At 69.5% G+C, this 57,064-nt stretch carries 56 protein-coding genes (1 of these 56 cut by a window edge); 5 read left to right on the top strand and 51 right to left on the bottom strand.

Annotation, left to right across the window (positions count from 1 at the left end; all coding sequences use genetic code 11):
• The 25 genes from lgt to LC452_RS10110 form a co-directional block, all read right to left on the bottom strand.
• A protein-coding gene (lgt, locus tag LC452_RS10230; RefSeq protein ID WP_223624848.1) for a prolipoprotein diacylglyceryl transferase crosses the window boundary here: on the bottom strand, positions 1-211 show its 5' portion. It extends 815 nt beyond the left edge of the window; only the first 211 of its 1,026 coding nucleotides appear in the window; it begins with the start codon at positions 209-211; the stop codon falls past the left edge of the window.
• A gap of 10 nt (positions 212-221) precedes the next feature.
• Positions 222-1,025, bottom strand: a complete 804-nt coding sequence (gene trpA, locus LC452_RS10225; protein WP_223624846.1) for a tryptophan synthase subunit alpha — start codon at positions 1,023-1,025, stop codon at positions 222-224.
• A complete protein-coding gene (gene trpB, locus LC452_RS10220) occupies positions 1,022-2,290 on the bottom strand; it encodes a tryptophan synthase subunit beta (protein WP_223624844.1) in 1,269 nt (422 codons plus the stop codon). Before trpB ends, trpA begins: the two co-directional genes overlap by 4 nt.
• Entirely contained in the window at positions 2,287-3,063 is a 777-nt protein-coding gene (gene trpC, locus LC452_RS10215) for an indole-3-glycerol phosphate synthase TrpC (protein ID WP_223624842.1), read from the bottom strand. The genes trpB and trpC overlap by 4 nt, the downstream gene beginning before the upstream one ends.
• Positions 3,063-3,293, bottom strand: coding sequence for an HGxxPAAW family protein (locus LC452_RS10210; protein ID WP_223624840.1), 231 nt, complete (start codon positions 3,291-3,293; stop codon positions 3,063-3,065). Before LC452_RS10210 ends, trpC begins: the two co-directional genes overlap by 1 nt.
• 47 nt (positions 3,294-3,340) lie before the next feature.
• The gene (locus LC452_RS10205; protein WP_223624837.1) at positions 3,341-3,928 is read right to left on the bottom strand and encodes a Trp biosynthesis-associated membrane protein; all 588 of its coding nucleotides are present in this window, start codon (positions 3,926-3,928) and stop codon (positions 3,341-3,343) included.
• Positions 3,925-4,281, bottom strand: coding sequence for a phosphoribosyl-AMP cyclohydrolase (gene hisI / locus LC452_RS10200; protein WP_223624835.1), 357 nt, complete (start codon positions 4,279-4,281; stop codon positions 3,925-3,927). The genes LC452_RS10205 and hisI overlap by 4 nt, the downstream gene beginning before the upstream one ends.
• Positions 4,278-5,039: an imidazole glycerol phosphate synthase subunit HisF gene (hisF, locus tag LC452_RS10195; RefSeq protein WP_223624833.1), complete on the bottom strand. Its 762-nt coding sequence runs from the start codon at positions 5,037-5,039 to the stop codon at positions 4,278-4,280. The genes hisI and hisF overlap by 4 nt, the downstream gene beginning before the upstream one ends.
• Positions 5,039-5,881 carry an ATP phosphoribosyltransferase gene (gene hisG / locus LC452_RS10190; protein WP_223624831.1) on the bottom strand — a complete coding sequence of 281 codons (843 nt, stop codon included), beginning with the start codon at positions 5,879-5,881 and terminating at the stop codon, positions 5,039-5,041. Before hisG ends, hisF begins: the two co-directional genes overlap by 1 nt.
• Before the next feature lie 38 nt (positions 5,882-5,919).
• Positions 5,920-6,183 carry a phosphoribosyl-ATP diphosphatase gene (locus LC452_RS10185; RefSeq protein ID WP_136055777.1) on the bottom strand — a complete coding sequence of 88 codons (264 nt, stop codon included), beginning with the start codon at positions 6,181-6,183 and terminating at the stop codon, positions 5,920-5,922.
• Positions 6,180-6,860: a ribulose-phosphate 3-epimerase gene (gene rpe / locus LC452_RS10180; RefSeq protein WP_223624829.1), complete on the bottom strand. Its 681-nt coding sequence runs from the start codon at positions 6,858-6,860 to the stop codon at positions 6,180-6,182. The genes LC452_RS10185 and rpe overlap by 4 nt, the downstream gene beginning before the upstream one ends.
• Positions 6,861-6,864: 4 nt before the next feature.
• Positions 6,865-8,364 carry an RsmB/NOP family class I SAM-dependent RNA methyltransferase gene (locus tag LC452_RS10175; protein WP_223624827.1) on the bottom strand — a complete coding sequence of 500 codons (1,500 nt, stop codon included), beginning with the start codon at positions 8,362-8,364 and terminating at the stop codon, positions 6,865-6,867.
• Positions 8,361-9,281: a methionyl-tRNA formyltransferase gene (fmt, locus tag LC452_RS10170; protein ID WP_223624825.1), complete on the bottom strand. Its 921-nt coding sequence runs from the start codon at positions 9,279-9,281 to the stop codon at positions 8,361-8,363. Before fmt ends, LC452_RS10175 begins: the two co-directional genes overlap by 4 nt.
• Before the next feature lie 18 nt (positions 9,282-9,299).
• Positions 9,300-11,258 (bottom strand): primosomal protein N', encoded by a 1,959-nt coding sequence (locus LC452_RS10165; RefSeq protein ID WP_223624824.1) that lies wholly within the window; start codon positions 11,256-11,258, stop codon positions 9,300-9,302.
• A gap of 16 nt (positions 11,259-11,274) precedes the next feature.
• Complete coding sequence (gene metK / locus LC452_RS10160) at positions 11,275-12,468, bottom strand: methionine adenosyltransferase (RefSeq protein ID WP_223624822.1); 1,194 nt, start codon at positions 12,466-12,468, stop codon at positions 11,275-11,277.
• A 91-nt stretch (positions 12,469-12,559) separates the two neighbouring features.
• The gene (rpoZ, locus tag LC452_RS10155; RefSeq protein WP_116634940.1) at positions 12,560-12,817 is read right to left on the bottom strand and encodes a DNA-directed RNA polymerase subunit omega; all 258 of its coding nucleotides are present in this window, start codon (positions 12,815-12,817) and stop codon (positions 12,560-12,562) included.
• Positions 12,818-12,881: 64 nt separating this feature from the next.
• Positions 12,882-13,793, bottom strand: a complete 912-nt coding sequence (gene gmk / locus LC452_RS10150; protein ID WP_223624820.1) for a guanylate kinase — start codon at positions 13,791-13,793, stop codon at positions 12,882-12,884.
• Entirely contained in the window at positions 13,786-14,631 is an 846-nt protein-coding gene (gene pyrF / locus LC452_RS10145) for an orotidine-5'-phosphate decarboxylase (RefSeq protein ID WP_223624818.1), read from the bottom strand. Before pyrF ends, gmk begins: the two co-directional genes overlap by 8 nt.
• Positions 14,628-17,915 carry a carbamoyl-phosphate synthase large subunit gene (carB, locus tag LC452_RS10140; protein ID WP_223624816.1) on the bottom strand — a complete coding sequence of 1,096 codons (3,288 nt, stop codon included), beginning with the start codon at positions 17,913-17,915 and terminating at the stop codon, positions 14,628-14,630. The genes pyrF and carB overlap by 4 nt, the downstream gene beginning before the upstream one ends.
• Positions 17,915-19,057: a glutamine-hydrolyzing carbamoyl-phosphate synthase small subunit gene (gene carA, locus LC452_RS10135; RefSeq protein WP_223624814.1), complete on the bottom strand. Its 1,143-nt coding sequence runs from the start codon at positions 19,055-19,057 to the stop codon at positions 17,915-17,917. Before carA ends, carB begins: the two co-directional genes overlap by 1 nt.
• Positions 19,054-19,578 carry a hypothetical protein gene (locus tag LC452_RS10130; RefSeq protein WP_223624812.1) on the bottom strand — a complete coding sequence of 175 codons (525 nt, stop codon included), beginning with the start codon at positions 19,576-19,578 and terminating at the stop codon, positions 19,054-19,056. The genes carA and LC452_RS10130 overlap by 4 nt, the downstream gene beginning before the upstream one ends.
• On the bottom strand, positions 19,575-20,879 hold the full coding sequence (locus LC452_RS10125; protein ID WP_223624810.1) for a dihydroorotase: 1,305 nt from the start codon (positions 20,877-20,879) through the stop codon (positions 19,575-19,577). The genes LC452_RS10130 and LC452_RS10125 overlap by 4 nt, the downstream gene beginning before the upstream one ends.
• Positions 20,876-21,841, bottom strand: a complete 966-nt coding sequence (locus LC452_RS10120) for an aspartate carbamoyltransferase catalytic subunit (protein WP_223624809.1) — start codon at positions 21,839-21,841, stop codon at positions 20,876-20,878. Before LC452_RS10120 ends, LC452_RS10125 begins: the two co-directional genes overlap by 4 nt.
• A complete protein-coding gene (pyrR, locus tag LC452_RS10115; RefSeq protein ID WP_223624807.1) occupies positions 21,838-22,368 on the bottom strand; it encodes a bifunctional pyr operon transcriptional regulator/uracil phosphoribosyltransferase PyrR in 531 nt (176 codons plus the stop codon). Before pyrR ends, LC452_RS10120 begins: the two co-directional genes overlap by 4 nt.
• Before the next feature lie 83 nt (positions 22,369-22,451).
• The gene (locus tag LC452_RS10110; protein WP_223624805.1) at positions 22,452-24,029 is read right to left on the bottom strand and encodes a Rieske 2Fe-2S domain-containing protein; all 1,578 of its coding nucleotides are present in this window, start codon (positions 24,027-24,029) and stop codon (positions 22,452-22,454) included.
• A 185-nt stretch (positions 24,030-24,214) separates the two neighbouring features.
• On the opposite strand from LC452_RS10110, the gene LC452_RS10105 reads away from it, so the two are divergent.
• Positions 24,215-25,150 (top strand): DUF4349 domain-containing protein, encoded by a 936-nt coding sequence (locus LC452_RS10105; RefSeq protein ID WP_223624803.1) that lies wholly within the window; start codon positions 24,215-24,217, stop codon positions 25,148-25,150.
• Here LC452_RS10105 and LC452_RS10100 read toward each other — a convergent pair.
• The 15 genes from LC452_RS10100 to LC452_RS10030 all read right to left on the bottom strand — a co-directional run bounded on the left by LC452_RS10100 (position 25,147) and on the right by LC452_RS10030 (position 41,423).
• On the bottom strand, positions 25,147-28,437 hold the full coding sequence (locus LC452_RS10100) for a DEAD/DEAH box helicase (RefSeq protein ID WP_223624801.1): 3,291 nt from the start codon (positions 28,435-28,437) through the stop codon (positions 25,147-25,149). The genes LC452_RS10105 and LC452_RS10100 overlap by 4 nt on opposite strands.
• Before the next feature lie 53 nt (positions 28,438-28,490).
• Positions 28,491-28,901 carry a transcription antitermination factor NusB gene (nusB, locus tag LC452_RS10095; protein WP_223624799.1) on the bottom strand — a complete coding sequence of 137 codons (411 nt, stop codon included), beginning with the start codon at positions 28,899-28,901 and terminating at the stop codon, positions 28,491-28,493.
• 3 nt (positions 28,902-28,904) lie between these two features.
• The gene (gene efp, locus LC452_RS10090) at positions 28,905-29,465 is read right to left on the bottom strand and encodes an elongation factor P (protein WP_223624797.1); all 561 of its coding nucleotides are present in this window, start codon (positions 29,463-29,465) and stop codon (positions 28,905-28,907) included.
• 112 nt (positions 29,466-29,577) lie between these two features.
• Complete coding sequence (gene aroQ / locus LC452_RS10085; RefSeq protein ID WP_223624795.1) at positions 29,578-30,018, bottom strand: type II 3-dehydroquinate dehydratase; 441 nt, start codon at positions 30,016-30,018, stop codon at positions 29,578-29,580.
• Positions 30,015-30,566, bottom strand: a complete 552-nt coding sequence (locus LC452_RS10080; protein ID WP_223624792.1) for a GNAT family N-acetyltransferase — start codon at positions 30,564-30,566, stop codon at positions 30,015-30,017. Before LC452_RS10080 ends, aroQ begins: the two co-directional genes overlap by 4 nt.
• Positions 30,563-31,651, bottom strand: coding sequence for a 3-dehydroquinate synthase (aroB, locus tag LC452_RS10075; protein WP_223624790.1), 1,089 nt, complete (start codon positions 31,649-31,651; stop codon positions 30,563-30,565). Before aroB ends, LC452_RS10080 begins: the two co-directional genes overlap by 4 nt.
• Positions 31,648-32,166, bottom strand: coding sequence for a shikimate kinase (locus LC452_RS10070; protein ID WP_223624788.1), 519 nt, complete (start codon positions 32,164-32,166; stop codon positions 31,648-31,650). The genes aroB and LC452_RS10070 overlap by 4 nt, the downstream gene beginning before the upstream one ends.
• Entirely contained in the window at positions 32,150-33,379 is a 1,230-nt protein-coding gene (gene aroC / locus LC452_RS10065) for a chorismate synthase (protein ID WP_223624786.1), read from the bottom strand. Before aroC ends, LC452_RS10070 begins: the two co-directional genes overlap by 17 nt.
• 62 nt (positions 33,380-33,441) lie before the next feature.
• Positions 33,442-34,254 (bottom strand): shikimate dehydrogenase, encoded by an 813-nt coding sequence (locus LC452_RS10060; RefSeq protein WP_223624784.1) that lies wholly within the window; start codon positions 34,252-34,254, stop codon positions 33,442-33,444.
• 4 nt (positions 34,255-34,258) lie between these two features.
• A complete protein-coding gene (gene mltG, locus LC452_RS10055) occupies positions 34,259-35,770 on the bottom strand; it encodes an endolytic transglycosylase MltG (RefSeq protein ID WP_223624782.1) in 1,512 nt (503 codons plus the stop codon).
• A 2-nt stretch (positions 35,771-35,772) separates the two neighbouring features.
• Positions 35,773-36,246: a Holliday junction resolvase RuvX gene (gene ruvX / locus LC452_RS10050; protein ID WP_223624780.1), complete on the bottom strand. Its 474-nt coding sequence runs from the start codon at positions 36,244-36,246 to the stop codon at positions 35,773-35,775.
• Positions 36,243-38,903 (bottom strand): alanine--tRNA ligase, encoded by a 2,661-nt coding sequence (gene alaS / locus LC452_RS10045; protein ID WP_223624778.1) that lies wholly within the window; start codon positions 38,901-38,903, stop codon positions 36,243-36,245. Before alaS ends, ruvX begins: the two co-directional genes overlap by 4 nt.
• 52 nt (positions 38,904-38,955) lie before the next feature.
• Positions 38,956-39,144, bottom strand: coding sequence for a hypothetical protein (locus LC452_RS10040; RefSeq protein WP_136056776.1), 189 nt, complete (start codon positions 39,142-39,144; stop codon positions 38,956-38,958).
• A 111-nt stretch (positions 39,145-39,255) separates the two neighbouring features.
• Positions 39,256-39,885: a 30S ribosomal protein S4 gene (gene rpsD, locus LC452_RS10035; RefSeq protein ID WP_136056777.1), complete on the bottom strand. Its 630-nt coding sequence runs from the start codon at positions 39,883-39,885 to the stop codon at positions 39,256-39,258.
• A gap of 167 nt (positions 39,886-40,052) precedes the next feature.
• Positions 40,053-41,423 carry a replication-associated recombination protein A gene (locus LC452_RS10030; protein ID WP_223624777.1) on the bottom strand — a complete coding sequence of 457 codons (1,371 nt, stop codon included), beginning with the start codon at positions 41,421-41,423 and terminating at the stop codon, positions 40,053-40,055.
• 112 nt (positions 41,424-41,535) lie between these two features.
• Here LC452_RS10030 and LC452_RS10025 point away from each other — a divergent pair, with 112 nt between their 5' ends.
• On the top strand, positions 41,536-41,838 hold the full coding sequence (locus LC452_RS10025; protein WP_223624776.1) for a hypothetical protein: 303 nt from the start codon (positions 41,536-41,538) through the stop codon (positions 41,836-41,838).
• Positions 41,839-41,883: 45 nt separating this feature from the next.
• On the opposite strand, the gene cobA is transcribed toward LC452_RS10025, so the two are convergent.
• Complete coding sequence (cobA, locus tag LC452_RS10020; protein WP_223624773.1) at positions 41,884-42,699, bottom strand: uroporphyrinogen-III C-methyltransferase; 816 nt, start codon at positions 42,697-42,699, stop codon at positions 41,884-41,886.
• The gene (locus tag LC452_RS10015; protein WP_223624771.1) at positions 42,696-44,246 is read right to left on the bottom strand and encodes an FAD-dependent oxidoreductase; all 1,551 of its coding nucleotides are present in this window, start codon (positions 44,244-44,246) and stop codon (positions 42,696-42,698) included. Before LC452_RS10015 ends, cobA begins: the two co-directional genes overlap by 4 nt.
• 219 nt (positions 44,247-44,465) lie before the next feature.
• Here LC452_RS10015 and LC452_RS10010 point away from each other — a divergent pair, with 219 nt between their 5' ends.
• Positions 44,466-45,818, top strand: coding sequence for a DUF349 domain-containing protein (locus tag LC452_RS10010; RefSeq protein ID WP_223624769.1), 1,353 nt, complete (start codon positions 44,466-44,468; stop codon positions 45,816-45,818).
• 64 nt (positions 45,819-45,882) lie between these two features.
• Complete coding sequence (locus LC452_RS10005; protein ID WP_223624767.1) at positions 45,883-46,434, top strand: type IV toxin-antitoxin system AbiEi family antitoxin; 552 nt, start codon at positions 45,883-45,885, stop codon at positions 46,432-46,434.
• Here LC452_RS10005 and LC452_RS10000 read toward each other — a convergent pair.
• The 8 genes from LC452_RS10000 to LC452_RS09965 form a co-directional block, all read right to left on the bottom strand.
• Positions 46,421-48,673 (bottom strand): bifunctional (p)ppGpp synthetase/guanosine-3',5'-bis(diphosphate) 3'-pyrophosphohydrolase, encoded by a 2,253-nt coding sequence (locus tag LC452_RS10000; protein WP_223624765.1) that lies wholly within the window; start codon positions 48,671-48,673, stop codon positions 46,421-46,423. The two genes, LC452_RS10005 and LC452_RS10000, sit on opposite strands and share 14 nt — an antisense overlap.
• 69 nt (positions 48,674-48,742) lie before the next feature.
• Positions 48,743-49,732, bottom strand: a complete 990-nt coding sequence (gene secF / locus LC452_RS09995; RefSeq protein ID WP_223624763.1) for a protein translocase subunit SecF — start codon at positions 49,730-49,732, stop codon at positions 48,743-48,745.
• A complete protein-coding gene (gene secD, locus LC452_RS09990; RefSeq protein WP_223624761.1) occupies positions 49,732-51,498 on the bottom strand; it encodes a protein translocase subunit SecD in 1,767 nt (588 codons plus the stop codon). The genes secF and secD overlap by 1 nt, the downstream gene beginning before the upstream one ends.
• 55 nt (positions 51,499-51,553) lie before the next feature.
• Complete coding sequence (gene yajC / locus LC452_RS09985; RefSeq protein WP_223624759.1) at positions 51,554-51,973, bottom strand: preprotein translocase subunit YajC; 420 nt, start codon at positions 51,971-51,973, stop codon at positions 51,554-51,556.
• A gap of 72 nt (positions 51,974-52,045) precedes the next feature.
• Positions 52,046-53,071 carry a Holliday junction branch migration DNA helicase RuvB gene (gene ruvB, locus LC452_RS09980; RefSeq protein WP_223624757.1) on the bottom strand — a complete coding sequence of 342 codons (1,026 nt, stop codon included), beginning with the start codon at positions 53,069-53,071 and terminating at the stop codon, positions 52,046-52,048.
• Positions 53,064-53,684: a Holliday junction branch migration protein RuvA gene (gene ruvA / locus LC452_RS09975; RefSeq protein ID WP_223624755.1), complete on the bottom strand. Its 621-nt coding sequence runs from the start codon at positions 53,682-53,684 to the stop codon at positions 53,064-53,066. The genes ruvB and ruvA overlap by 8 nt, the downstream gene beginning before the upstream one ends.
• Before the next feature lie 9 nt (positions 53,685-53,693).
• Positions 53,694-54,272, bottom strand: a complete 579-nt coding sequence (gene ruvC / locus LC452_RS09970; protein ID WP_223624754.1) for a crossover junction endodeoxyribonuclease RuvC — start codon at positions 54,270-54,272, stop codon at positions 53,694-53,696.
• Between the two features lie 46 nt (positions 54,273-54,318).
• Complete coding sequence (locus LC452_RS09965) at positions 54,319-55,080, bottom strand: YebC/PmpR family DNA-binding transcriptional regulator (RefSeq protein ID WP_223624753.1); 762 nt, start codon at positions 55,078-55,080, stop codon at positions 54,319-54,321.
• A gap of 210 nt (positions 55,081-55,290) precedes the next feature.
• Between LC452_RS09965 and LC452_RS09960 the strand changes: the two genes are divergently transcribed.
• The gene (locus tag LC452_RS09960) at positions 55,291-56,670 is read left to right on the top strand and encodes an aminotransferase class V-fold PLP-dependent enzyme (RefSeq protein ID WP_223624752.1); all 1,380 of its coding nucleotides are present in this window, start codon (positions 55,291-55,293) and stop codon (positions 56,668-56,670) included.
• Here the strand turns inward: LC452_RS09960 and pdxT are convergent.
• On the bottom strand, positions 56,667-57,064 hold a 398-nt coding region (gene pdxT, locus LC452_RS09955; protein ID WP_223624751.1), incomplete at its 5' end, for a pyridoxal 5'-phosphate synthase glutaminase subunit PdxT. The genes LC452_RS09960 and pdxT overlap by 4 nt on opposite strands.

Below are 57,064 nucleotides of genomic sequence, written 5' to 3'. Positions count from 1 at the left end.
CGGCCAGGATCGAGATGTCGATCACGACCCACGGCTCTGCACCGCGCTTGGTGAGGCGGTGGTTGGTGATCAGCGCGGCGGCGATGATGCCGGCGATGATGCACAGAGCGTAGAAGTGGATCCGGATCGGGCCCAGGTCGAAGTACGACACGGTGGGGCTCGGGATGCTGGCGAGCACGCCGTTGAAGGTGCTGTGGAGCGCGAGGGACATGAGTGCGATTCTAGTTCTCGTGATCGGGGCGTGCCGACGACGTGCCGGAGGCCAGGTTTCGGGTGACTTCGGCGAGGGCGGGGATGCCGCCGTCGCGCAGTGCACGCACCAGCGCGGTGCCGACGATCGCGCCGTCGGCGTACTCGGAGACGCCCGCGACCTGCTCTGCCGTGGAGATGCCGATGCCGACGCAGGCGCGGGTGGCGCCGTGTGCGCGGAGGCGGGCGACGAGCGTGCGGGCGGCGCGGTCCAGTTCGGCGCGCTCCCCCGTGATGCCCATGGTGGAGACCGTGTAGACGAAGCCGGTGGACGACTTCACGACCAGGTCGAGGCGCTCATCCGACGAGGTCGGTGCGGCGAGGAACACGCGGTCGAGACCGGTGCGCTCGCTCGCAGCGATCCACTCCTGGGCCACCTCCGGCGTGATGTCGGGCGTGATCAGCCCGGCCCCGCCGGCGGCGAGCAGCTCGTCGGCGTAGCGATCGACGCCGTACTGCAGCACCGGGTTCCAGTACGTCATGACGAGGACCGGGACATCCGTGGCGGCGGTGATCGCTCGCAGGGCCGTGAAGAGATCGGCGGTCTTGAAGCCGGCGGCCAGCGCCTGGGTCGTCGCCTCCTGGATGATCGCGCCGTCCATCACCGGGTCGCTGTACGGCGGGCCGAGCTCGATGATGTCGGCGCCGTTCTCAGCGAGGGCGATCGCGGCCTGGATGCTCGTCTCGAGGTCGGGGAAGCCGACAGGCAGGTACCCGACGAAGACGCTGCGGCCGTCGGCGTGCGCGGCGGCGATCGCCTGTTCGACGCGGCTCATAGCTCGGGCTCCCCCTTCGAGGCCGCTTCTTCTTCGGCAGTCTCCTCGGCGACGTCGTGCGCGAGCGCGGCTTCGTCGTACAGCTCGAAGTAGCGGGCGGCCGTGTCCATGTCCTTGTCGCCGCGCCCGGAGAGACAGATGGCGATGATCGCGTCGGGGCCGAGCTCCTGTCCGACGCGCAGCGCGCCGGCGAGAGCGTGAGCCGATTCGATCGCCGGGATGATTCCCTCGGTACGGCTCAGCAGACGCAGTGCCTGCATGGCCTCGTCGTCGGTGGCCGGGATGTACTCGGCGCGCCCGATGTCGGCGAGCCAGGAGTGCTCGGGACCGACGCCCGGGTAGTCCAGACCGGCGGAGATCGAGTGCGACTCGATCGTCTGACCGTCTTCGTTCTGGAGCACGTAGGTCTTCGAGCCGTGCAGCACACCGGGGCGACCGCGCTCGATCGATGCCGCGTGCCGGTCGGTGTCGACACCGTCGCCGGCTGCCTCGACGCCGTAGAGCTTGACGCTCTCATCGTCGAGGAAGGCGTCGAACATGCCGATCGCGTTGGAACCGCCGCCGACGCAGGCGAAGACCGCGTCAGGGAGGCGACCGACCTCGTCGAGCAGCTGGGCACGCGCCTCTTCGCCGATGATCTTCTGGAAGTCGCGAACCATGGCCGGGAACGGGTGAGGCCCCGCCGCGGTGCCGAAGATGTAGTTGGTCGTCTCGACCGATGCGACCCAGTCGCGGTACGCGTCGTTGATCGCGTCCTTGAGTGTGCGCGAACCGGAGGTGACGGCGACGACCTCGGCGCCGAGCAGGCGCATCCGGGCCACGTTGAGCGCCTGGCGCTCGGTGTCGACCTCGCCCATGTAGATCGTGCAGTCCAGCCCGAACAGGGCCGCGGCGGTGGCCGTGGCCACACCGTGCTGACCGGCGCCGGTCTCGGCGATCACGCGGGTCTTGCCGAGCCGCTTGGTGAGCAGGGCCTGGCCGAGAACGTTGTTGATCTTGTGCGAGCCGGTGTGGTTGAGGTCTTCACGCTTCAGGAAGACCCGTGCGCCGCCGGCATGCTCGGCGAATCGCGGCACCTCGGTGATGATGGAGGGTCGCCCCGCGTAGGAGGTCAGCAGATGGGCGAGCTCGTCACGGAAAGCCGGATCGGCGACTGCCGCCTCGTAGGCGACCGTCAGCTCGTCGATCGCCGCGATGAGCGACTCGGGCATGTAACGTCCGCCGAAATCGCCGAAGTACGGTCCGTGCTGGTCGCGCAGGCTCACGATGCCTCCAGGAAGCTCTTCAGAGTGGCGACGGGGTCGCCGGTGACGAGCGCCTCGCCGATCAGGACGACATCCGCACCGGCGGAGCGGTAATGCACCACGTCGGCCGGAGTGAGAACGGCCGACTCGGCGATCTTCACCGCGGTCTCGGGGATGCGCTCGACCAGGCGGCCGAAGAGGTCGCGGTCGAGCTGGAGGGTCTTCAGGTCGCGGGCGTTCACGCCGATGAGCGGAGCACCGAGGTCGATCGCCGCTTCGAGCTCATCGGCCGCGTGCGTCTCCACGAGAGGCGTCATGCCGAGTTCGGTGATGAAGCCGAACAGATCCTGCAGCACCGCGGGCTCGAGTCCGGCGACGATGAGCAGCACGAGGTCTGCTCCCGCGGCGCGGGCCTCGAGCACCTGGTAGCGGGTGGCGATGAAGTCCTTGCGCAGCACCGGGAGCGAGACCCGCGCGGTGACCGCCTCGAGGTCGGCGAGGCTGCCGCCGAATCGGCGCTCCTCGGTGAGGACGCTGATCGCGGAGGCTCCCCCGGTCTCGTACAGAGAAGCCTGGAGGGCGGGATCGGGGATCTCCGCCAGAGCGCCGCGCGACGGGCTCGCGCGCTTCACCTCGGCGATGATCTTCACCTGCGCGGCAGGCGCAAGGAACGACAGCGCGTCCTTCGCGGCGGGGCGCGCGAGGGCCTCGCGTTCGACGACGGCGAGAGGGCGCGCCAGAGAGCGACGCTCGGCGTCTTCGACAGCGCCGGCCGTCAGGTCGGCGAGGACCACTAGTGCGCCTTCGGCGAGTACTTGGGGCCCTTCACGCCGTAACCGGCCTTGGACAGCACCCAGCCCACGATCGCGCCGATCGGGATGAGAGCCGCGGAGATCCAGACGAGGGTCGGCTGCTCGAAGCAGAACGCGACGGTGCCGGCGGTGAAGCCGACGAGCATGATCACGACAGCGGTCCAAGCCGCAGGCGAGTGTCCGTGGCCGGGGTCGGCGATCGGGTTGGTCATGTTCTCCTCCGGGGGACGACGTGCGGGTCGTGTTCAGTCTATCGGGGTCACCGCGTCGGATCGGTTCCGCGGGACAGCTCGTCCCACGAGTCGACCGCGTCGACGGGGCCGTCGCGGGGGGCGGTCTCGGATGCGTCGGTGCGGTACCGTCGGCCACCGGCCTTCCAGCCCCGCCAGGTCAGCAGGACGAAGACGGATGCCGCGAGCAGGATGACCCACCCGACCAGGGCGATGACGGGCCACGCGGTCGGCGCGACCGCCGCGACGACGTCACCGAGGGCGTCTCCGCCCGCGAGACCCGTGGCCTCGGTCACCGCCGGACCGACCGAGCCGATCGGCGACGAGAGCATCTGGATCGTCGACCAGCCGAGCAGTACGGATGCCGCTCCGGCGAGCACCGCGAAGACGACGCGGAGAACCCGGGCGGCGATCGACAGCGCGGCTCCGAGCGCCAGCACCGCCAGGCTCAGCGGCGCGAGGAGCACGAGCGCGGACGCTCCGGGAACGAGGATCGCCTCGCCGCCATCCGCCCTCTCGACGGTCAGCCAGGTCTGCGTCGACGAGATGATGCCGATCGCACCGGCGAGGAGGAAGCCGGAGACGGAGAGGGAGCGACCGCGCTGCGCTAGTCTCACTGGTCCGCCGCGCCCTCGGTCGCCTCGAGGTCGTTCGTGTCGAAGCAGGTGCGCGTGCCGGTGTGGCAGGCGGGGCCGGTCTGGGCCACCTTCAGGAGGATGGCGTCGCCGTCGCAGTCGAGACGCGCCTCGTGCACGACCTGGATGTTGCCCGACGTGTCTCCTTTTCGCCAGTACTCCTGGCGGGAGCGCGACCAGTAGGTCGCCCGCCCCGTGGTGAGGGTGCGGCGCAGCGCCTCGGCGTCGACCCAGGCGAGCATCAGCACCTCATGCGTGTCCCACTGCTGCACGATCACCGGCGCCAGGCCGTCCGCGTTGAAGACGACCTGAGCGATGCGCTCCTCGACACTCATCGGACCAGCACTCCTTCCGCGCGCAGCGCATCCTTGACGTCGCCGACCGTGAGGGCTCCGGTGTGGAAGACGCTCGCGGCGAGCACGGCATCCGCTCCGGCCTTGATGGCGGGCGCGAAGTCCGAGGCCTTGCCGGCGCCGCCGGAGGCGATCACGGGCACGGTCGCGACCTCTCGCATGAGCCGCACGAGTTCGAGATCGAAGCCGTCCTTGGTGCCGTCGGCGTCGATCGAGTTGACGAGGAGCTCTCCCGCCCCGCGCTCCGTGGCCTCGCGGGCCCAGTCGAGGGCGTCGAGCGTCGTCTGGGTGCGTCCGCCGTGCGTGGTGACGACGAACCCCGACGGCGTCGTATCCGCCCGCTTCACGTCGAGCGAGAGCACCAGCACCTGCGCACCGAAGCGGTCCGCGATCTCGCCGAGCAGCTCGGGGCGGGCGATGGCTGCCGAGTTCACGCCGACCTTGTCGGCACCCACCGACAGGAGCCGCGCGACATCTTCGACACTGCGCACTCCCCCGCCGACCGTCAGCGGCACGAAGACCTGCTCGGCCGTGCGCTGCACCACGTCGTAGGTCGTGGCCCGCGCGTCGACCGTCGCGGTGACGTCGAGGAAGGTGATCTCGTCGGCGCCCTGCGCCGCGTAGTGGCGGGCGAGCTCGACCGGGTCGCCCATGTCGCGGAGGTTCTCGAAGTTGACACCCTTGACGACGCGTCCGTCGGCGACGTCCAGACACGGGATCACGCGGCTGGCGAGAGTCATCAGAGCCTCGCGTTGTGGATGGCGGTGACGAGGATCGCGCGAGCGCCCAGCGCGTACAGCTCGTCCATCACGTGGTTGACTCGCGTCCGGGCGACCATGACGCGCACCGCCACCCACTCCGGGTCGCGCAGCGGCGAGACCGTCGGTGACTCGACGCCGCCGGCGATCTTCACGGCGTCGTCGAGCAGCGCGACGGGCAGGTCGTAATCGATCATCACGAAGCGACGTGCCACCATCACCCCGCGCAGCCGGCGCAGCAGGGTCTCGGAGCCGTCGGCGTCGACCGGACCCGCGATGAGCACGGCCTCCGACTCGAGGATCACGGGGCCGAACACGTCGAGCCCCGCCTGGCGGAGCGTCGTGCCGGTCTCCACGACGTCGGCGACGGCATCCGCGACGCCCAGGCGCACGGCGGACTCCACGGCGCCGTCGAGCGGCACCAGGTCGACCGCGATGCCGCGCTCGTCGAGGAAGGCGTCGACGAGCCCGGGATACGAGGTCGCGATGCGCAGCCCGTCGAGTTCGGAGACGTCGGTGTAGCGGCCGGAGGGCGCGGCGAAGCGGAAGGTGGAGCCGGCGAAACCGAGCGCCTCGATCTCGCGTGCGCCCGGCATCCGGGCATCGAGGAGGAGGTCACGCCCGGTGATGCCGACGTCGATCGCACCCGATCCGACGTAGGTCGCGATGTCCTTCGGGCGGAGGAAGAAGAACTCGACGTCGTTCTCGGCGTCGATGACGTGCAGGGTCTTCGGGTCGCGCCGACCGGCGTAGCCGGCCTCCGCGAGCATGTCGGCGGCGGTCTCGGAGAGCGAGCCCTTGTTGGGAACGGCGATGCGCAGCATGGATGGCTTTCAGTTCGAGGGGATCGGAACGGAGCGCATCACAGATGTCGGTAGACGTCCTGCAGGCTGAGACCCTTCGCGAGCATCATGACCTGCAGGTGGTAGAGCAGCTGCGAGATCTCCTCGGCGGCGGCCTCGTCGGACTCGTACTCCGATGCCATCCACACCTCGGCGGCCTCTTCGACGATCTTCTTGCCGATGGTGTGCACGCCGCCGTCGAGCTCCGCGATGGTGCGGGAACCCTCGGGTCGGGTCTCGGCCTTGACGCTGAGCTCGGCGAACAGCTCGTCGAATGTCTTCACCCCTCCAGGCTACCGGCTCGTGCGCGGTCCCTGAGCCGAGTGACGGCGGCCTCGATGTCGTCGGCACCGTAGACGGCCGAACCCGCGACGAACGTGTCGGCACCGGCGGCCGCGGCCATCTCGATCGTGCTGTCGGAGATGCCGCCGTCGACCTGCAGCCACACCTGCGAGCCGCGTCGACGTGCCTCATCGTGAAGAGCGCGCAGCTTCGGCATGGTCTCGGGCATGAAACCCTGACCGCCGAATCCTGGCTCGACGGTCATGACGAGGATCTGGTCGAACTCCTCGAGCACCGAGAACAGCGGTTCCGCGGGCGTATCGGGCTTGATGGCGATGCCCGCCCGGGCGCCGATGTCACGAAGACGTCGGGCGAGCGCGATCGGATCGGCCGCGGCCTCGAGGTGGAAGGTCACGCTGGCGGCGCCCAGCTCCGCGTATCCGGGAGCCCACTGGTCGGGATCCGTGATCATGAGGTGCACGTCTAGCGGGATCGGGCTGGTGGCCTGGATCCGCTCCACCATCTGAGGTCCGAACGTGAGGTTCGGCACGAAGTGGTTGTCCATCACGTCGACGTGCGCGAAGTCGGCCGATGCGATGCGGGCGAGATCCGCCTGCATGTTCACGAAATCGGCGGCCAGGATGCTGGGGTTGATGCGCGGGGCGCGGGGAAGTTCCACGGTCCTAGTCTTCCTTCACTGACGTGTTCGGGGCGTCCGTGCGCTGCAGCAGCGCGAGGAACATGGCATCGGTGCCGTGCCGGTGCGGCCAGAGCTGAGCGCTGCCCGACCCCGCCCGGCCGTCTTCGGCGAGGTCGATCGGCGACTGCGCGACGTCCGTGAGGACGGCGCGCGCATCGAGCTCGGTGATGTCGGTGCGGTCGCGCAGCACTTCCTGCACCACGCCGACCGTCTCCGCGAGATGCGGTGAGCACGTGACGTAGGCGACGATGCCACCCGGCGCGAGCGCGTCGAGGGCGGCCGTCAGCAGGTCCACCTGCAGCGGTACGAGCTCGGCGACATCGGCCGGCGACTTCCGCCAGCGGGCCTCGGGACGGCGGCGCAGCGCGCCGAGCCCGGTGCACGGTGCGTCGACGAGGATGCGGTCGAAGACTCCGGCCCTGGTCGCGGCGAGCTCGCGACCGTCCTGTTCGTGGACCACGACCTCGCCGGGAACCGCGCGCAGGGCGTTGCGCACCAGGCGCGCGCGCGTCGGGACGATCTCGTTGGCCTCGAGGATCACGTCGTGCTGTCGGGCGATCGCGGCGAGCAGGGCGGTCTTGCCGCCGGGGCCGGCGCACAGATCGAGCCACCGCTCCCCCGCGCGGATCGGCGCCGCCTCGGCCAGAGCCAGCGCCACGAGCTGAGAACCCTCGTCCTGGACCCGGACGGTTCCGCCCGACGCCTCGACGGAGCGTCGCGGATCGCCGCCCGGCGAGGCGAAGGCGGTGGCCGCGAAGGGGCGACGGGGCTCGACGGGTTCCGCGAGCCCCGGCAGCGCCACGAGCGTCACCTCCGGCGAGACGTTGTCGGCCTCCAGAAGCGCCTCGAGCTCGTCGACACGCCCCTCGGCCGCGAGAGCACGGCGCATCGCGCGGATGATCCAGACGGGATGGGCCGATCGCAGCGCGAGCCGCTCGTCGTCGGAGCGGGCATCCTTCTCGATCCGCTCCTGCCATTCCCCCGGGGTCTCCCGGGCGATGCGGCGGAGCACGGCGTTCGTGAAGCTCGATGCTCCGCGTCCGACGGTCGTCGCCACCAGGTTCACCGACTCGTTGACCGCGGCGTGGGAGGCGACGCGGGTCGCCAGCAGCTGGTGCACGGCGAGGCGGAGCGCATCCAGGACGGCCGGATCGATGCTGTCGGTCGCCCGATCGGCCGCCGCCGCGATGATCGCGTCGTAGAGCCCGCGGCGCCGCAGGGTGCCGTAGGTCAGCTCGGTGGCCAGTGCCGCGTCCTGCGGCGTGAGCCCGGCCTCGGCGATGGCCGTGGGCAGCAGCAGGTTGGCGTAGGCATCGGAATCGGAGACGGCGCGCAGCACATCGTAGGCGACGCGTCTCGCCGGTTGCACGGCGCGGTCGGGGCCGCGACCACCGGTGCGCTCCCCGCGGTTCGACGGACGGGCCTCGCCACCCGATCGACCCGCGGGACGACGTGCCGATCTTCCTTGCTCTGACGGGCTCATGATCCGGCACGCAGCCCTTCCGTGTCGCGTTGCCCGCGCCACCAGTCGACGGCGCTCATCGCACCTTTGCCCGCAGGCTGCACGCGGGTGACGGCGAGCGGAGCGGATGCCGTGCCGAACAGCAGCGCAGATCTCGTGCTGCTGATGAGGCCGGGCTCCAGCGAATCCGCGTCCTGTGCCGACGCTGCCTCGAGAATCTTCAGTCGCTGGCCGTCGATGGTGGTGTGCGCGCCGGGCTCGGGGGTCACGCCGCGGAAGCGCGCGAACAGCTCATCCACGGTCTGCGACCAGTCGAGCAGCCCGTCGTCGAGCGTCAGCTTCGGGGCGAGGGTCGGCTCTCCCTGCTGCGGCTCGGCACGGGCGGAGCCGTCGGCGATCGAGGCGACCACCTCTGCGGTCAGCTCGGCGCCGTCCTGCGCGAGGGTTTCCAGTGCCTGGTCGGCCGTGGCGGCCGGGGCGACGTCGATCGTGCGCATCGCGAAGACGTCGCCGGCATCGAGCTCGGGAACGAGCTGGAAGACGCTGGCACCGAGAACGCTGTCTCCCGCGATGAGCGCGCGCTGCACCGGCGCGGCGCCTCTCCACGCGGGAAGCAGAGAGAAGTGCAGGTTGATCCAGCCGACGTCCGGCGCCGAGAGCAGCGGCTCGCGCACCAGTCCGCCGTACGCCACGATCACACCCAGCTCGGGTGCGAGCGCCACGATCTGCGCCGTGGCATCGGCGTCGAGACGCGCGGCCCGGATCACGGGAAGGCCGAGCTCCTCTGCCGCCTGGGCGACCGGCGAGGGAGTGAGCACGCGCTTTCGACCGAGCGGTGCGTCGGGTCGGGTGACGACCGCGACGATCTCGTGCAGCGTCGCGAGACGTCGCAGGGTGGGCACGGCAGCAGCGGGTGTGCCGGCGAAGACGAGGCGCATGAAGGTTCTCCGGAAGGGTCAGAGCTCTGGATCGAGGATATCGAGGCGCACCGTGAGAGTGCTCTTCGTGTTGCGGGCCTTGCCGCGCCGCCCATTGACGGCCTCAGCGACGACGGCGGCACGGAGCACCGTGGCGACGCGGCTGCCGGCACCGTACTCGAACCGCACGAGCGCGCGCACGCGCGGAGGCAGGTCGTCGGATTCGACGGGTACCGGCCCGAGCACCGCGTCGGAGGGCAGGGCGAGCTCCCCGAGCGCGATGAGGGCGCGTGACACAGCGGCGGCCGAGCCCTCGACCAGGGCCACGCGCGTCGTCGGCGGCATGTGGAGCGGCGCCCTGCTCTCGAGCTCCGCGCGCGCGTATCCCGCCTGGTTCCAGGTGGCGAGAGCCATCCCCACCGCACCGCTCACACCGACGAGGTGGATCGGTGCGCCGGGGGCTGCGAGGGCCGCGGCGTTCGACCACCAGCGCAGACACGCCTCCCCGATGCGCAGATCGGGTGCTTGCAGCATCCGCGGTCCGTCGAGGAGCACGACCGCGCGGTATCCCCCGACGGCCAGCGGCTCGGCGCCGCGTGTCGCCACGACGAGTGCGGGCTTGGCGTCGACGCGTTCGACGGGGTGGGCTCCGTCGGCGACGATCACGCGGATGCCGGGGAACGCACGTCCGAGCTCATCCGCGGTGCGCTCGCTCCCGGACGACGCCAGGCGGAGCTTCGTCGACGAGCAGAAGGGACACGCCCACGCCTGGGCGCTGCGACCGCACCATCCGCACACCGGGACGGCGCCGCGGTGACGGGCGCCGAGCGGACCGCCGCAATGCGGGCAGCGCGCGGGCGCACGGCATTCCGCGCAGACGAGCGACGGGGAGAATCCCGGGCGCGACACCTGCACCAGCACGGGCCCTTCGGCGGCGGCGGTGCGCGCGGCGAGGAACGCCGAGGACGGCATCCGCTGCCCGGCCGGCTGCTCCATCTCCTGCGGGGTGCTGAGCACGACCTTCGGAAGCACGCGGCGCGCGGCGCGCACATCGTCCAGCCAGCCGTGCGCGACCAGCCGCTCGACGTCGGTGGTGCGGGTGTGCCCCGCGAACAGCAGCGCCGACTGCTCGAGCTCCTGCCGGAGCAGCGCCGCATCCCGCGCGTTCACGTAGGGCGCGAGCTGTTCGCCGAGCAACGGGTCGCCGTCGTCCCAGATGGCCACGAGCCCCGCCTGGACCGGCGCGTAGACCGCGGAACGGTTGCCGACGACGATGCACGGCGCCTCTTCGAGCGTGCGCAGGAAGCCGCGGTAGCGATCGGGGTTCGTCTGCCGGGAGTCGTAACGCACGACGGCGTCCCCCGGTACGAGCCCGTCGAGAGTGGTCAGCAGGCGATCGAGGTCGCGATGGTCGGGGACGATGAGGATCGACGACTTTCCCGACGCCAGCAGCCGTGCCGCAGCGGCGGCCAGGAGCAGGGACCAACCCTCTGCGCCGTCGCGGAGCTGCGGGATGGCCTCGACGGCGGCACGCCCGCTTCCGTCCAGCACCGCGGCGAGGCCGTCGTACGCGTCGAGGATCTCCTGCGCCCGGGCAGCGGCATCCTCGTCCACGACCGGGACGGGGCTCTCGGCGGTCCAGGCCTTCTCGACCCGCACCTGCCGCTTGGGGATCACGAGTCGCAGCACGTCCGAGGCGGAACCCGCGGCCCGGTCCGCGACCCGGCGCGCGAGGCGATGCAGCCGCTCGGGAAGCACCGCCACCTCCGACACGATGCTGTCGACCTCGGACAGGGCCCGGTCGGCGTCGTCCTCGGTATCGATGTCGACGACGTACCCATCGATCACCCGTCCCGCGGTGCGCAGCGGCACGCGCACGCGCACGCCGAGCGGCACATCGCCGAACTCCGCGGGGAGCGCGTAATCGAAGAGGCGGTCGAGCTGCGGCAGCGGTGAATCGAGGAGCACGCGCGCGATGCGTCGGCTCTCGCCCGTCATGACGACCGGGCCCGCATCAGAGCCCGGCAGCGCGGCGAAGCTCTTCCACGCGGTCGGTCCGCTCCCACGTGAAATCGGGCAGCTCGCGGCCGAAGTGACCGTACGCCGCGGTCTGCGCGTAGATGGGCCGCAGCAGATCGAGCTGCTCGATGATCGCCTGCGGACGCAGGTCGAAGACGTCTTCGATGGCCTTGATGATGGCCTCGTCGGTCACCTTGCCGGTGCCGAAGGTCTCGACGTAGAGACCGACGGGCCGCGCGACGCCGATCGCGTAGGCGACCTGCACCTCGAGCCGGTCGGCCAGGCCCGCGGCCACGGCGTTCTTCGCCACCCAGCGCGTGGCGTAGGCGCCGGAGCGATCGACCTTCGACGGGTCCTTGCCGCTGAAGGCGCCGCCGCCGTGGCGAGCCGCTCCTCCATAGGTGTCGATGATGATCTTGCGACCGGTGAGGCCCGCATCGCCCTTCGGGCCGCCCGTGACGAACGGACCCGCGGGGTTGATGTAGTGCGTGACGTCACCGAGGTCGAGACCGGTCGTCGCGAGGATCGGATCGATGACGTGCTCGCGCACCTGCGCCTTCAGCTCGTCCTGCGAGATGTCGGGGTGGTGCTGCGTCGAGAGCACCACGGCATCGACGGTCTTCGGCGTGAAGCCGTCGTAGCCGAGCGTGACCTGGGTCTTGCCGTCGGGGCGGAGGAACGGCAACAGGCCGCTGCGGCGCACCTCGGTGAGGCGCTCGGCGATGCGATGCGCCGTCCAGGCGGCCATCGGCATGAGCTGCGGCGTCTCGTTCGTCGCGAAGCCGAACATGATGCCCTGATCGCCCGCGCCGAGCGCGTCGAGCGGGTCGACGGACGAGCCGTCGCGGTGCTCCTGCGCGCTGTCGACGCCGTGCGCGATGTCGGTCGACTGCTCGCCGACCGAGACGCTGACACCGCACGAGTCGCCGTCGAAGCCGGTCTCGCTGGAGGTGTAGCCGATGCCGTTCACGACCTGGCGGACGATCGTCGGGATGTCGACGTACGCCTCGGTGCGGATCTCGCCCGCCACATGCACGAGGCCTGTGGTGACGAGCGTCTCGACGGCCACACGGGAGCCGGGGTCCTTCGCGAGCAGTCCGTCGAGGATGCTGTCCGAGATCTGGTCGCAGATCTTGTCCGGGTGCCCTTCGGTGACGGACTCGGACGTGAACAGACGCAGGGCGCTCATCGGTTGCTCCAGAACGGGGATGGATGGTGGGAGGGGTGCAGCACCCATTCTGGACCGCGCCGCCGACAGAGCGGCGTGCGCGGTCGGAATATCACTCTGCGTGACGCAGGCGGAGCTTGTCCTCGTTGATCTCGTGCAGAGCGATCGTCAACGGCTTGTCCTCGACCGAGGAGTCGACGAGCGGGCCGACGTTGTCGAACAGGTTGCCCTCGTGCAGGTCGGAGTAGTAGTCGTTGATCTGGCGCGCGCGCTTGGCGGCGTAGATCACGAGCTCGTACTTGGAGTCGACGCGGTCGAGCAGGTTGTCGATGGGGGGATCGATGATGCCCTTGGTGTGGTGTCCGGCCATGGTGGGACCTCCAGATCAGGCGACGGGATCGTCGCGAAGACGGTGCAATAGGCGCGCGAACGTGTCAGCGCGCAGAGCCTGAGGTCAATTCTACGACCTCGCGGGCCGCCGCGGCGACGTCCTCGTTCACGATGAGGTGATCGAACTCGTTCTGGGCGGCGAGTTCGACCTTCGCCGTGCGCAGTCGTCGCGCCCGTTCTTCGGCGTCTTCCGTGCCCCGGCCGACCAGTCGGTGCACCAGTTCGTCCCAGCTGGGCGGGAGCAGGAAGATCAGTGTCGCGGACGGCTCGGCGCGCCGCACCTGGCGTGCACCCTGCAGATCGATCTCGAGCAGAACGGTCTTTCCCTCGGCGAGGGCGGCGTCGATCGGCGCCCTCGGAGTCCCGTAGCGGGAGCGGTTGTGCACCACGGCGTACTCGAGCAGCTCGTCGTCGGAGATGAGGCGGTCGAACTCGGTGTCGTCCACGAAGTAGTAATGCACGCCGTCGACCTCACCGGGCCGCGGCGGCCGTGTCGTCGCCGACACCGAGAGGTGGATCTCCGGATTGTGCTCGCGGATGTGCGCGGCGACGGTCCCCTTGCCCACGGCCGTGGGGCCCGCCAGCACGAGCAGCCTGCCGCGGGCATCGCGTGGTTCGAGCACGGGGAACCGACTGTCGAGCCAGTCCTCGAGGACGACGCGCTGGCGCGCGCCCAGACCGCCGAGGCGCTTCACCGGAGAGATATGCAGCTCCTGCAGCACACGGTCGCGCTTGCCTGCGCCGATGGCCGGGAGGGCGAGCAGGAAGTCGGTGATGCGCATCGACCCCTCGACCGACTCGGCGTCGGCGGTCGCACGGTGCAGGATGGTCTGCGGCGTCACGACGCGCATCGTGAGGTCGCGCTTCAGCGACGCCCGGGCGCGCCGACGCTCCACGGCTCGGCGGGCGGCTGCCGCACGGTCGACCTCCGGGACGGTTCGACGCGGTTCAGACACTGACGACCTCCCGGTACGCGGCGATGCGAGCCGTGATCGCTGCGGCGAGTCCCTCGGGACCGGCGGAGAGGATGCTGCGGCTCTCGCTGGCGATCACGGCATCCGACATCGTGCCGAACCGCTCCCGCAGGTCGGCGGGCGTCGCGCCCTGCGTGCCGAAGCCGGGCGCGAGGATGGGCGCGGTCGGAGCGAACGGCGCGATGCCGGCCTGAGTCCAGTCGACCGTCGCACCGATGACGAAGCCGAAGCTCCCCCATGCCCCAGGATTCACCAGGGCGGCGTTGCGTGCCGACACCTCCGCGATGATCTGCGCCGACACGGTCGAACCGGAGGCGACGGTCGCGCGCTGCACGCCCTCGGCCTCGGGGTTGCTGGTCGCCGCGAGCACGAACACGCCCTTGCCGTGCTTCGCCGCGAGCTCGAACGTGCCGTCGAGCGCCCCGACGCCGAGGAAGGGGTTGACGGTGAGCGCGTCGGCTTCCAGCGGTGCGCCGGGTGTGAGCCACGCGCGGGCGTAGTCGTCCATGGTCGAGCCGATGTCGCCGCGCTTGGCATCGGCGATGACGAGCAGTCCAGCCGCACGGGCCGCCGAGAGCACGTCTTCCAGCGCCGCGATGCCCTTGGACCCGAAGCGCTCGAAGAACGAGACCTGCGGTTTCACGACGCCGACGCGCCCCGCCGCAGCATCCACGGTGCGCAGCCCGAACTCGCGCACCCCGGCCGCGTCGTCACCGAGGCCCCACGCGGCGAGCAGCTCGGCGTGCGGGTCGATGCCGACGCAGAGCTGACCGTGCGCGCGCAGCGCCGCCTGGACCCGCTCGCCGAAACCCTGGCTCACAGTGCAGCCGCCCGATCGATCGCGTACTCCTGCAGACTCTTGACCTGGAAGCCCTCGTGCGCGGCATCCATTCCGCTCACGGCCGCACCCAGCACCGCCATCGTGGTGAAGAGCGCCTTGTCGGCCGCGACAGCCGCTGCGCGGATCTCGTAGCCGTCCGCGCGCGCTGCACCACCGGACGGCGTGTTCACGACGATGTCGATCGCGCCCGCGTTGATGAGGTCGACGATGTTCTCGGCGCCGGATTCCTGCGTCGCGCTGTACTTCTCGACGACCGTCACCGCGATGCCGTTGCGCGAGAGGATCTCGGCCGTGCCCTCGGTCGCCACGATCGTGAAGCCGAGCTGCTGCAGGCGGTGCGCGGGCAGGATCACGGCGCGCTTGTCGGAATCGGCGACCGAGATGAACACGGTGCCCGAGGTGGGCATGCCGCCGTAGGCCGCCGCCTGGCTCTTCGCGAACGCCGTCGGGAAGTCGCGGTCGATGCCCATGACCTCACCCGTCGAGCGCATCTCCGGGCCGAGGATCGAGTCCACGGTCTTGCCGTCGGCGGTGCGGAAGCGCTTGAACGGGAGCACGGCCTCCTTCACGGAGACCGGGGCTCCGAGCGGGACGCGCGAGCCGTCCTGCTGCGGGAGCATGCCCTCGGCGCGCAGCTCGGCGATCGTGGAGCCGGTCATCACCCGGCTCGCCGCCTTCGCCATCGGGATGCCCAGGGCCTTCGACACGAAGGGCACGGTGCGGCTCGCGCGCGGGTTGGCCTCGATCACGTAGAGCACGCCGGCGCTGATCGCGAACTGCACGTTCAGCAGGCCGCGCACGCCGACGCCCTTCGCGATGGCGAGAGTCGCCTCGCGCACGCGGTCGACGTCGGTGCGTCCGAGCGACACGGGCGGCAGGGTGCAGCTGGAGTCGCCGGAGTGGATGCCGGCCTCCTCGAGGTGCTCCATCACTCCGCCGATGTACAGGTCGGTCCCGTCGTAGAGCGCGTCGACGTCCAGCTCGATCGCGTCGTCGAGGAAGCGGTCGACGAGCAGGGGCTTGCCCTCCTCGATGACGACCTCTCCGGCCGTGCGCACGAAGTAGTCGCGCAGCGACGCCGTGTCGTAGACGATCTCCATGCCGCGGCCGCCGAGCACGAAGCTCGGACGCACCAGCACCGGGTAGCCGATCTCCTCGGCGATGCGCACGGCGCCGTCGGCGTCGATCGCGGTGCCGTTGCGCGGTGCGAGGAGTCCGGCGTCGTCGAGCAGACGCGAGAACAGTTCGCGCTCCTCCGCGAGGTCGATCGCGGCGGGGCTCGTGCCGAGCACGGTGTAGCCGGCGGCCTCGATCCCCTTCGCGAGCCCGAGCGGCGTCTGTCCGCCGAGCTGGCAGACCACGCCGAGGATCGTGCCGCTGGCAGCCTCCGCGTCGAGCACCTCGAGCACGTCTTCGAGCGTCAGCGGCTCGAAGTACAGGCGGTCGGAGGTGTCGTAGTCGGTGGAGACCGTCTCGGGGTTGCAGTTGACCATGACGGTCTCGAAGCCGGCATCCGACAGCGCGAAGGAGGCATGCACGCAGGAGTAGTCGAACTCGACGCCCTGCCCGATGCGGTTCGGACCTGAGCCGATGATGACGACCTTCGTGCGCTCGGAGGGAGCCACCTCGGTCTCGAAGTCGTAGCTCGAGTAGTGGTACGGCGTCAGGGCGGGGAACTCGCCAGCGCAGGTGTCGACCGTCTTGTACACCGGGCGGATGCCGAGACCGTGGCGCACACCGCGCACCTCGGGCTCGGTCGTGCCGCGCAGTTCCGCGAGCTGCGCGTCGGAGAAGCCGTGCTCCTTCGCGTAGCGCAGCGTGGCGGCATCCAGTTCAGGAGCGGTGCGCACGATCTCGGCGACCTCGTTGATCAGCACGATCTGGTCGATGAACCACGGGTCGATCGCGGTCGCCTCGAAGGCCTGCTCGGTCGTGGCGCCCTTGCGGAGCGCCTGCTGCAGGGTGACGATGCGGCCGTCGGTGGGGATCCTCGAGACCTCGAGCAGCTCGTCGACCGAGCGCTCCTCGGTGCCCCAGTGGAAGCTCGACCCGCGCTTCTCCAGCGAACGGAGCGCCTTCTGCAGGGCGGTCGCGTAGTTGCGGCCGATGGCCATCGCCTCGCCGACCGACTTCATGGTCGTGGTGAGGGTGGCGTCCGCGGCCGGGAACTTCTCGAAGGCGAACCGCGGCACCTTGACCACGACGTAGTCGAGCGTGGGCTCGAAGCTCGCCGGGGTGACACCCGTGATGTCGTTCGGGATCTCGTCGAGACGGTAGCCGAGCGCGAGCTTGGCCGCGAGCTTCGCGATCGGGAACCCGGTGGCCTTCGAGGCGAGAGCGCTCGAACGGGACACACGCGGGTTCATCTCGATCACGATGATGCGCCCGTTCTCCGGGTTCACCGCGAACTGGATGTTGCAGCCGCCGGTGTCGACGCCCACCGCGCGGATGATGTCGATGCCGATGTCGCGGAGCTTCTGGTACTCGCGGTCCGTGAGCGTCAGGGCGGGTGCCACCGTGATCGAGTCGCCGGTGTGCACGCCGACGGGGTCGACGTTCTCGATCGAGCAGACCACGACCGTGTTGTCGGCCGTGTCGCGCATGAGCTCGAGCTCGTACTCCTTCCAGCCGAGGATCGACTCCTCGAGGAGCACCTCGGTGGTCGGCGAATCGCGGAGCCCCGCACCGGCGATGCGGCGGAGGTCGTTCTCGTCGTAGGCGAAGCCGGAACCGAGACCGCCCATCGTGAAGCTGGGACGCACGACGAGCGGGTAGCCCAGCTCGTCGGCCGCGGCCAGCACCTCGTCCATCGTGTGGGCGATGCGCGAGTCGGCGACATCGGCGCCGGCGTCGAGGACCAGCTGCTTGAAGATCTGACGATCCTCGCCCTTGTTGATCGCCTCGAAGCTGGCACCGATGAGCTCGACGTCGTACTTCTCGAGGATCCCGTGGTTGTGCAGCTCGATCGCCGCGTTGAGCGCCGTCTGGCCGCCGAGGGTCGGCAGGATCGCGTCGGGGCGCTCCTTCGCGATGATCGTCTCGATGACCTGCCAGGTGATCGGCTCGATGTACGTCGCGTCGGCGAAGTCGGGGTCGGTCATGATCGTGGCCGGGTTGGAGTTGACCAGGATGACCCGGACGCCCTCCTCGCGGAGCACGCGGCACGCCTGGGTGCCGGAGTAGTCGAACTCGCAGGCCTGGCCGATGACGATCGGGCCGGAGCCGATGACGAGGACGGAGGAGATGTCGTCGCGCTTGGGCATTACTTGCTGTCCTTGTTCTCGCGGACCATCGTCGCGAACCGGTCGAAGAGGTAGTTGGCGTCGTGCGGGCCGGCAGCGGCCTCGGGGTGGTACTGCACCGAGAACGCCGGGATGTCGAGGGCGCGGAGACCCTCCACGACGTTGTCGTTGAGGCCCACGTGGCTGACCTCGACCTTGCCGTAGCCGTTCGGGCTGTCGAACGAGCCCTCGAGGGGCGCCTCGACGGCGAAGCCGTGGTTGTGGGCGGTGATCTCCACCCGGCCCGTGGTCTTGTCGAGCACGGGCTGGTTGATGCCGCGGTGTCCGAACGGCAGCTTGTAGGTGCCCAGGCCCAGGGCGCGGCCGAGCAGCTGGTTGCCGAAGCAGATGCCGAAGAACGGCAGCCCGTGGTCGAGGACGGAGCGCAGCAGCTCGACGTGATCGCCGGATGCCGCGGGGTCGCCGGGTCCGTTGGAGTAGAACACCGCGACCGGATCGATGGAGCGGATGTCGTCGATCGTCACGTTCTGCGGAAGCACGTGCACCTCGAAGCCGCGGGCCGCGAGGTTGTCGATCGTGGCCTGCTTCACGCCGAGGTCGAGCACGGCGAGGTTGCCGATCCGCTCCCCCATCGCCGTCGTGACGGTCGCGACATCCACCGACACCTCGGCGGAGAGGTTGCGACCGGCCATCTCGGGCGCCTCGCGCACGATGCGCAGCTGCTCCTCGGGGTCGAGCGCGGCGTCCGCACCGGAGAAGATCCCCCCGCGCATGGAGCCGGCGGACCGGATGTGCCGGGTGATCGAGCGGGTGTCGATGCCGCTGATGCCGACGATGCCGTCCTGCACGAGGATCTCGTCGAGCGAGGCGTTCGCCCGCCAGTTCGAGACGACGCGCGAAGGGTCGCGCACGATGTACCCGGCGGCCCAGATCCGGCGGGACTCCATGTCCTCGTCGTTCATACCGGTGTTGCCGATGTGCGGCGCGGTCTGCAGCACGATCTGCCCCGCGTACGACGGGTCGGTGAGCGTCTCCTGGTAGCCGGACATGCCGGTGGCGAACACGACTTCGCCCAGGGTGCGACCGCGCGCACCGTAGGCGCGACCGGTGTGGGTGGTGCCGTCTTCGAGGACGAGCACGGCGGTTTCGGGCAGGGAGGTCATCGTATGGCTCCTGTGTCGGGGGCGGCGCTGCCGTCGGAGACGGGGACGAGCCGCTGCAGTTCAGAGATGAGGTTCTTCGGGTCGCCCGTGGCCAGGCGCAGGTAGGAGTCCACGACGGTGTCATCGTCGGTGCTCCAGGAGATGCGGATGAGTCCGCCCGGCTCGACCACGCGGTCGATCGTGACGGTCGCCCTGTCGACCTGCACGAGGCGCGAGGAGGCGAGGAACACCGTCGGCGAGCCGTCGAGGCAGAGCGCGACACCACGATCCGTGACCGCCAGCTCACCGCGGGCGCGGTAGGTCAGCGGAGAGACCGCGAGGCGCTCCAGAGGCTGATCGTGGCGCGTCGTCGAGACGTACAGGACTTCGTCGCGCCGTGCGACCTCCGCGTGCTCCGGCACACCCAGCGGTGCGGAGAGACCGGAGTCCCGGCGCAGACGTCGTCGCCACGCGAAGAACATCGCGAGCAGGATGAGCACCGCGAGGGCGATCATGACGGTGATGGCGAGTTCGCGGGTCATGCGTTCAGCTCCTCGACCACGGTTCCGCCGTCGACGGTGACCGTGCCGCCGTGCACCGTGAACTCGACGCGACCGGGCAGAGCGCGACCGAGGTACGGCGAGTTCACGCTGCGACCGTGCAGGTCGGCCTCGGTGAACACGCCGTCGACCGAGGCGTCGTAGAGCGTGATCTGGGCGGCGCTGCCGACCTCGAGGGGCGTCCCGTGCCCGGACAGGCGTCCGATCCGCGCGGGAGCGGCGCTCATCACCCTCGCCACGTCGGACCAGCCGATGAGCCCGGTCTGCACCATGGACTGGTGCACGACGCGCAGAGCGCTCTCGAGGCCCACCATGCCGTTGGCCGCCGCCTGCCATTCGCATGCCTTGTGCTCGCTCGGGTGCGGGGCGTGGTCGGTCGCCACGATGTCGATCGTGCCGTCGGCGAGTCCTTCGCGCACGGCCAGGACGTCTTCTTCACGGCGCAGCGGCGGGTTCACCTTGTAGCGGGCGTCGTACCCGCGAACGAGTTCATCCGTCAGCAGCAGGTGGTGCGGAGTGACCTCGGCGGTGACGGCGATGCCGCGCTTCTTGGCCCAGCGGATGATGTCGACGGAGCCCGCCGTGGAGAGGTGGCAGACGTGCAGCCGCGAGCCGACGTGCTCCGCGAGCAGCACGTCGCGGGCGATGATCGACTCCTCGGCGACCGCGGGCCAGCCGGCGAGGCCGAGCTCCGCCGACACGGTGCCCTCGTTCATCTGGGCGCCCTCGGTGAGGCGCGGATCCTGCGCGTGTTGCGCGATCACGCCGTCGAAGGACTTCACGTACTCCAGGGCGCGGCGCATGATCAGCGGGTCGAACACGCAGAAGCCGTCATCGCTGAAGACGCGGACCTGTGCGCGGGACGTCGCCATCGCACCCAGCTCGGCGAGGCGCTCGCCCTTCTGCCCGACGGTCACCGCCCCGATCGGCTGCACGGTGGCGTAGCCTGCTGCCTCGCCCAGGGCGAGCTCCTGCTCGACGACACCCGCCGTGTCGGCCACCGGAGACGTGTTGGGCATGGCGAACACGGCGGTGAAGCCGCCCGCTGCCGCTGCTCTGGTGCCGGTGAGGATCGTCTCGGATGCTTCGTAGCCGGGCTCGCGCAGATGCGTGTGCAGATCGACGAGGCCCGGGAGGGCGACCAGCCCCTCGGCGTCGATGACGCGCGCGCCGGCTCGGCTGAGACCTGCGCCGATCTCGGTGATGACACCGCCCTCGACGATGATGTCGGCGCTCTCCGCGCCGAGCAGCTGTGCACCGGTGATGACGAGGGTCTCGCTCACAGGTCTCCCCCTCGTTCGTCGTCTCGTTCTCCTGCCAGCAGCAGGTACAGCACCGCCATGCGGACGGACACCCCGTTCGTGACCTGCTCCAGCACCGTGGACCGGGCGGAATCGGCTGCTTCGGAGGAGATCTCCAGCCCGCGGTTCATGGGTCCGGGGTGCATCACAATGCTACCGTCCGGGAGGCCCGCCACACGCCGTGCGTCGAGGCCCCATCTCCGCGAATACTCCCGCTCAGTCGGGAAATACGCGGCATTCATCCGCTCGAGCTGGATCCGGAGCATCATCACGGCATCCGGCCCCTGCGCGAGTGCCTCGTCGAGGTCGTAGACGACGCGGACCGGCCAGAGCGAGACGTTCTGCGGTACGAGCGTGGGAGGCGCCACGAGCGTGACCTCGGCGCCCAGCGTCGTGAGCAGCCACACGTTCGAGCGCGCGACCCGGGAGTGCAGCACGTCGCCGACGATCACGATCCGGAGTCCGGCGAGATCGCGTCCGCGGCTGTCGGCGCCGAAGCGGCGCTTGCGGATCGTGAAGGCGTCGAGCAGCGCCTGGGTCGGGTGCTCGTGCGTGCCGTCGCCGGCGTTGACCACGCCCGCCGAGATCCAGCCGCTCGTCGCGAGGGTCTGCGGGGCGCCGGACCCGGGATGCCGGACGACGACCGCGTCGGCCCCGATGGCCTCCAGGGTCTGCGCCGTGTCCTTCAGGCTCTCGCCCTTCGAGACGCTGGAGCCCTTCGCGGCGAAGTTGATGACATCGGCGGACAGGCGCTTGGCGGCGGCTTCGAAGGAGATGCGGGTACGGGTCGAGTCCTCGAAGAAGAGGTTCACGACCGTCTTGCCGCGGAGCGTCGGGAGCTTCTTCACTTCCCGGGACTGGGTGTCGGACATGTCCTCGGCGATGTCGAGGATGCGGAGGGCATCGGTCTTCGAAAGGGTGCGGGTGTCGAGGAGGTGTCTCATTCGCCGATCGTCACCTCCTCGGCCCCGTCGTTCTCGAGGAGGCGCACGTTGACCCGCTCGGTGCGGGCGGAGGGGATGTTCTTGCCGATGAAGTCCGGCCGGATCGGCAGCTCGCGGTGACCGCGGTCCACGAGGATGGCCAGGCGCACGACGGCGGGCCGGCCGATCGACTGGATCGCGTCGAGAGCGGCGCGGATGCTGCGGCCCGAGAAGAGCACATCGTCGACGAGGACGACGATCTTGCCGTCGATCCCCCCGTCGGGGATCTCGGTCGGATGCGGAGACCGCGTCGGGTGCTTCGCGAGATCATCGCGGAAGAGCGTGACATCCAGAGCCCCGACCGCGACCGAGGTCTGCGCGATCTCGCCGATCAGTCGCGCCAGGCGGTGGGCGAGAGTGACGCCGCGGGTCGGAATGCCCAGCAGGACGAGGTTCTCAGCCCCTCGATTCGACTCGAGGATCTCATGCGCGATACGGGTCAACGCCCGCGATACGTCGGCTTCGTGCAGCACAGTGCGCGTGCTCATCAGCCGCTCCCTTCTCCGCCTCACAGGACGGTGTTAAAGGTTGCTTGTGGAGTCAGTCTATCGGAGCGCCGGCCCCTGTCCGATCAGCTCGCCTCCTGCAGCACCGGATCGGTGACGTCGTCGATCTTCGTCGATCGGATCGGGTGGCCGCTCGTGGACAGGCACCGACCGGTCTTCAGGTCCCACTTCCAGTCGTGCATGCTGCAGGTGAGCACGCCGTCCTCGTCGACCTTGCCGGTCTTCGTGAGGTCGGCGCGCAGGTGCGGGCAGCGGCGCTGCACGAGCCAGTCGCCGATCTCGGCATCCTCCGTCTGGTCCGTCTGCTCCTGGTACCAGTTCTCGACATACTCGATGCGGTCGACCGACAGGCACTTCAGGAACGTCGTGAGGAACTCGTTGAACTTGCCGCTGCGGCCGACCTGGAACTGCATGGACAGGAAGATCGAGTTCGACCAGTCGATCTCGCGGTCGCGGATGTTCGTGGAGACGAGATCGGCGGGGATCGTGTACCAGTAGATGCACTCCTCCCCCGCGTACTCACGGACCTTGGCGCGGGGGAAGTCGACGACCATGTCGAGGTCGCCGATCTTGAACCGCACGCAGCCGCCGACGCCGAGGCGGATCGTGCGCGACTTCTTCAGCAGCGGCTCCCACCACTCCTTCAGGGTCTCGAGCATCTCGGCAGGCGGGATGACGTCGGCGCGGGACGCCTCTTCGTCACGGATCTCCTGCTGCCTGCTCGCCCGCTGCGACTCGAGGTAGTCCCACTTCTCGTCGAAGATGTGCGCGATCTCGGCTTCGGTGTACAGGGACTGCTCGGTGCTGACCGACGCGCCCTCGACCGTCACGACCGTGCCGGGGACGAAGAGGTGCCCGTCGTACTGCGGAGTGAGTTCCTTCATGTGCGCGAGGAACTGCTTCTGGTCGGTGAAGATCGACTCGCCGTTCTTCCCGACGCCGTTGAAGTCGAAGAGGTCGTTGCGCAGGAACATCGGCGGTCCTGCCATCGGGAAGACGTGCGTGGCGTCGACCTTCTCGATGTAGTACATCGCGCGCTTGTTCTGCGCGTCGCGCTTGAGCTTCGCGAAGTTCTGCTTGGCGTCGAGGGGCAGGTCGTAGACCATGGGCCACCAGATCGCACCGGAGACCTGCGTGAAGTAGGCGTCGGGCTTGCCGAAGCTCAGCAGCTTCTCGAGGTCGAGCGGGTGGGAGTCGTTCTGGTTCAGCACGGATGCGGTGCCGTCGTCGACACTGAGCGACGAGTCGCCGATCGGACCGTCGCTCGGGGCGCGCAGCGGGGTGATCATGATCTTGAGATCGCCGCGTTCGATGATCTGACCCGCCGGCGCGTACGTGATGTTCGTGTACCCGAGGGCGCGGATGTCCTGTTCGAGGTCGTCGATCGGGTACTCCGGCAGCAGGACCTCGATGTCCTTGCGGATGTAACGCTCGAGGAGCTTCGGGTCGAAGTGGTCGCGGTGCCGATGCGAGATGTAGAGGAAGTCGGCCTCACGTCCGAAGCGCTCCCAGTCGAGCCCGCGGTTGTCGGGGAACGGGAACCAGGATCCGTAGAAGGACGGTCCGAGCACGGGGTCGCAGATGATGTTGCCGCCCCGCGTCTCGATGAACATCCCGGCGTGGCCGAGTCCCGTGATCCGCATTGCATTCCTCTCGAAAGTGAACCGTCCGATTCTACCGAGGGCCTCCTGGGCGACGGCGGAGACCAGCCGTGAATACCCGAGTCGCCGCTCACTCCGGGCGGCGTTGCGCAGACGTTACGCAACCCTGATGCGATCGTGACCGAATTCGCGGCGTCCCACCGGAGTCGACTCACTACCCTGCCCCTATGAACACGACACGGAGACTCCTGGCCGTCCTCGCAGTGGCATCGATAGCGGCCATCGGCCTCGTCGGGTGCTCAGCCCTGGGTACGGGAGGAAGTGATGCGGCACGCGTGGACGAGGCCTCGGCCCAGGATGCCTCGGCAGCTGCGGAAGGCGAGGATCAGGACACGGCCGTCGTGATCACCGGCCGCATCTCGATCGTCGCGGCCGACCCCGTCGCCGCCGCGAGCGAGGCGACGACGATCGTGACGGATGCCGGCGGACGCGTGAGCGGTCGCACCGAGCGGTCCGCCGAGGACGGCGGTCAGGCGAGCGCCGAGCTCACCCTGCGGATCCCGGCGGAAGTGATCGAAGAGGTCCGCAGCGACCTCGGGGGTCTCGGAGACGTGAAGGAGACGTCGCTCGAATCCACCGAGGTCGGCTCGATCCAGCGCGACCTCGACGCACGGGTCACGACACTCCGTGCCTCGATCGCCCGTTACACCGAGTGGCTCGGCACGGCCTCCGAGACCTCGGATCTGATCGAGCTGGAGACGGCCATCGCGGATCGGCAGACCGAGCTGGAATCCCTCGAGGCGCAGTCCCGCTCCCTGGAGGATCAGGTCGCGATGTCGACGATAACGCTCAGCCTCTCGTCGGAGTACGTCGCTCCGGTCACTGCCCCGCAGAACTTCGGCGAGGCTCTGGTCGTCGGGTGGAACGGCTTCGGCGCTTTCTGGGGTGCGATGCTCATCGCCATCGGCGTCGGCCTCCCCTGGCTCGTGCTCATCGCGGCCGTCGTGACCGGCGTGATCTGGCTCGTCGCCAGGAACCGCCGTCGCCAGGAGCTGAAGCCCGCTGTCTCTGCGGCCATGCCCGCGGCTGTCCTGTTCGGCATGCCGGAGGAGGCGACATCGGAGGCGACGCCCCCGGAGGGGACAACCCCCGCACCGCGCTAGTCGTCGAAGAGCCCGCGGATGTCGTCGGCGGTCAGCGACTGCGCGAACAGCTCTTCATCGTCCATCACGGCGGTGAAGAGCCGCGCCTTGCGCTGCTGCAGCTCGCGCACCTTCTCCTCGATCGTGCCGGCCGAGATCATGCGATACACGAAGACCTGGTTCGTCTGACCGATGCGGTGGGTCCGGTCGATCGCCTGCGCCTCGGCAGCGGGATTCCACCACGGATCGAGCAGGAACACGTAGTCGGCCTCGGTCAGCGTGAGTCCGAAGCCGCCGGCCTTCAGGCTGATCAGGAAGACCACCTGCTCCCCCGCCCGGAACCCGTCGACGACGTCCTGTCGACGACGAGTCGACCCGTCGAGGTGCGCATACGGGATGCCGGCGGCGTCGAGGCGTGCGGCCGCGAGGTCGAGGAACGAGGTGAACTGGCTGAACACCAGTGCCCGGTGCCCTTCGGCCTGCAGCTCGACGACCCTCTCGAGGAGAACGTCGAGCTTGCTCGAGCCGATGTCGGCGTCTTCCGCGTCGACGAGGCCGGGAGCGAGGCTCAGCATCCGCAGCAGCGTCAGGGAGCGGAACACGATGAATCGGTTGCGGTCGAGATCGTCGATCAGCCCGAGCACCTTCTGCCGCTCGCGCTGCAGCACGACGTCGTAGAGCGCCCGATGCGCGGGGCTCAGCTCGACGTCGAGGACCTGCTCCTGCTTCGGCGGCAGATCGGCGGCGACGAGCTCCTTCGTGCGCCTCAGCATCAACGGGCGGATGCGGCGGCGCAGCTGCGCGAGACGGCGCTGACGGTACTCGCCGCCCTCCTCGTTCTCGGGCACCTTGCCCTTCTCGATCGGCTGGATGTAGCGATCGCGGAACTTCCGGGCGGACGGGAACAGCCCCGGTGCCGCGAGTTTGAGGAGCGACCAGAGGTCGGAGAGACTGTTCTCCATCGGCGTGCCCGTGACGGCGTAGGTCACGTCGGCGCGGAACGTCGCGATCGCACGGTGCAGCTTCGTCTTCGGGTTCTTGACGAACTGGGCCTCGTCGAGGACGAGACCGGCCCATTCGACGGTGCCGAACTCCTTCTCATCGAGCCGGGCGACGGTGTACGAGCTCACGACGACGTCGACGGAGGCCGCGGCGCCGGCCAGGCTCCCTCGGCGCGTGCCGCTGGTCGCGTCGACGATGGCCACGCGGAGGTCGGGCGTGAACCGGGCGGCCTCCGATTTCCAGGTGCCGAGCACCGAGGTCGGGGCGAGCACGAGGAAAGGTCGGGTCTCCCCCGCATCCCGCGTGTGCTGCATGAAGGTCAGCAGCTGCAGGGTCTTGCCGAGCCCCATGTCGTCGGCGAGGATCCCGCCGAGCCGGTGCTTCCACAGGAACGCGAGCCAATCGAATCCGGACTTCTGGTACGGACGCAGCTCGGCGCGAAGACTCGCGGGAACGGGTGTCTCGGGGACTCCGGTCGCCTGACGGAGACCCTCCGCCATCGAGCGCCAGCTCACGGCCGGCTGAGCCTCGTCCGCGAGATCCTCGAACTCCTCCCAGAGATCGGTCTGGTAGCGGCTGATGCGCGGGCCGGTCTCCCATTCGGCGAGTTCGCCCGCCTCGTCGATCAGTTCCCGCAGGCGGTCGAGAGCGGGGTGACTGAGCGTGAAGTAGCCGCCGTCCGACAGGAGCAGCTTCTTCTTGCCGCGGCTGAGAGCGGTGAAGAGCGGTCCGAACGGGATGCTCCTGCCGTCGATCCGCACGATGATGCCGAGATCGAACCAGTCGGAATCCGTCGTCTCGACGGTCGACACGGTGACTTCGGGTGCGCCGGTGAGCTCCCGATACTCCTTCCGGGTTCCGGTCGTCTCCACCGTGACGCCCACGGCTTCGAATGCCGGCACGATCTGCGCGACGAAGGCCGCGGCGTCGATGTCGTGGAATGAGCCCGACGGCGTGAACCGCTTCGTCGTGTGCTCCTGCCACACCGCCTCGAGCGCGGAGCGTCGCACGGCTTCCGCCTCGGGATCACGGACCGCACCGCTGCCGGGAGCGAACGGCACCGTGCCGAAGCCGCGATAGGCCCACAGGAACGAGTAGCTGACGACGTCGCCGCGTTCGAAGGCGACGTTCAGAACAGGCTCGGGAGCGGGGATCGCCGGCAGCGACACATCGCCGACCGTCTGCACGGCCGTGCGTCGCGCGAGCAGCGGGTAGGCGTCGGTGACGAACGCCTCCTCTTCCTGCGGTGGCACGACGATGGCGTCCGGAGCCTGGAGCAGGGCGCGCATCTGCTCGCTGAGCGGCGCCTCTGCGAGGGTGATCCGCATGCGGCTGCCGATCAGGACGGCCGAGTAGACGCCGGACCGCCCGATCGGGTGCACGGCGGCCGTGGCCGCCTCCTGCCCGTCGATCGTGGCGGCGGCGGCGACACGGAGCGCTCCGTCCTCCGCACGCGCGATCGTCGCGGAGAGCTCGGCCTTCTCGGCGAGATGCACGGTCGCGTTCTTCTGGCTCGCCACCAGCGGGATGCCGAGAGCCGCACCCGCACGCAGATGTCCCCAGAGAAGCCCGGACTCGATCTGATCCACGACCAGCCAGTCTCCGGCGTTACCGGAGAGCAGCGAATCGCGGGAGATGCTGAGCAGGTCGCCGAACCAGCGGTTCTGCGCACGGCCGAACTGCGCGAAGTCCCGTCGCACCACGTCCCAGCCGGCGTGACCCTGGATCCACGCCCCCGTCTGATGGCTGCGCATCAGTGGGCGGATCGCCAGGAGGAGCTCCCCCGTCGAACGGGCGAGGTCGCGGGGCGTCGCCGGTCGTACCGCTCGAGGTGCCCAGTGATTTTCCCCGCGCGGTTCCCGATGCCGGAGCTCGACCCCGAGGGCCAGCGGTCGTACCTGCGCGGTGATCGCCGGGTCGATGAGCGCGCGCCAGGACGGCGGCGCGGGACGCGCAGCCGGGGGCGCGACCGCGACGGGCTCTGCCGCCCTCGCCCCGGCCTGCTGCGCGTACTCGTGCACGTTGGAGGCGAGCAGCGCGGCCACGACGTGCTTGCATCCGGATCGCACCGGGCACGAGCATCGGTTCGAGCGGACATGCCTCTTGCCGTTCGACGCGACGAAACCGACCTCGACGAGATACACCGCGTCGTGGCTGCCCTTCACATGGCCTTCGAGCTCCTGCTGATCCTCATCCCAGTCGAGATCGAGGACGTTCCCTTCACGGAAGTAGGCGAGCCCGCGCGCGTACCCACCGGCATCCGTGATCTGCATGAGATCGCGGAGGTCGACGTGAGGTGCGGGCATGCCGGCATCCTTCCCATGGCATCCGACATGACGCGTGAATCCACGCGCGGCGATCAGGCGGCGCGGGCCACCCGCGCGAGGACACCGTGCACGAAGGCGCCGGAATCATCTGTCGAGAACTCCTTGGCGAGCTCGACCGCCTCGTCGATGGCCACGGCCGTGGGCACCTCGTCGTTGGAGAGGATCTCCCAGACGCCGATGCGGAGCAGCGCGCGGTCGACGGCCGGCATCCGCTCGAGCTTCCAGTCGCGGCTGTGCGTGGTGATCTGCTCGTCGATCTCATCACGCTGATCGATGATGCCGTCGACGATCTCCCTGGCGTAGAGCCAGGAAGCCTCGCGAGAGGGCTCGTTCGCTGCGCGCTTCGCCTCGGCGGCGAGGGCCACGGCGAGGTCGTCTCCGCGCACATCGGCGGAGAACAGGATGTCGAGTGCGCGCTTACGCGCCTTCGTGCGGGCGCTCACGCCTTACTTCTCGCGACCGAGGTAGTCGCCGGTGCGCGTGTCGACCTTGATCCGCGTGCCGGTCTCGACGAACAGCGGGACCTGCATCTCGTAACCGGTCTCGACGGTCGCGGGCTTCGTGCCGGCCGAGGAGCGGTCGCCCTGCAGGCCGGGCTCGGTGTACGTCACCTCGAGGATGACCGACGCCGGAAGATCGATGTACAGCGGGTTGCCGTTGTTCAGCGCGATCGTGACCTGCTGGTTCTCGAGCAGGAAGTTCTTCGCGTCGCCGACGGTCGCCGCACCCACGGTGATCTGGTCGTAGTCCGAGGTGTCCATGAACACGAAGCTCTCGCCGTCTGCGTAGAGGTAGGTGTAGTCGCGGCGATCGACGTTCTCGATCTCGATCTTGGCGCCGGCGTTGTAGGTGCGGTCCACGACCTTGCCCGACACGACGTTCTTGAGCTTCGTCCGCACGAACGCGCCACCCTTGCCGGGCTTGACGTGCTGGAACTCGATGACGTTCCAGAGCTGTCCGTCGATGCTGAGAACGACGCCGTTCTTGATGTCTGCGGTAGATGCCATGCGCTGAGAGTTCCGTTCCTGAGTCTGTGGGGCCGGCCCTCTCCCGCGCGAAACAGGCAGGCCGACAGTCGATTCTACGGGATGAGCCGCGCCGCTTCGGAAACGGAGCCCGTCAGAGCTGAGCGATGAGCTCTCGCACGGCCTCCGCATACCCCTCGACCCCGTGTCCGATGACGCGCACGGCGGCGACGTCGTGCAGGTAGGAGTGGTGGCGGAAATCCTCTCGGGCGTACACGTCGGAGATGTGCACCTCGGCGAACGGCAGTGCGACTCCCGTGAGGGCGTCGCGAAGGGCGACGGACGTGTGCGTGAGCCCGCCGGGGTTGATCACGATGCCGGCGCAGTCCGCCCGTGCCTCATGGATCGCGTCGATCAGCACGCCCTCATGATTGCTCTGGATCGCCCGCACGTCGTAGCCGAGCGAGGCCGCGGCCTCAGCCGTGAGGCGCTCGACATCGGCGAGGGTCGCCGTGCCGTAGACCTCGGGCTCACGGGTGCCGAGCAGGTTGAGGTTCGGCCCGTTCACGAGCAGAAGACGGGGGTTCGCAGTCACGGTGCCACACTATCCGCGGCCGCGAGCGAGCGGCTCATCTCGAGCTCCGGCCCGATCGATCCCGTGAAGCGAAGGCCCGTCTCGACGTAGCCGGCGCGGCGGTATGCGCGCTGGGCCCGGAGGTTGTCGACATGCACATCGAGGGCCAGCGCGCCGTCGCCGAGATCGCGCGCCCAGTCGGCTGCCGCACCGAGGAGGGCATCGACGACGCCACCGGCGCGATTCTCCGACCGCACGAAGACACCGACGACGTCGCCCCGAGCCACGGAGACCGTGCGTCCGTGATGATCCGTGTCGCCGGCCTTCCACCGGATCACCGTGACCGTGCCGATCCACTCCCCGTCCGCCTCCGCGACGAACTGCGCCACGGCGTCACCGGTCGCCGCATTGGCCGCGCGATCCTGCCAGAACGCGGCGGGATGCGCCGCCTCGGCCTCGTACGAGCTCAGGAACGCGATCGCCGCCGCAGGATCGCGGACGGCATCGAGTCGCAGATCCCGCACGCGCTCCCACTCGTCGGCACGGACGCGACGGACGTCGACGCTCACGCCCCGATCTCCTGGTAGGCGGCGAAGAGCAGGGACTCGTCGGGAGCCTGCAGCACCGTGGGCTTCGCGATGTCGTCGAGCAGGATGAAGCGCAGCATCCCGCCGCGGCTCTTCTTGTCGCGCTGCATCGTCGCGAGCAGCTGCGGCCAGGCACCCGCGCGGTACGAGGTCGGCAGGCCGAGAGACTCCAGGATCGTGCGGTGCCTCTCCGCGGCGGCATCCGACAGACGTCCGGCGAGCCGCGAGAGCTCGGCGGCGTACAGCATGCCGATCGAGACCGCCGCACCGTGCCGCCACTTGTACCGCTCGGCGTGCTCGATCGCGTGGCCGAGCGTGTGACCGTAGTTGAGGATCTCGCGAAGACCGGCCTCGCGGAAGTCGTCGGACACGACCTTCGCCTTCATGTCGATGGCGAGCTCGACGGCACGACGGAACTCCTCCGTGGTCGTGTCGACGGCGCGCGCCGGATCCGCCTCGATGATGTCGAGGATCTCCGGAGCCCAGATGAAGCCGGCTTTGACGACCTCCGCGAAGCCGGCCGTCGCCTCGTTCGGGCTCAGACTGCCGAGTTCGTCGAGATCGCCGACGACCGCGCTCGGCGCCCAGAAGGCCCCGACGAGGTTCTTGCCCTCGGCGGTGTTGATCCCGGTCTTGCCGCCGACGGAGGCATCGACGAGACCGAGCACGGTCGTCGGGACCTGCACGAGCTGCACGCCGCGCAGCCAGGTGGCCGCGACGAAACCGGCGAGGTCGGTCACCGCTCCCCCGCCGTACCCGACGACGGCATCGGTGCGGGTGAAGTCCGCCTGTCCCATGACCTGCCAGCAGAAGGCCGCGACCTCGATGCGCTTGCCCTGTTCGGCGTCCGGCACCTCGGCGAGCAGAACCTCGCGCGGCCCGTTCTCCGTGTCGGCGAGCAGTCTCTCCCGCAGCTCGGCGGCGCGTGCGGCCAGCGTCGGCGGATGCACGACGAGGATCTTGCACACGGTCGGCGCGAGCGCGGCCGAGACGCGGTCGAGCACACCTCGCCCGATGGTGATGTCGTACGCGTCGTTCCCGGTCACACTGATGGTGGTCGTGCTCATCGCTGCTCTCTTCTCCATGCCACGATCTCGTCGGCAATCCTCTGCATCGGCCGTCGCGACGTGTCGAACGTCGTCGAGGCCACTTCGTCGTACCAGTCCCGACGCTCCTCGAAGATCCGTATCCAGCGCTCCACCGGGTCCTCTCCGGCGAGCAGCGGACGGTTGCCCCCGCGGATCCGGTCGGCTACCGCCTCAGGGCTCACCGTGAGGAAGACGACCGGATGCTGTCGCAGCAGTTCGCGCGTACCGTCATCCGTCACCGCCCCTCCGCCGAGCGAGACCACGCCGCCCTCCGACAGGGCGGCAGCCACGGCAGCGCGTTCGAGCGCGCGGAAATGGGGTTCCCCGTGATCCGTGAAGATCGCCGGAATGGGTCCGTGCTCGGCGACGATCCTCTTGTCCGTGTCGATGAAGGCCACTCCGAGCCGCCGTGCGACGCGCCTGCCGACGCTGGTCTTGCCGGCGGCCATCGGGCCGACCAGCACCAGCGTGAGCGGATCAGCCTCGCTCGTCATGCGCGATGAGCGCCGCCTCGGACGCCGGGGTCGTGCGCAGCTCCTCCGGGATGCCGGCGAGGTAGCCCTCGAGGTTGCGGCGCGTCTCGCCGATGCTGTCGCCGCCGAACTTCTCCAGCACGGCGTTCGCCAGCTCGACGGCGACCATGGCCTCGGCCACGACACCGGCGGCGGGCACGGCGCAGACGTCGGAGCGCTGGTGGTGCGCCGTCGCCTCCTCGCCCGTCGCCACGTCGATCGTGCGCAGCGAGTGCGGGACGGTCGCGATCGGCTTCATGCCTGCACGGACGCGCAGGACGGTACCGGTGGACATGCCGCCCTCGGTGCCGCCGGCGCGATCCGATCCGCGAGAGATGCCGTCGGCGGTCGCGAACAGCTCGTCGTGGGCCGCGGAGCCGCGGCGGCGCGTCGTCTCGAAGCCGTCGCCGACCTCGACGCCCTTGATGGCCTGGATGCTCATCAGCGCCTGTGCGAGACGGGCGTCGAGACGACGGTCCCAGTGCACGTGCGAGCCGAGTCCGGGCGGGAGGCCGTAGGCGAGCACCTCGACGATGCCGCCCAGCGTGTCGCCGTCCTTCTTCGCGTCGTCGACCTCGGCGACCATCAGCGCGGACGTCGCCGGGTCGAAGCACCGCAGCGGATCCGCGTCCAGCGTCTCGACGTCATCGGGCGTCGGCAGCGCCGACCCCTCCGGCGCCCGCACGGGGCCGATCGACAGCGTGTGACTGACCAGGCGGATGCCGAGCTCACCGAGGAACGATCGGGCGATCGCGCCGAGAGCGACCCGCGCAGCGGTCTCCCGGGCACTCGCGCGCTCGAGGATCGGGCGCGCCTCGTCGAAGTCGTACTTCTGCATGCCCACGAGGTCGGCGTGGCCGGGACGCGGACGGGTCAGCGGCGCGCTGCGACCACGCGACTTGTCGGTCAGCTCGACGGGTTCCGGGTTCATGACCTCGATCCACTTGGGCCACTCGGTGTTGCCGATGCGCAGCGCGATCGGGCTGCCGAGCGTCTTGCCGTGCCGGACACCGCCCGAGATCGTCAGCTCGTCCTGCTCGAACTTCATCCGCGATCCACGGCCGTAGCCGAGCTTGCGGCGGGCGAGATCGGCCTGGATGGCCTCGGAGGACACCGGAACGCCGGAGGGCAGGCCCTCCATGACGGCGATGAGTTCTGGGCCGTGCGATTCGCCGGCCGTGAGCACGCGGAGCATTGCTCCAGTCTCCCATGCGATCAGGCCTGCCTCGCGCCGCGTTTCGTCGAGCGCCGTCCGGCTCAGAGCACGGCGCGCATCGCGGCGACGACGTCGGCCTCATCCGGCAACGGGACCAGCGGGTCGCCGTGGCGGAAGATCCTGATCTGGCGCACCGCCTGATGCAGCAGCATCCCCAGTCCGGAGACAACGCGCCCGTCACCCCATGCGACCGCGAGAGCCGACGGCCACGGTGCGTAGGCCGCGTCGAAGAGCGTGCCGCCGCGAGCCGCCAACGGTGCGGCGACGTCCGGAGGGAGCGCGGTGCCGCTCGGCAGCGTCGCGATCGTCAGTTCGGCATCGAGCACGACGTCGTCGAGAGTCCGCGGTTCGACGGTCGCGCCCAGGCGCTCGCCCAGCACGACCAGGCCCGCTGCGCGTTCGGGTCGTCGCGCCGAGACCTCCACGTGCTCGGCTCCGAGCTCTGCGGCAGCGACGAGAGCGGATGCCGCCGTGGCGCCCGCACCGAGGATACGCACCCGCTGCACCTCCGTGACACCCGCCTCGGCCAGCGCATCGATGATCCCGCCGACATCGGTGTTGTACCCGGCGACGTCGTCGCCGAACAGCAGGGTGTTGACGGCACCGGTCAATGCGGCATGGGCGTCGCGCGTCGTCGCCGCGCCGAACGCCTCCTCCTTCAGCGGCATGGTCAGGGAGAGACCGCGCCAGGAGGCGTCGAGCCCGCCGAGCGCCTCGGCGAACCCGGCCGCACCCACCTGCCGGCGGTCGTACTCCCAGTCGAGCCCCAGCACGCCGTACGCCGCGGCGTGCAGGGCCGGAGACTTCGAGTGCGCGATCGGGTCTCCCCAGACGGCCAGGCGGGTCGCGGTCACCGTCTCAGCAGCCGCCCTCGGGATTGGCCCGGCACCATTCACGCCACTTCTCGATGCCCTGTTCGTGCTCGGCGAGCGTCTCGGAGAACTGCGTCTCCCCCGTGGCGAGGTTGATCGTCACGAAGTAGAGCCACGGGCCGTCCGCCGGCTCCATGGCCGCCTTGATGGCGGCGTCGCTCGGACTGGCGATCGGTGTGATCGGGAGCCCCGTGTGCACGTAGGTGTTCCACGGATTGTCGTCTTCGAGCGCTTCCGCCGAGCTCGACACGACGCCTTCGTGCAGTGAGCCGTAGCCGTACTGCGCCGTCGAGTCCATCTGCAGGAGCATGTCGATGTCGAGGCGGTTCTGGATCACCCGCGAGACCTTCGCGAAGTCGTCCAGGCGTCCCTCGCGCTGGATGATCGAGGCGATGGTGAGCACCCGCTCGGCATCCGCGTCGGGCACCCCGGCGGCGGCCAGCGATTCGCGGGTGCGGTCGACCATGCGCTGGATGACCTGCGTCGCCGTCACCTCGGGGTCGAACGTGTAGACCGCCGGGAACAGCCATCCCTCGAGGCTCTGCGCCGTGACGCCGTAGGCCGAGGGGTCGGCCACAGCGGCTTGGAAGTCCTCGATCGGGATGCCGAGAGTCTCCGCCATGCCGGGGAGCGACGAGGTGATCGTGCCGCCCTCGGCCACCGACACGGTGTTCTCGAGCTTGTTCGAGTCGTCTTTGAGCGCTGCCAGAGCGGCCTCGGCCGTCATCTTCTCCTGCAGGCGATAGACGCCGGGGTAGAAGGTCACGGCCAGGTTCTCGTTGACGATGTAGTCGTAGAAGACGTCTTCGGTCCTGGTGACGCCGGCCTCGAACAGAGCGGTCGACACCGGTCCGCCCGTGTCGCCTTCCTTGATGGTGACGAACACCTCGCCGGTGGCGATACCCGCCTCCCAGTCCTTCGGCTCGCCCCAGCCCATGGCTTCGCTGATCTTGTCGCCGTAGGTGTTCCAGGCCCAGATGCCACCCGCGGCCAGGCCGCCGACGATCACGAGCACGATGATCAGCGCGACCAGGCAGCCGGTCCGCCGCTTCTTCTTCGGACCTTTGGCGCCTGCGCGCTCGTCGTGCGTGACGAAGAGGTCGTCGAGCCCTCCGCCCAACGGCGGCGCGGGATCGGATGCCCCTGCAGTCGCCGCCGATGCGGTCGCAGGGACTCGACCCGCGGACGTCGCGAGGGCGGGCTCCTGGACGGCGTCCTGCTGGACGGCGTCCGCCCCGAACAGCGCATCGACGTCCGCCGGCTCGCGCCGCGGAGGCTCCGCGTTCGCGGATGCCGTGTTCGGCGCTGCCGCTTCGTCGGCATCCGGCGCCCCGGGGGTACGGCCGGCGGCCTCTCGCGCCGCCCGGCGCGACCCCGGCGTCGGAGCGCTGTTGTCGACGGTCGGGATCTGGCGCGTGGGGGCGGGAAGGTTCTCGAACAGGTCGCCCAGGCGGGCGTCCGGATCGTGCTGGGGGGAAGCACTCTCGCGTTCGGACATGTTCAGGCGGGCTCCTCGTCAACCGGGATCGTGGCACCGGCCGGGTTTCCGGTGCTCTTCTCCGTGTCGATCGCCTGCTGCAGAAGGACCACGGCGGCGACCTGATCCACAATGCTACGAGACTTCTTCTGTGATCGCCCGGAGGAACGCAGTGCCGCGTGGGCGGTGACCGTGCTGAGACGCTCGTCGACCATCCGCACCGGTGCGCCGCTGCGCTGCTGCAGAGCCACTGCGAACTCGCGGGCATCCGTGGTCGACGCGGTGTCCGCTCCCTGCATGTTCACCGGGAGTCCGACGACGAACTCGAGGAGATCGTACTCCCCCGCGATCGTGAGGATGCGGTCGATCGACTGGTCGTTGCGCTGCACGGTCTCCACCGGAACGGCGAGCATCCCGTCGGGGTCGCATCGGGCGACACCGACCCGGGCGCGGCCGACGTCGATGCCGAGGCGCACCCCGCGACGGAACCCGTTCACGCGGCGTGCAGCTCCTGGGAGATGGACTCCAGCGCCGCGGGCAGCGCCGAGGAATCCGTGCCGCCGCCCTGGGCGACGTCGTCACGCCCGCCGCCGCCACCGCCGAGCACTCCGGCGGCACGCTTCGCGAGCACTCCGGCCTTTGCTCCGGCCGTGCGCGCGGCGTCGTTGGTCGCGACGACCACGACGGGACGCCCGTTGACGACAGCACCGAGCGCGACGACGGCGGCTTCGGATCCGAGACGATCACGCACACCGATCACGAGCTCGCGCACGTCGTCGGCAGAGGCGACATCGCCGAGGGACTGCGCAGCGACGAGGAACGCTCCGATGCGCTGTGCGCCGTCCGCGATGGCCGGCACCTGCCCTGCGCGCTCCTTGGCCTCGAACTGCGCGATGCGCTTCTCCGCCGCCTTGAGGCTCGCGGCGAGGTCGGCGATGCGCTCGGGCAGCTGCTCGCGCGGCGTCTTGAGCGAGGCGGTGAGCTGCGACACGAGGGCGCGTTCTGCCGCCAGCTCGCGGAACGCGTCCGCTCCGACGAGTGCTTCGATGCGGCGGTTGGAGGCACCGACCGACGATTCGCCGACGACGCTGACCAGGCCGATCTCGGCACTCGTCGTGACATGCGTTCCGGCGCAGAGCTCACGGGACCAGGGTCCGCCGATGTCGACCATCCGCACGACATCGCCGTACTTCTCCCCGAAGAGAGCCATGGCGCCGGCCTCCTTGGCCTCGTCGAGCGAGACGATGCGCGTGGTCACCTCGAGGGCGTCCTGCACGGCACGGTTGGTGATCTCCTCGATCTCGGAGCGCGTCTCGCCCGAGAGCGCCTGCGACCACGAGAAGTCGAACCGCATGTAGCCGGCGCGGTTCAGCGACCCCGCCTGCGTGGCCGTCGGGCCGAGGGTGTCGCGGAGCGCGGCGTGCACGAGGTGCGTCGCCGAGTGCGCCTGGCGTGCGGCGCGGCGGTTGGCGGCGTCCACGACGGTCGTCGCGGCATCGTCCACGGCCACCGTGCCTCGCGTGACCTCCACGGTGTGGCTGATCAGCCCGGGAACCGGACGCTGCACGTCGAGGACCTCGAGCTCGAATCCGGGGCCAACGATCGTGCCCTTGTCGGCCACCTGTCCGCCGGACTCGGCGTACAGCGTGGTCTCGGCGAGGACGACTTCGGCGATCTGTCCTTCGGACGCGCTGCGCACGACAGCGCCGTCGACGAGGATGCCGAGGACGCGGGACTCGACCTCGAGGGCCGTGTAGCCGTCGAAGCCGGTCTCGCCGCGCGAACGCAGGTCGCGGTAGACGGAGACGTCGGCGAGCTGCCGCTTGCGGTTGCGGGCGTCGGCCTTGGCGCGCTGACGCTGCTCCTGCATGAGCGAGTCGAACGCAGCACGGTCGACGTCGAGCCCGGCCTCCTCGGCGACCTCGAGCGTGAGGTCGATCGGGAAGCCGTACGTGTCGTGCAGCAGGAACGCCTCGGGCCCGCTGAGCGTCTTGCCGCCGCCCTGCTTCGTCTGGTCGAGCGCCAGGTCGAGGATGGTCGATCCGGAGGCGAGCGTGCGACGGAAGGTCTCCTCCTCGGCGAACGCGGAGGCCGAGAGCGTCGACCAATCCTTCTCCAGGACCGGATAGACCGCCTTCATCGCATCGCGCGAGGCGGCGAAGAGTTCGGGGAACACCGGTTCGTCCACGCCGAGCAGGCGCATCGACCGCACCGTGCGGCGCATGAGGCGACGGAGGATGTACCCGCGTCCCTCGTTCGAGGGCCGCACACCGTCGGACAGCAGCATCAACGAGGAGCGCACGTGATCGGCGATCACGCGGAAACGGACGTCGTCTTCGTGCACGGCGCCGTAGCGCCGTCCGGAGAGCTCGACCGCGCGGTCGAGCACCGGACGGACCTGGTCGGTCTCGTACATGTTCTCGACGCCCTGCTTGAGGAAGGCGACGCGCTCGAGACCCATGCCGGTGTCGATGTTCTTCATCGGCAGTTCGCCGACGATGTCGAACTCGGTCTTCCCGCGGATGTTCTCGATGAAGTCCTGCATGAACACGAGGTTCCAGATCTCCAGGAACCGCGTGTCGTCGGCGGCAGGCCCGCCGTCCTTGCCGTAGGAGGGACCGCGGTCGAAGAAGATCTCGGAGTCCGGCCCGCCAGGACCGGGCTGGCCCGTGTTCCAGTAGTTGTCGGCGCGGCCCAGACGCTGGATGCGCTCCGGCTTCAGCCCGATGATGTCGCGCCAGATGGACTCGGCCTCATCGTCGGTCTCGTAGACGGTGACCCAGAGGTCCTTCTCGTCGAACGCGAATCCGCCGTCGGCTTCGGAGCTGGTCAGCAGCTCCCAGGCGTAGCGGATGGCGCCCTCCTTGAAGTAGTCGCCGAACGACCAGTTGCCCAGCATCTGGAAGAACGTGCCGTGACGCGCCGTCCGGCCCACTTCTTCGATGTCGTTCGTGCGGATGCACTTCTGGAGGTCCGCGATGCGCGGATGCGGAGCAGGGACGACGCCCGTGAGATACGGGATCATCGGCACCATGCCGGCGACCGTGAACAGCAGGGAGGGATCGTCGCTGACCAGAGAGGCCGACGGGACGATGACATGGTCGTTCTTCTCGAAGAAGTCGAGGTAACGCTGCGCGATCTCCGCAGTTTTCATAGCGTGCCGGGTGTCCTTGCGTGAGGATGCCGCACCGAGGTGCGGCGAGGGTTCAGTTCTTGCCCGGCTCCGTGAGCCGTGCCTCCTGCTCGCGGTAGGCGTCGCCGAGGGCTGCCGTGAATCCGTTGATCCGGGCGTCGACCTCGGCGAGGATGTCGTGACCACGCGGGTCCTTGTTCATGAAGTGAGCGACGACGAATCCGCCGACCAGACCGACCAGGAACCAACGCACGTTCTTCATGTCACCATCCTTGCCCTTGATCCGCGAAGGCGCGGTTTCTCCATCGTAGGCGGAAACGACAGAAGGCGTCGGGTTGCCCCGACGCCTTCTGCGAATCGCTCTCTCGCTGGATCAGCGAGCTGCGTAGTACTCGACGACGAGCTGCACTTCGCAGGTCACGGGGACCTCGGCGCGCTTCGGACGACGGACCAGGCGGGCCTGGAGCTTGTCGAGCTCGACCTCGAGGTAGCCGGGAACGGGAGGCAGGACCTCGGCGTGACCGCCGGCTGCTGCGACCTGGAAGGGCTCGGTGCCCTCGCTCTTGGCCTTGACGTGGATGAGCTGACCCGGCTTCACGCGGAACGACGGGCGGTCGACGAGCTGGCCGTCGACGAGGATGTGACGGTGCACGACGAGCTGGCGGGCCTGAGCCGTGGTGCGGGCGAAGCCCGAACGCACGACGAGCGCGTCGAGACGCATCTCGAGGAGCTCGACCAGGTTCTCACCGGTCAGGCCGTCGTGACGACGCGCCTCGTTGAACGTGTTGCGCATCTGCTTCTCGCGGATGCCGTACTGCTCGCGGAGACGCTGCTTCTCACGCAGACGGACGGCGTAGTCGCTGTCGGCCTTGCGCTTCGTGCGGCCGTGCTCACCCGGAGCGTAGGGACGCTTCTCGAGGTAGCGGGCGGCCTTCGGGGTGAGCGGGATGCCGAGGGCACGGCTGAGCCGGACCTTGCGGCGGTCCTGGGACTTCGTGGTCACGAAGCTGTCCTTCCGATGACGTGGTCGCGTCTTTCACGACTCACGGACGTATCGTCCGCGTTCTGCCTGGGAGCGCACGCCGGGGCGCCATCAAGGTGTGGTGTGAACGAGGAGATGCCCGAAAACTCGGTTTCGAGCCGGTCAAGTCTAACAGATGGCCGGCGGCGTCAACGATCGCCGAGAATGCGGCGGATCCGCTCGAGCCGCGCGGCCACATCGCGCTCCGCGCCCAGCGACTTCGGCTCGTAGTATCGCCGGCCGTCGAGCTCGTCGGGAAGGTACTGCTGCGGCACGATGCCGTACTCGCTGTCGTGCGAATACACGTAGCCCTTGCCGTGCCCCAGGCGCTTGGCTCCGGGGTAGTGCGCGTCGCGCAGATGCACCGGCACACGGCCGAAGCCGCCGTTGCGGATGTCGGCGATCGCGGCGTCGATGCCGACGTACGCGGCGTTCGATTTCGCCGTCGTCGCGAGGTACACCGTCGCCTCGGCCAGCGGGATCCGCCCCTCCGGCATCCCGATGAAGGCGACGGCGTCGGCGGCGGCGACCGCGATGACGAGTCCTTGGGGATCGGCGAGACCGACATCCTCCGAGGCCGATATCACGAGCCGGCGGGCGATGAAGCGAGGGTCCTCCCCCGCCTCGATCATTCGGGCGAGGTAGTGCAGCGCGGCGTCGGGGTCGGAGCCCCTGATCGACTTGATGAACGCGCTGATCACGTCGTAGTGCTCGTCGCCCTGACGGTCGTACCGCAGCAGCGCCTTGTCGACGGCCTGCGAGACATCGTCGGCGGACACCGCGGGCACGACGCTCGCGTCGGAGGCCTTCTTCTTGCCCTTGGGGGCCTTCGCGTCGGAGGAGTGCGACAGGGCCACGGCCGCGGCCGCCTCGAGTCCCGTGAGGGCACGGCGGGCATCGCCGGAGGCGAGCCGGACGAGAGCCGCGCGCGCCTCGTCGCTCAACGCGACCGCGCCGTTGAGCCCGCGGGCGTCGCCCACCGCGCGATCGACGAGCAGGGCGATGTCGTCGTCGGTGAGCGGCTGCAGCGTGAGCAGGAGCGAACGCGATAGCAGCGGGGAGATCACCGAGAACGACGGGTTCTCCGTCGTCGCCGCGATCAGGATCACCCAGCCGTTCTCGACACCGGGCAGCAGTGCATCCTGCTGGGCCTTCGTGAAGCGGTGGATCTCGTCGAGGAAGAGGATCGTCGTCTGTCCGTAGAGGTCGCGCTGGGTGATCGCCTCCTGCATCACCTCGCGCACGTCCTTGACCCCCGCCGTGACGGCCGAGAGCTCGACGAAGCGGCGCCCTGACGACCGGGCGATGGCCTGCGCGAGCGTCGTCTTGCCCGTGCCAGGAGGGCCCCAGAGGATGATCGACACCGCGCCGGGCGACGTCGCCTCGGGGTCGGCCAGCGCGACGATGGGGGAACCTGCTCGCAGAAGGTGACGCTGACCGGCGACCTCGGCGAGCGAGACCGGGCGCATGCGCACGGCGAGAGGCGTCTGCCCGGAGAGCAGCGCGGCAGGGGACGTCATCCCACCAGGCTACTGGCGGGTCACGACACCGGGGTGACGCTCAAGGTACACCGCCGCCGACGGTAGGCTCTGAGGCGACGTCGCGCACAGTCGCACGGATGGGAGATCGGGCATGGCCGCACGCGGTTCGAGGACAACCAGGCAGGAGCGCGCTCAGGCCGAGCGCCGTACCCGTCTGCACACCGCGCGCACGATCTGGCATCAGGGTCAGCTGCGCCGCCGCACGCGTGACAACGTCATCGCCGGTGTCGTCGGAGCCCTCATCGTGATCGCGGCGATCGGCAGCCAGGTCGTGCACGCCCAGGTCACCGCACCGGAGCCCACGCCGACGCCCACCGTCGAGCCCTCGACCCCGCCGTCCGAGGCACCGACCGAGACGCCCGTGCCGATCCCGTCGGACACCCCGGCGGAGTAGCCGGAGCGACCACCGCGTCGACGGGCCCGTGCGACCGCGGCGTCGTCAGATGGCGCTCTCCGCATACGGCGACGAGGCCGGAAGCAACAGGCCGGCGCGGGCGACATCGCCGATCACGATGACAGCGGGGTTCGTCACCCTCGCCGCAGCAGCCTCGTCGATGACGGCTCCGAGCGTGCTGCGCACGGTGCGCTGGCGCGGGCTGTGCCCGTTCTCGACGATCGCGACCGGTCGTTCGGCGGGGACGCCGTGCCCCAGGGCCGCATCGACGAGACGCGGCAGAGCGGCGACGCCCATCAGCACGACGGTGGTCACGGACGGGTCGGCGAGCGAGGCGAGAGTGCTCCGGGTGAAGGGACCCTGACCGTTCACGACGTGCAGGGCGGACGCCACGCCGCGATGCGTCACGGGAATCCCTGCCGCCTGCGGGGCCGAGATCGCGCTGCTGACGCCGGGTGTCACGGAGACGGGGATGCCGGCGGCTTCGCAGGCGAACACCTCCTCGCCGCCGCGGCCGAGAAGGAACGGATCCCCACCCTTCAACCGGACGACGCGCATGCCGGCTCGAGCATGGGCGACGAGCAGCGCGTTGATCTGCGCCTGCGGAATCGGATCGCGCCCCGGCCCTCCGCCCACATCGATGAGCAGCACGTCGGGATCCAGACTCGTGCGCACCTCGTCTGTCGGGCCGAGCCGATCGGCGACGACGACATCGGCCTCCGCCAGCAGGCGGTGTGCGCGCAGGGTCATCAGATCCGCGGGCCCCGGTCCGCCGCCGACCACATCGACGCGCCCCACCCGCGCCGGGTGCGCCCTCGCGCGGGGTGCGCCTGCCGCCCGACGCCGGAGCATGAGCCTCATGCGCGCTCCCGGAGGGGGTGGCGCTCGATCGACACGCTCCCGAGCGAGGTCGTGGTCGGCGCCGGCACGATCGGGGTGTCGCACCGTTCCAGCCCCGCGTCGACCAGACGCTGCCGGATCCGCGGCAGCTGCTCGAGACGGGCGCCGCGCAGATCGATGCGATGTCCGTCCACGATGCTCGGCTGCAGTCCGAAGTCCTTCGCGATCTGTCCGATGGCGATCAGTGCATCCGGTGTCACGCGTCCTCCCGGCACACTCGGGATCACCGTGTACGTGCCGTCGTTCTGCAGCGTCTCCACGACATGATCGCCGGGCGCCAGGAGGTAGGCGGAGGGATCCGCGCCGAGCTTGGCACCCACCAGAGGCCGCAGCGCGCCGTACTCGCTCGCGTCGCCGACGAGGATGGCGCCGAGCAGCGTCTGCGCGTCTGCGGAGAGCACGAGCTTCCGGTAGATCCCCGCACCCGGATCGGAGTGGACGACGTCGAACGCGCCGGGCGTGCGGCCGTGCGCATCTCCGAAGCTCGCGACCTCGACGCCCGGAAGCCTCAGGGCAGCCGACTCGTCGTACCCGGGGAAGCTCGCCTGCCCGCCGAGCAGGCGTGTCGCGGCGACCTCGGCCATCGCATATCCGGGTGCTACCGACCCCACGCACCGGCCGTCGAAGTTCGCGACCTCGCCGACCGCGAGGATGCGCGGATCGGAGGTCGTGCACCCCTCGTCGATCAGCACGCCGCCCCGCGGGTGCACATCGAGTCCCGCATTCCGTGCCAGCTCGTCGCGCGGACGGACGCCCACCGTGAAGACCACCACATCCACCCGCAGGAACGACCCGTCCTGGAACTCCACCGCGGTGACCGCGCCCGACTCGTCGGGATCGATCGTCACCGTGCGCGCCTGCGTGCGCACGGTGAGGCCCCGCGCCTCGGCCACGCTCTTCAGCATCCTGCCGCCCGCCGGATCGAGCTGGGCGGGCATCAGCCGATCCGAATGCTCGGCCACCGTCGTGTCCACATCCATCCCCTGGAGCGCACCGGCGAGCTCGAGTCCCAGCAGCCCGCCTCCGATCACCGCACCCCGCAGCCGACGACCGAGGATGCGCCGGCGCCGCGCCACGAATTCCTGCAGCTGCTCGGCGTCTTCGAGCGTCCGATACACGAAGCACCCGGAAACGTCCGCGCCCTCCACCGCCACGCGCGGGGCGTACGAGCCCGTCGCGAGCACGAGCGTGTCGTAGTCATAGCGCCGCCGTGAGCGGGTGCGCACCGCACGCCGGGAACGATCGATGCGCAGCACCCTGTCGTTCGAGATCAGGCGCACCCGCGCGTCGGCGAAGACGGAACGGTCGAGTTCCAGCTCGTCGGCCGCCGTGCCGGAGAAGAAGCTCGTCAGCGCCGCGCGGTCGTACGGGCCACGCCCCTCGTCTCCGATCACGGTCACCCGGACGTCGGCGTCGGCACGGCTGAGCAGACTCTCCACGAAACGATGGGCCACCATCCCCGCTCCGACGACGATGATCTCGTGCGGCGTGGATGCGGTGTCGTTCATGGGGCTCCTGTCGACGCGGGGGGACTGTCGCTCTCGTGACGATAGGAGCGCCATGTTTCCCGCAGAGGACGCTGGATGTTTCGCCCGTCGAACGTTCTCCTCACAGATCGGTAACGGTGAGGTGCGAAGTCCGCGACCTCACCCTGAACCCGCGGGCGTACTAGGCTGAGCCTCGTCCTTTCCGCCTCCCGCGGGCCCTACCGCGCAAGGAGAATCACCGTGTCTGCCAACGAGCCGTCGAAGCCGACTCCTCCCATTCCCGCACCCCCGGCCAAGCCGATGCCGCGAAAGGTGCCGGCCCCCGCTGCCGCCGCACCCGTCGCGTCGGTCCCGGCATCCTCGTCGTCCTCGGCTGAATGGGGTCGTGTCTCCGAAGACGGCACCGTCGAGGTGCGCGAAGGCGATGCCTGGCGCGTCGTCGGCCAGTACCCGGACGGCACTCCCGATGAGGCTCTCGCCTACTTCGTGCGCAAGTTCGACGACATCGCCTTCAAGGTGCACGCTCTCGAGCAGCGTCAGCAGGCCGGTGGCGCCTCGGCCGGCGACCTCGCCAAGCAGGCGGGTCACCTGATCGACGAAGCGACGGATGCCGCCGCCGTCGGCGACCTCGCCGGACTCCGCGACCGCCTGAACGCGCTCACGGCTTCGCTGTCCGAGGCGACCGAGCAGGAGGCCCAGCAGGCCAAGGAACTCGTCGACAAGGCCATCGCCGAGCGGACGCTCCTCGTCGAGCGGGCCGAAGCCATCGCCGCCCGCGACCTCAGCAAGGTGCAGTGGAAGCAGGTGACCGCGGAGCTCGGTGAGCTCTTCGACACCTGGCAGGCGCAGCAGCAGACGGGTCCTCGCCTGTCGAAGGGCCTCTCGCAGCAGCTCTGGAAGCGATTCCGGGATGCTCGCGCGGTCGTCGACAAACAGCGGCGCGCGTTCTACTCCGAGCTCGACGACACCCACAAGGTCGCCCGCGACGCGAAGTCCCGCCTGGTCGAGCGCGCCGAGGCCCTCGCGCCCCGCGGCACCGACGGCATCCCCGCGTACCGCAACCTGCTCGACGAATGGAAGGCCGCGGGTCGGGCCGGACGCAAGGCCGACGACGCTCTCTGGGCGCGTTTCAAGGCGGCCGGCGACGCACTTTACGCCGCCCGCGCCGAGCAGGCCGCCGCGGAGGAGGCCGAGTCCGGTCCCAAGATCGAGGCCCGAGAGGCTCTCCTCGAAGAAGCCAAGGCGGTGGCGGACGAGTCGAACATCAAGCGCGCCCGCGCCCTGCTCACGCGCATCCAGCAGCAGTGGGACGAGCTCGGACGCGTCTTCCCGCGCGAGAAGGAACGTGCTCTCGACGACCGGCTCCGCGTGATCGAGAGCGCGCTGAAAGCCCGCGAGGAAGTCGACTGGAAGAAGAACAACCCGGAGACCAAGGCACGCGCCAACGACATGAGCTCGCAGCTGCTCGAGGCCATCGAGAAGCTCGAGTCCGAACTGGCGGCAGCCGAGAAGGCCGGCGACAAGAAGGCGGCGAAGACCGCGGCCGACGCCCTGGAGGCACGCCGCACCTGGCTCAGCGCGCTCGGCGGCTGACCCGGTTCTCCACAGGTCGCCCGCGATCACTCGCACGCGGGGTGCACTGGGCCACACTGGCCGGATGCACCCCGCGTTCCTGTATCTGCCCGGAAGTCGACTGAGTCCGGCGGAACTGAGCGCAGCGCGGATCGACGGCCACGTCATCGACCTCGGCGAGGCCTATGTGCCCGCCGATCTCGTCGAGACCGCCGAGGTCCGCGCCAGCACGCTGGCTTCGCTGGTGCGCCCCGGAACAGCGGCCTCGGGTCCGACCGCCGCGTGGATCCACGGTGCCGGCGACGCTCCCCCGGCCGTGCACCACGTGAAGCGCTCGGCGGACCGGCGGCTCCGGCCGCAGACCAGCGGGCGCCTCGTGTTCCACGACACCCTGCTCGCGGCATCCGACCAGCAGATGATCGCCGGCATCGCGGTGTCGACACCGGTGCGGACCCTGCTCGACCTCGCGACGACGCTGCACCGCGACCCGAGAGTGCTTCCCTGGATGGATCACCTCGCCCGGGTGTTCCCCGGACTCGCCTCGGAGGCCGCCGCGTCCGTCCGATCGCTCCGGCGCGTGCCCGGGAGCCGTGCCGGACTGGCCGCGCTCGAACGGCTGGTCGTCAGGACGACGTGACGCGGTAAACGTCGTAGACGGCGTCGATCCGCCGGACCGCGTTGAGCACGCGATCCAGATGCACGGCGTCACCCATCTCGAACACGAAGCGGCTGAGCGCCAGACGCTCGTCGTTCGTCGTCACCGTCGCCGACAGGATGTTCACGTGATGCTCGCTGAGGACACGCGTCACGTCCGACAGCAGGCCGGAGCGATCCAGCGCCTCGACCTGGATCTGCACGCGGAAGACGCTCTTCGTGGTCGGCGCCCACGACACGTCGACGAACCGATCCTGCTCGGCGCCGAGCGCCTTCACGTTGACGCAGTCCGCCCGGTGCACGGACACGCCGCTGCCGCGCGTGACGAAGCCGACGATCGGGTCGCCGGGCACAGGCGTGCAGCACTTGGCGAGCTTGACCAGGATGTCGGCGGCACCGCGAACCAGCACACCGGAGTCACCCGATCGCGGTTCGCGGGTGGGAACGCTTCCCGGGAGGTCGATGGTCTCGGACGCAGGATCGCTCGAGGCGACGAGGGCGGTGACCTTCTCCAGCACCGACTGCGTGGAGACGTGTCCCTCGCCGACGGCGGCGTACAGCGCCGAGACGTCTTCGTAGTGCAGCTGATGCGCGACCTCGGCGAACGAGTCCTGGTTCATCAGCTTCTGCAGGGGCAGGTTCTGGCGGCGCATCGCGCGGGCGATGGCCTCCTTGCCCTGCTCGATGGCCTCTTCGCGGCGTTCCTTGGTGAACCAGCCGCGGATCTTGTTGCGCGCTCGCGTGCTGGCGACGAATCCGAGCCAGTCCTGGCTGGGGCCGGCATCCGGGTTCTTCGAGGTGAACACCTCGACGACGTCGCCGCTCTTCAGCTCGGATTCCAGCGGCACCAGGCGCCCGTTGACCTTGGCGCCCATGGTGCGGTGGCCGATCTCGGTGTGCACGGCGTACGCGAAGTCCACCGGGGTCGCGCTGGCGGGGAGTCCGACCACCCGCCCCTTCGGCGTGAAGACGTAGACCTCTTTCGCGCCGATCTCGAAGCGCAGCGAGTCGAGGAACTCCCCCGGGTCGGCCGTCTCGGCCTGCCAGTCGGAGATGTGCGCGAGCCACGCCATGTCGGTGTCGGAGGCGCGGACCTCGGTCTTGCCGCCGCCGTTCATCCGCTCCTTGTACATCCAGTGCGCGGCGACGCCGTACTCCGCCTGCTGGTGCATCTCGTGCGTGCGGATCTGGATCTCGACCGTACGGCCGGCAGGACCGATGACGGTCGTGTGCAGCGACTGGTAGAGGTTGAACTTCGGGGTCGCGATGTAGTCCTTGAAGCGGCCGGGCAGCGGCGTCCACCGGGCGTGGATCGCGCCGAGCACCGCGTAGCAGTCGCGCACGGAGGCGACGAGCACACGGATGCCGATCAGGTCGTAGATGTCGTCGAACTCGCGGCCCCGGATGACCATCTTCTGGTACACGGAGTACAGCTGCTTCGGGCGTCCGACGACCTTCCCGCGGATGCGGAGATCACGCAGGTCCTCGTCGATCTCCTCGACGACCTGCGCCAGGTACTTCTCCCGCTGAGGGGTGCGCTGCGCGATCAGGCTGTGGATCTCGTTGTAGATCTTCGGATGCAGCACGGCGAACGAGAGATCCTCGAGCTCCGACTTGATGGCCTGGATGCCGAGTCGATTCGCCAACGGCGCGTAGATCTCGAGGGTCTCCTTGGCCTTCTTCGCCGCCTTCTCCGGCGGGACGAAGCCCCACGTGCGCGCGTTGTGCAGGCGGTCGGCCAGCTTGATCAGCAGCACGCGGATGTCCTTCGACATCGCGACGATCATCTTGCGGACCGTCTCGGCCTGCGCGCTCTCGCCGTACTTGACCTTATCGAGCTTCGTGACGCCGTCGACCAGCATCGCGACCTCGTCGCCGAACTCGGCCGTGAGGTCGGTCAGTGCGTAACCGGTGTCCTCGACCGTGTCGTGCAGCAGGGCTGCCGCGATCGCGCGCGGCCCGAGCCCCATCTCGGCGAGGATCTGCGCGACCGCGAGCGGGTGCGTGATGTATGGCTCGCCGCTCTGCCGCTTCTGCCCCTCGTGCTTCTCCTTGGCGACCGCGTACGCGCGCTCGATGACGGGGAAGTCGCCGCGCGGGTGATTGGCGCGGACGGTGCGGATCAGGTTGTCGAGATCGTTGATCCTGGACGCGCGGGAGAAGATGCGGGGAACCAGTCGTCGCAGACTGGAACCCTGCGACGACGTCTGCGGCTCCGCCATCCACTCACCTCCCGAATCTTCTCATCTTACGCGTGCTGTGCGGGACGAGCTCCCGCCGAGAGGGAACGATCAGGCGTTGACGTCCGCCTTGCTGCGGGCCTCGCGGATGCGCGCGTCGCGCTCCTTGATCTGCGGCTCGTTCTCGCGGAACAGCGAGTACAGCGGTGCGGCGACGAACAGCGTCGAGTACGTCGCGACGAGGATGCCGACGAAGATCGACAGCGAGATGTCGGTGAGCGACTCGGCACCCAGCCAGAAGGCGCCGATGAAGAGCACCGCGCCGACGGGCAGGGCCGCGACGACGGACGTGTTGATGGAGCGCACGAGTGTCTGGTTCACGGCGAGGTTGACCGATTCGCCGAACAATCGCGCGGACTTCTCCCCGTCCTCCGTCGTGTTCTCCCTGATCTTGTCGAACACCACCGTCGTGTCGTACAGGGAGTACGCGAGGATCGTGAGGAACCCGATCACCGCCGCGGGCGAGATCTCGAAGCCGGCCAGCGCGTAGACGCCGACCGTGATCACCAGCACGTCGAGAAGGCCGATGATCGCCGCAGCCGACATCTTCCAGGTGCGGAAGTAGATCGCCAGGATGAGGAAGGTCAGCGCCAGGAAGATCGCGAGACCCCAGAGGGACTGCCTCGTGACGTTCTCACCCCAGGCCGGGCCGATGAACGACGACGTGACGCTCTCCGCATCGACCTTGTAGGCATCCGCGAGGGCGCTGGCGACCTGCTGCGTCTCGTCGGCGCTCATCTGGTCGGTCTGCACCCGGATGTCGCGGTCGCTGACGACGACCACCTTGGTGGCGGCTCCCGGGACCACGGACTGCACGGCCTCGGTCGCGGTGTCCTGGTCGCGGCTGTCGGGTGCCTGCACCGTGAACTGCGATCCGCCGGTGAACTCGATCGAGAACTGGACCGGACGGAACAGCGGCACGAGTGCGGAGCCGACGACGAGCGCGATGGCGATGATGAACCACAGGCGACGCCTGCCGACGAACGGGAAAGAGGTCTTCCCCGAGTACAGGTTGTTGCCGAACTCATTCATGGAAGGCATCAGGCGTCTCCCTCCCTGGCTCCATCGGTAGAACTGTCGGCGTTGGTGGATCTGTCGCCCGCGAGGGCCTCGGCGCGTTTGCGCTCGGCGATCGTCTGTCGACGATCCGCCTCGCCGCGAGCTCGGGCGTTCTTCGCGCCGCGGCCGGTCGTCGTGGTCGCCACTTCGCGGAACTGCGAGCGGCTGCGGTACACGGCACCGAGCGCCTCGGGGTCGAGACCGGAGAGCTTGTGCCCGCCGCCGAAGAACCGCGTGCGGGCCAGCAGCTGCATCACCGGGTGCGTGAAGATCACGAAGATGAACACGTCGATCAGGGTCGTGAGACCCAGCGTGAACGCGAAGCCCTTCACCGTGGCATCGGCGAGGATGTAGAGCACCACGGCCGCGAGGATGTTGATCGACTTCGAGATGTAGATCGTGCGCTTCGCGCGTCCCCATCCGTCCTCGACCGCCGAGGTGATGGACTTGCCGTCGCGCAGCTCATCTCGTATTCGCTCGAAGTACACGATGAACGAGTCGGCCGTGAAGCCGATCGACACGATCAGACCGGCAACACCGGCGAGCGACAGGCGGAAGCCGAGTCGCCAGGCCAGGATGCAGATGATCACGTACGTCAGCACGGCCATCACCGCGATGGAGGCGATGATCACGGTTCCGAGTGCTCGATAGACGATGAGCGAGTAGATGGCGACGAGCGCGAGGCCGATGAGTCCGGCGATGAGGCCGATCTGCAGCTGCTGCGTACCCAGGGTCGCCGAGATGGTGTCGGAGCTCTGCACGACGAAGCTGAGCGGCAGCGCGCCGAACTTCAGCTGGTCGGCGAGGGTGGTGGCGCTCTCCTGCGTGAAGCTTCCCGAGATGCTGGGGCGACCGTCGAGGATCACGCCGTTCATCCGCGGCGCGCTGAGCACGTCGCCGTCGAGCACGAACGCGAACTGGTCGCGCGGCGACAGCCCGTCGATGCGGTTCTGGTTCAGTCGGGTGCTGACCACGCCGAAGGCGTCGCCGCCCGAGCCGCTCATCGTGAGCTGCACGAGCCAGGCGCCCGACTTCGGGTCACGTCCGGCGGAGGCATCCGTGATGGCCGTGCCGTCGAGCTCGGCCGGACCGAGGAGGAACTTCTGGGCGTCGTCGGGCGAGCAGGCGATGACCGGCTCGTCCTTCGGGGCGCGGGCCGGGTCGTTGTCGGGGTTGGCGCAGTCGTAGGCCTGGAACTCCGCCGCGAGCTTCTCCGTCACCCAGGACAGGTCGCTGGCGTCCGTCGGCTCGACGGTCGGCGTCGCGTTGAGCGAGGGATCGGGCGACGGATAGGGCGTGGAGTTGCCGTCCTCACCCACGAAGTCGCTCGTCGCGGCGTTGGTGGCGAGCACCGGCCGGAACTCGAGCTGCGCGCTGGACTGGATCCGCTCGCGGGTCTGCTCGTCGGCGACACCCGGGATCTGGACGACGATGTTCTGTCCGCCCTCGGTCGTGATGTCGGCCTCCGCGACGCCCGACGCGTCGACACGCTGGCGGATGATGGCCGCGGCCTGGTCGAGCTGCTCCGACGACGGCGCAGATCCGTCTTCGGTCTCGGCGCTCAGGACGATCTGGGTGCCGCCCTGGAGGTCGAGGGCGAGCTCAGGTGCCCACGAGCTGGCCGCCTCCCCGTTGGCGTCCTTGATGACGAAGACGCCCAGCGAGTTGATGCCGAAGAGCACGCCCGTCACGAGGAGCAGGCCGAGGAGGACCCGCCAGGCGTGACGGACCGGAGAGGATGAAGCCACGTGTGTTCAGCTTTCTGAGATGCCGGAGATGCGGGAGGCAGCGCTGGCGGCGGTCTTACTTGTCGTCTGCGTCCCGCTCGAGGCGCGCACGCGTCTCCTCGGTCGTCTCGATCGCCGGAGCGTCGGTCTTGTCCACCACGATGTCGTCGTGGACGACGTCGACGGGCTCGTCGATGACGGAGTCCTCGACGATGACGTCCTTCGGCTCGACGATGCGGAGGATGGCCTGGCTGTGGACCTCGATGATGGTTCCGGGCGCGATCTCGACGAGGGCCGGGGTATCGAGGTCCTCCGGGTCGTACGCGACGATCGTTCCGTAGATGCCGCCCTGCATCAGTACCTTGACGCCGGGGACGGTCTTGGTCGCCTTCTCCTCCTGCTCGGCCTTCATCGCCTTCGTGCGCTTGCGCGTGTTGAAGATCATGAAGACGAGGAGGACGGCGAGAAGTCCGAAGAGGATGAATTCCATGGGCATGGGGGAAGCGCCTTTCTCAGGTGCACGCACCAGCGTTTGGGCGCACGAAGATATCCGGGAAGTCTTCAGCGATTATAGGTCATCAAGACGAAGCGTCCCGTCCGGGTGCGGGACACCGAGATGCGCGTACGCCTCCGGCATCGCCACCCGACCCCGTGGAGTGCGGCCGAGGAAGCCGATCCGTACGAGATACGGCTCCACCACGCTCTCGACGGTCTCCCCCTCCTCGCCGACCGCGACGGCGAGGGTGCTGAGGCCCACCGGGCCGCCGCGGAAGCGCCGGACCAGCGCCTCGAGGACCGCGCGATCGAGCCGATCCAGGCCGATCGCATCGACGTCGTAGAGCTCCAGCGCTGCCCGCACGTCGTGCATGGTGGCCGAGCCGTCTCCATGGACGAGGGCGTAGTCGCGCACGCGGCGGAGCAGACGGTTCGCGATGCGGGGAGTGCCGCGCGAGCGGCGGGCGATCTCGGCCAGGGAATCGCGCGGGATGTCGACGCCGAGCACCATCGCGGACCGCTCGATGACCTGCTCGAGCTCACGCTCGTCGTAGAACTCCAGGTGACCGGTGAACCCGAAGCGGTCCCGCAGCGGGTTGGGCAGCAGACCGGACCGCGTGGTCGCGCCCACCAGCGTGAAGGGGGCGAGCTCGAGCGGGATGCTCGTCGCGCCGGCGCCCTTTCCGACCATGATGTCGATGCGGTAGTCCTCCATCGCGAGATACAGCATCTCCTCGGCGGAGCGCGCCATGCGGTGGATCTCGTCGATGAAGAGGACCTCGCCGGGCACGAGGCTCGACAGGAGGGCAGCCAGGTCTCCGGCATGCTGGATCGCCGGACCGCTGGAGAGTCGCAGGGGACGGTCGCTCTCATGCGCGACGATCATCGCCAGGGTGGTCTTGCCGAGTCCTGGCGGCCCCGCCAGGAGGATGTGATCGGCGGGGCGGCTCTGGATGCGCGCGGCTTCGAGCAGCAGCTGCAGCTGACCGCGCACCTTCTGCTGACCGACGAACTCGCTGAGGCTGGCCGGGCGCAGGGCGCCCTCGATCGCGAGCTCGGTGTCGTCGACCGGCTCGGTGGCGTCACGGGCGTCAGACACGCGCCTGGCCTCCCTGTGCCGGCCCCAGGAGCGCGAGCGTGCGGCGCAGGAGCGACGAGACCGAGCCGCGCTCGGCTTCCGTCGCGTCGGCGGCCGTCTGCGCGGCCGCCTCCGTGGCGACCTTCTCCGACCAGCCGAGGCCCACGAGCGCGGCGGCGACCTGGGAGACGACGTCGTTGCCCGTCGAGGCAGCGCCGCGCCGGGGCGCAGCGGTCGGGTGCACCTTGCCGGCGAGCTGGAGCACGATGAGCTTCGCCGTCTTCGGTCCGATGCCGGAGACCCGCCGGAACGGTGCGTCTTCCTCGGCGGTGACGGCCTCGGCGATCTGGTCCACGGTGAGGTGGGACAGCACACCGAGCGCCGACTTCGGTCCGACGCCCGTGACGCTGATCAGGAGACCGAAGATCTCGAGTTCATCCCGCTCGGCGAATCCGTACAGCGACAGGGAGTCCTCACGGACGATGAGACTGGTGTGCAGCTGGAGGCGCTCCCCCACCGTCGCGGTGTGGGCGACATCGGTCGGGACGGCGACGGAGAAGCCGACTCCGCCCACCTCGATGACGACCTGATCGGATGTCGCATGCAGGACGACACCGTGCAGAGAGGAGATCATCCGACCAGCCTAGGGCGTGGCTCGTAGATATGTTCGAGCGACACGCTCGGCGTCGGCCCATGCCCGCTGGGCGGGCGTCAGCGCTCCCTTGGTCGCCACCGCACCGCCGCGGCGCCAGGCATGGCACAGGGCGATGGCGAGGGCGTCGGCGGCATCGGCGGGCTGCGGAGGAGCGTCGAGGCGAAGGATCCGCGCGATCATCGCCTGCACCTGCCGCTTGTCGGCCGAGCCGTAGCCGGTGACCGCCGCCTTCACCTCGCTCGGCGTATGGGTGGCCGCGGGCAGCCCCGATTCTGCGGCGATGAGGAGGGCGACACCGCTCGCCTGCGCCGTGCCCATCACCGTGTGCGTGTTCTGCTGCGCGAACACCCGCTCGACGGCGACGGCATCCGGCCGATGCTCGGCGATGACCGCGCGGATGCCGGCGGCGACGATCGCGAGACGGTCGCCGATCTCCGCATCCGGTGACGAGCGGATCACGCTCACATGCACGAGCGTGCCGCGGCGCGATCCGTCGACGTCGACGACGCCCACCCCGCACCGGGTGAGGCCGGGGTCGATGCCGAGGACGCGCAGGGAGGAGCTCACTCCCCCAGGCTAAGCCGGACGATCGGCGACGAGCGTCAGGCTCGCCTCACTCGTCGTCGTTCTCGAGCTCCGCCTGGACCTCGGGCGTCAGATCGAAGTTCGTGAACACGTTCTGCACGTCTTCGCTGTCTTCGAGTGCGTCGATGAGTCGGAAGATCTTCCGAGCGGTGTCGACGTCGATCTCGACCTTGAGATTCGGCACGAACTCCACGTCGGCGGATTCGTAGTCGATCCCGGCCTCCTGCAGCGCACTGCGCACCGCGACGAGGTCGGTGGCCTCGGTGATGACCTCGAAGCCCTCGGCGTGCGGCTCGATCTCCTCGGCACCCGCCTCGAGTGCCGCCATCATGACGTCGTCCTCGGTCGTGCCCTCGGAGCCGACGACGATCACGCCCTTGCGGCTGAAGTTGTAGGCCACGCTGCCCGGGTCGGCGAGGGTGCCGCCGTTGCGGGTGAGCGCGGTGCGCACCTCGGCCGCCGCGCGGTTCTTGTTGTCGGTCAGACACTCGATCATCAGAGCCACGCCGTTGGGTCCGTATCCCTCGTACATGATCGAGAGGTACTCGACGGTTTCTCCGCCGATGCCCGCACCGCGCTTCACCGCGCGGTCGATGTTGTCCTTGGGGACGGAGGTCTTCCTGGCCTTCTGCACCGCGTCGAACAGGGTCGGGTTGCCGGCCATGTCGGCGCCGCCGAGCTTGGCCGCGACCTCGATGTTCTTGATGAGCTTGGCCCACGACTTCGCCCGACGGGAGTCGATGATGGCCTTCTTGTGCTTCGTGGTCGCCCACTTGGAATGCCCGGACATAAGTCTCCGCTCGTCGTATCCGCCCCGGAGCTCGCACCCAGGGCGTCGTCCAGTCTAACCAACCGGGCCCGCCCTCCGTGGCCGTGCGATCTGCCCGGCACGAGGGCACGCGCTGTCCGCCTCGGCGAGAGCGCGGCGACGGCGAGAAGGCCCCCGTCTTCTCGGCTCGGGCCCCTGGCGCAGGGAGGCGCACGGGTGTAGTCCTGACGCATGGACGAGAATGCTCTCGACGAGCGGGCGCGCGCACTCGAGGCGGCCCACACCGCCGCCTCGATCTTCCTGGATTCGATCGATGATCGCCCGGTGTGGCCGCGTGCGTCGCTCGACGACATGCTCGCCGTCTTCGGCGGACCGCTGGCAGAGGATGGCGTCGACCCGGCCGACGTGATCGCCGAGATGGCCGAGCGGGCCGATCCCGGACTGGTCGCGATTCCGGGAGGGCGGTTCTTCGGTTTCGTGATCGGCGCCACGCATCCGGCTGCCCTCGCCGCCGACTGGCTCGTCTCCGCCTGGGACCAGAACTCCGGCTCCTCCACGCTGACCCCGGCGACCGTCGCCATGGAGCGCATCGCCGGACAGTGGATGCTGGAGCTGTTCGGTCTTCCGACGTCCGCCAGCGTCGGCTTCGTCACAGGAGGACAGCTCGCGAACTTCACCTGTCTCGCGACCGCGCGCCACGCCGTCATGGCGCGCGCGGGCTGGGACATCGCGGAGCAGGGATTCCGCGGCGCTCCCCCGCTGCGCTTCGTCGTCGGTGCGGATCGGCATGGATCGATCGACCGCGCCGCACGCTTCCTCGGAATAGGACGCGCGGAGCTGACGGTCGTGGACTCCGACGACCAGGGGCGCATGCGCGCGGACGCGTTGGAGAGGGTGCTCGCAGACGCGGAAGGGCCGCTGATCGTCTGCCTGCAGGCCGGCGAGGTGCATACCGGCGCCTTCGACGACTTCGGTGCGCTGATCCCGATCGCGAAGGAGCACGGAGCCTGGGTGCACGTCGACGGCGCATTCGGGCTCTGGGCGGCGGCATCCGATGCCCTGCGTCCGCTCACCGCGGGGATGGAGCAGGCGGACTCGTGGGCGACGGATGCGCACAAGACCTTGAACGTGCCCTATGACTGCGGGATGGCGATCGTGCGCGACCCCGCCGACTCCATCGCGGCGTTCCGCACCGGCGGCGACTACCTGATCTACTCCGGCCTCGATCCCTGGGATGTGACGCCCGAGCTCTCCCGGCGGGCGCGCGGCGTTCCCGCCTGGGCGGCGATGCGCAGCCTCGGACGCTCGGGCATCGCCGCCCTCCTCGATCGGCTGCACGACAACGCCGTCGCCATGGCCGCGGGACTCGCATCGATCGACGAGATCGACATCCTCAACGACGTCGGTTACACGCAGGTGATGTTCCGGGCCGCGTCGGATGCCGCGACCCGCGCGCTCGGAGACGCGATCCTGACGGACGGCACGGCAGCGGTCACCGGCGCCGAGTGGCGAGGACGGGCCGCACTCCGCTGCTCGATGTCGTCGTGGGCGACGACCCCCGCCGACATCAGCCGCACGGTCGAGGCGGTCCGGCGTCTGGCAGCGGGCTAGGCGGAAGCGGCGTCGCGGATGCCGACGCGATCGAGGAACCGGAGGTGGAACCGCTTCTCGCCCGTGATCTCCGGGTGGAAGCTCAGCCCTAGCAGGCCGCCCTGCTCGACCGCCACGACGCGCCCGTCCGGCAGCGCCGCGAGGACCGTGGCAGCCGGACCGACCGATTCGACGACAGGACCGCGGATGAAGGCGGCCTTGACCGGTTCGTCGCCGAGCTCGGGCACGACGAGCTCGGCTTCGAAGGATTCGACCTGCCGTCCGAAGGCGTTGCGGCGCACGACCGCGTCGATCCCGCCGAAGGACTCCTGTCCGTCGATGGCGTCGACCACCGAGTCGGCCAGCATGATGAGGCCGGCGCAGGTTCCGAGCACGGGCATGCCCGCGGCGATCG

The sequence above is a fragment of the Microbacterium sp. EST19A genome (assembly GCF_019969685.1).
Taxonomy (GTDB): Bacteria; Actinomycetota; Actinomycetes; order Actinomycetales; family Microbacteriaceae; genus Microbacterium.
Note: the sequence above shows the minus strand (reverse complement) of the source record. Positions and strands in the feature narration are given on the sequence as shown.

Coding starts and splice junctions, on each gene's coding strand:
- LC452_RS10120 (WP_223624809.1), bottom strand. CDS start 21,841: ATGAGACACCTCCTCGACACCCGCACCCTTTCGAAGACCGATGCCCTC.
- LC452_RS10100 (WP_223624801.1), bottom strand. CDS start 28,437: ATGCCCGCACCTCACGTCGACCTCCGCGATCTCATGCAGATCACGGAT.
- LC452_RS10210 (WP_223624840.1), bottom strand. CDS start 3,293: ATGACCAACCCGATCGCCGACCCCGGCCACGGACACTCGCCTGCGGCT.
- fmt (WP_223624825.1), bottom strand. CDS start 9,281: ATGCGCCTCGTCTTCGCCGGCACACCCGCTGCTGCCGTGCCCACCCTG.
- LC452_RS10000 (WP_223624765.1), bottom strand. CDS start 48,673: ATGGCGGAGCCGCAGACGTCGTCGCAGGGTTCCAGTCTGCGACGACTG.
- hisI (WP_223624835.1), bottom strand. CDS start 4,281: ATGAGTGTCGAGGAGCGCATCGCTCAGGTCGTCTTCAACGCGGACGGC.
- aroB (WP_223624790.1), bottom strand. CDS start 31,651: ATGAGCACGACCACCATCAGTGTGACCGGGAACGACGCGTACGACATC.
- secF (WP_223624763.1), bottom strand. CDS start 49,732: ATGCCTTCCATGAATGAGTTCGGCAACAACCTGTACTCGGGGAAGACC.
- LC452_RS10040 (WP_136056776.1), bottom strand. CDS start 39,144: ATGAAGAACGTGCGTTGGTTCCTGGTCGGTCTGGTCGGCGGATTCGTC.
- hisF (WP_223624833.1), bottom strand. CDS start 5,039: ATGACTCTCGCCAGCCGCGTGATCCCGTGTCTGGACGTCGCCGACGGA.
- metK (WP_223624822.1), bottom strand. CDS start 12,468: ATGAGCGCCCTGCGTCTGTTCACGTCCGAGTCCGTCACCGAAGGGCAC.
- trpA (WP_223624846.1), bottom strand. CDS start 1,025: ATGAGCCGCGTCGAACAGGCGATCGCCGCCGCGCACGCCGACGGCCGC.
- LC452_RS09960 (WP_223624752.1), top strand. CDS start 55,291: ATGGACGAGAATGCTCTCGACGAGCGGGCGCGCGCACTCGAGGCGGCC.
- LC452_RS10105 (WP_223624803.1), top strand. CDS start 24,215: ATGAACACGACACGGAGACTCCTGGCCGTCCTCGCAGTGGCATCGATA.
- LC452_RS10070 (WP_223624788.1), bottom strand. CDS start 32,166: ATGACGAGCGAGGCTGATCCGCTCACGCTGGTGCTGGTCGGCCCGATG.
- efp (WP_223624797.1), bottom strand. CDS start 29,465: ATGGCATCTACCGCAGACATCAAGAACGGCGTCGTTCTCAGCATCGAC.
- mltG (WP_223624782.1), bottom strand. CDS start 35,770: ATGTCCGAACGCGAGAGTGCTTCCCCCCAGCACGATCCGGACGCCCGC.
- LC452_RS10175 (WP_223624827.1), bottom strand. CDS start 8,364: ATGAGCCCGTCAGAGCAAGGAAGATCGGCACGTCGTCCCGCGGGTCGA.
- yajC (WP_223624759.1), bottom strand. CDS start 51,973: ATGCCCATGGAATTCATCCTCTTCGGACTTCTCGCCGTCCTCCTCGTC.
- ruvA (WP_223624755.1), bottom strand. CDS start 53,684: ATGATCTCCTCTCTGCACGGTGTCGTCCTGCATGCGACATCCGATCAG.
- pyrR (WP_223624807.1), bottom strand. CDS start 22,368: ATGAGCACGCGCACTGTGCTGCACGAAGCCGACGTATCGCGGGCGTTG.
- LC452_RS10025 (WP_223624776.1), top strand. CDS start 41,536: ATGGCCGCACGCGGTTCGAGGACAACCAGGCAGGAGCGCGCTCAGGCC.
- rpoZ (WP_116634940.1), bottom strand. CDS start 12,817: ATGGCCGGACACCACACCAAGGGCATCATCGATCCCCCCATCGACAAC.
- LC452_RS10015 (WP_223624771.1), bottom strand. CDS start 44,246: ATGAACGACACCGCATCCACGCCGCACGAGATCATCGTCGTCGGAGCG.
- LC452_RS10005 (WP_223624767.1), top strand. CDS start 45,883: ATGCACCCCGCGTTCCTGTATCTGCCCGGAAGTCGACTGAGTCCGGCG.
- alaS (WP_223624778.1), bottom strand. CDS start 38,903: ATGAAAACTGCGGAGATCGCGCAGCGTTACCTCGACTTCTTCGAGAAG.
- hisG (WP_223624831.1), bottom strand. CDS start 5,881: ATGCTGCGCATCGCCGTTCCCAACAAGGGCTCGCTCTCCGAGACCGCC.
- carB (WP_223624816.1), bottom strand. CDS start 17,915: ATGCCCAAGCGCGACGACATCTCCTCCGTCCTCGTCATCGGCTCCGGC.
- LC452_RS10110 (WP_223624805.1), bottom strand. CDS start 24,029: ATGCGGATCACGGGACTCGGCCACGCCGGGATGTTCATCGAGACGCGG.
- LC452_RS09965 (WP_223624753.1), bottom strand. CDS start 55,080: ATGTCCGGGCATTCCAAGTGGGCGACCACGAAGCACAAGAAGGCCATC.
- LC452_RS10030 (WP_223624777.1), bottom strand. CDS start 41,423: ATGACGTCCCCTGCCGCGCTGCTCTCCGGGCAGACGCCTCTCGCCGTG.
- LC452_RS10165 (WP_223624824.1), bottom strand. CDS start 11,258: ATGACGGGCGAGAGCCGACGCATCGCGCGCGTGCTCCTCGATTCACCG.
- aroC (WP_223624786.1), bottom strand. CDS start 33,379: ATGCTCCGCGTGCTCACGGCCGGCGAATCGCACGGCCCAGAACTCATC.
- cobA (WP_223624773.1), bottom strand. CDS start 42,699: ATGAGGCTCATGCTCCGGCGTCGGGCGGCAGGCGCACCCCGCGCGAGG.
- LC452_RS10130 (WP_223624812.1), bottom strand. CDS start 19,578: ATGACCCGCGAACTCGCCATCACCGTCATGATCGCCCTCGCGGTGCTC.
- carA (WP_223624814.1), bottom strand. CDS start 19,057: ATGACCTCCCTGCCCGAAACCGCCGTGCTCGTCCTCGAAGACGGCACC.